The 54,265-nt window shown below is 71.3% G+C and carries 59 protein-coding genes (1 of these 59 cut by a window edge); 29 read left to right on the top strand and 30 right to left on the bottom strand.

The features are described from left to right. Nucleotides 1-157 carry the 3' portion of a TerC family protein gene (locus A3CQ_RS0125265; protein WP_040432832.1) on the top strand. It extends 1,085 nt beyond the left edge of the window, so the window shows 157 of its 1,242 coding nt (coding positions 1,086-1,242); its start codon lies beyond the left edge, outside the window; its stop codon occupies nt 155-157. 161 nt (nt 158-318) lie between these two features. Here A3CQ_RS0125265 and A3CQ_RS62195 read toward each other — a convergent pair whose 3' ends face one another. After that, nucleotides 319-1,521 carry a translation initiation factor 2 gene (locus tag A3CQ_RS62195; protein ID WP_211216678.1) on the bottom strand — a complete coding sequence of 401 codons (1,203 nt, stop codon included), beginning with the start codon at nt 1,519-1,521 and terminating at the stop codon, nt 319-321. A gap of 160 nt (nt 1,522-1,681) precedes the next feature. Continuing rightward, complete coding sequence (locus tag A3CQ_RS0125255; protein WP_026206170.1) at nt 1,682-2,533, bottom strand: spermidine synthase; 852 nt, start codon at nt 2,531-2,533, stop codon at nt 1,682-1,684. A gap of 108 nt (nt 2,534-2,641) precedes the next feature. Between A3CQ_RS0125255 and A3CQ_RS0125250 the strand changes: the two genes are divergently transcribed. Next, nucleotides 2,642-2,995, top strand: a complete 354-nt coding sequence (locus A3CQ_RS0125250; protein WP_020513740.1) for a hypothetical protein — start codon at nt 2,642-2,644, stop codon at nt 2,993-2,995. Here the strand turns inward: A3CQ_RS0125250 and malQ are convergent. Then, a complete protein-coding gene (malQ, locus tag A3CQ_RS53925) occupies nt 2,992-4,950 on the bottom strand; it encodes a 4-alpha-glucanotransferase (protein ID WP_020513739.1) in 1,959 nt (652 codons plus the stop codon). The genes A3CQ_RS0125250 and malQ overlap by 4 nt on opposite strands. Nucleotides 4,951-5,034: 84 nt before the next feature. Between malQ and A3CQ_RS0125240 the strand changes: the two genes are divergently transcribed. Together A3CQ_RS0125240 and A3CQ_RS63715 are read left to right on the top strand one after the other, a co-directional pair. Further along, on the top strand, nt 5,035-5,289 hold the full coding sequence (locus A3CQ_RS0125240) for a hypothetical protein (protein WP_026206169.1): 255 nt from the start codon (nt 5,035-5,037) through the stop codon (nt 5,287-5,289). Between the two features lie 53 nt (nt 5,290-5,342). Then, nucleotides 5,343-6,578: a chitosanase gene (locus tag A3CQ_RS63715; RefSeq protein WP_020513737.1), complete on the top strand. Its 1,236-nt coding sequence runs from the start codon at nt 5,343-5,345 to the stop codon at nt 6,576-6,578. Between the two features lie 12 nt (nt 6,579-6,590). On the opposite strand, the gene A3CQ_RS0125230 is transcribed toward A3CQ_RS63715, so the two are convergent. Next, nucleotides 6,591-7,076, bottom strand: coding sequence for a carboxymuconolactone decarboxylase family protein (locus tag A3CQ_RS0125230; RefSeq protein ID WP_020513736.1), 486 nt, complete (start codon nt 7,074-7,076; stop codon nt 6,591-6,593). Nucleotides 7,077-7,228: 152 nt separating this feature from the next. On the opposite strand from A3CQ_RS0125230, the gene A3CQ_RS0125225 reads away from it, so the two are divergent. Continuing rightward, complete coding sequence (locus tag A3CQ_RS0125225) at nt 7,229-8,110, top strand: RNA polymerase sigma-70 factor (protein ID WP_051115345.1); 882 nt, start codon at nt 7,229-7,231, stop codon at nt 8,108-8,110. On the opposite strand, the gene glpK is transcribed toward A3CQ_RS0125225, so the two are convergent. From glpK to A3CQ_RS61000, 3 genes are all read right to left on the bottom strand, one after another. Further along, the gene (glpK, locus tag A3CQ_RS0125220) at nt 8,097-9,554 is read right to left on the bottom strand and encodes a glycerol kinase GlpK (RefSeq protein WP_020513734.1); all 1,458 of its coding nucleotides are present in this window, start codon (nt 9,552-9,554) and stop codon (nt 8,097-8,099) included. The two genes, A3CQ_RS0125225 and glpK, sit on opposite strands and share 14 nt — an antisense overlap. Nucleotides 9,555-9,618: 64 nt before the next feature. Continuing rightward, the gene (locus tag A3CQ_RS53920) at nt 9,619-10,533 is read right to left on the bottom strand and encodes a carbohydrate-binding protein (protein WP_040432808.1); all 915 of its coding nucleotides are present in this window, start codon (nt 10,531-10,533) and stop codon (nt 9,619-9,621) included. 71 nt (nt 10,534-10,604) lie between these two features. Beyond that, the gene (locus A3CQ_RS61000; protein WP_026206192.1) at nt 10,605-11,039 is read right to left on the bottom strand and encodes an ATP-binding protein; all 435 of its coding nucleotides are present in this window, start codon (nt 11,037-11,039) and stop codon (nt 10,605-10,607) included. A gap of 42 nt (nt 11,040-11,081) precedes the next feature. Here A3CQ_RS61000 and macS point away from each other — a divergent pair, with 42 nt between their 5' ends. Together macS and A3CQ_RS0125200 are read left to right on the top strand one after the other, a co-directional pair. After that, nucleotides 11,082-12,188 (top strand): MacS family sensor histidine kinase, encoded by a 1,107-nt coding sequence (macS, locus tag A3CQ_RS60995; protein ID WP_026206168.1) that lies wholly within the window; start codon nt 11,082-11,084, stop codon nt 12,186-12,188. Beyond that, nucleotides 12,185-12,826, top strand: a complete 642-nt coding sequence (locus tag A3CQ_RS0125200) for a response regulator (protein WP_020513731.1) — start codon at nt 12,185-12,187, stop codon at nt 12,824-12,826. Before macS ends, A3CQ_RS0125200 begins: the two co-directional genes overlap by 4 nt. A gap of 4 nt (nt 12,827-12,830) precedes the next feature. Here A3CQ_RS0125200 and A3CQ_RS0125195 read toward each other — a convergent pair whose 3' ends face one another. After that, nucleotides 12,831-13,388, bottom strand: a complete 558-nt coding sequence (locus tag A3CQ_RS0125195) for a DUF5709 domain-containing protein (RefSeq protein ID WP_020513730.1) — start codon at nt 13,386-13,388, stop codon at nt 12,831-12,833. Between the two features lie 10 nt (nt 13,389-13,398). Then, complete coding sequence (locus A3CQ_RS0125190) at nt 13,399-14,127, bottom strand: anti-anti-sigma factor (RefSeq protein WP_245577322.1); 729 nt, start codon at nt 14,125-14,127, stop codon at nt 13,399-13,401. A 184-nt stretch (nt 14,128-14,311) separates the two neighbouring features. On the opposite strand from A3CQ_RS0125190, the gene A3CQ_RS0125185 reads away from it, so the two are divergent. After that, nucleotides 14,312-14,902 carry a sugar O-acetyltransferase gene (locus A3CQ_RS0125185; protein WP_026206167.1) on the top strand — a complete coding sequence of 197 codons (591 nt, stop codon included), beginning with the start codon at nt 14,312-14,314 and terminating at the stop codon, nt 14,900-14,902. 210 nt (nt 14,903-15,112) lie between these two features. On the opposite strand, the gene A3CQ_RS53915 is transcribed toward A3CQ_RS0125185, so the two are convergent. The 4 genes from A3CQ_RS53915 to aroA form a co-directional block, all read right to left on the bottom strand. Next, on the bottom strand, nt 15,113-15,979 hold the full coding sequence (locus tag A3CQ_RS53915; protein ID WP_211216681.1) for a hypothetical protein: 867 nt from the start codon (nt 15,977-15,979) through the stop codon (nt 15,113-15,115). A gap of 66 nt (nt 15,980-16,045) precedes the next feature. Further along, a complete protein-coding gene (hisN, locus tag A3CQ_RS0125175) occupies nt 16,046-16,849 on the bottom strand; it encodes a histidinol-phosphatase (protein ID WP_020513726.1) in 804 nt (267 codons plus the stop codon). 531 nt (nt 16,850-17,380) lie between these two features. After that, a complete protein-coding gene (rsgA, locus tag A3CQ_RS0125170; protein WP_026206166.1) occupies nt 17,381-18,451 on the bottom strand; it encodes a ribosome small subunit-dependent GTPase A in 1,071 nt (356 codons plus the stop codon). A gap of 2 nt (nt 18,452-18,453) precedes the next feature. Next, complete coding sequence (gene aroA / locus A3CQ_RS0125165) at nt 18,454-19,791, bottom strand: 3-phosphoshikimate 1-carboxyvinyltransferase (RefSeq protein WP_026206165.1); 1,338 nt, start codon at nt 19,789-19,791, stop codon at nt 18,454-18,456. 77 nt (nt 19,792-19,868) lie between these two features. On the opposite strand from aroA, the gene A3CQ_RS0125160 reads away from it, so the two are divergent. The 5 genes from A3CQ_RS0125160 to rsrA all read left to right on the top strand — a co-directional run bounded on the left by A3CQ_RS0125160 (nt 19,869) and on the right by rsrA (nt 23,003). After that, the gene (locus tag A3CQ_RS0125160) at nt 19,869-20,546 is read left to right on the top strand and encodes an SOS response-associated peptidase (RefSeq protein WP_020513723.1); all 678 of its coding nucleotides are present in this window, start codon (nt 19,869-19,871) and stop codon (nt 20,544-20,546) included. Between the two features lie 192 nt (nt 20,547-20,738). Further along, entirely contained in the window at nt 20,739-21,134 is a 396-nt protein-coding gene (locus A3CQ_RS0125155) for a WhiB family transcriptional regulator (protein ID WP_026206164.1), read from the top strand. 93 nt (nt 21,135-21,227) lie between these two features. Further along, nucleotides 21,228-21,830, top strand: a complete 603-nt coding sequence (locus tag A3CQ_RS0125150) for an alpha/beta hydrolase family protein (protein WP_020513721.1) — start codon at nt 21,228-21,230, stop codon at nt 21,828-21,830. A gap of 78 nt (nt 21,831-21,908) precedes the next feature. Next, nucleotides 21,909-22,709, top strand: coding sequence for a sigma-70 family RNA polymerase sigma factor (locus tag A3CQ_RS53910; RefSeq protein WP_063713605.1), 801 nt, complete (start codon nt 21,909-21,911; stop codon nt 22,707-22,709). A gap of 6 nt (nt 22,710-22,715) precedes the next feature. After that, nucleotides 22,716-23,003, top strand: a complete 288-nt coding sequence (rsrA, locus tag A3CQ_RS0125140) for a mycothiol system anti-sigma-R factor (protein WP_020513719.1) — start codon at nt 22,716-22,718, stop codon at nt 23,001-23,003. A 57-nt stretch (nt 23,004-23,060) separates the two neighbouring features. Here rsrA and A3CQ_RS64245 read toward each other — a convergent pair whose 3' ends face one another. Beyond that, nucleotides 23,061-23,135, bottom strand: a complete 75-nt coding sequence (locus tag A3CQ_RS64245) for a 50S ribosomal protein bL37 (protein WP_370657623.1) — start codon at nt 23,133-23,135, stop codon at nt 23,061-23,063. A 132-nt stretch (nt 23,136-23,267) separates the two neighbouring features. Between A3CQ_RS64245 and A3CQ_RS0125130 the strand changes: the two genes are divergently transcribed. Further along, nucleotides 23,268-23,483 carry a biotin/lipoyl-binding carrier protein gene (locus A3CQ_RS0125130; RefSeq protein WP_020513717.1) on the top strand — a complete coding sequence of 72 codons (216 nt, stop codon included), beginning with the start codon at nt 23,268-23,270 and terminating at the stop codon, nt 23,481-23,483. Between the two features lie 7 nt (nt 23,484-23,490). Here A3CQ_RS0125130 and A3CQ_RS53900 read toward each other — a convergent pair whose 3' ends face one another. Further along, nucleotides 23,491-25,026 (bottom strand): tetratricopeptide repeat protein, encoded by a 1,536-nt coding sequence (locus A3CQ_RS53900; RefSeq protein ID WP_040432805.1) that lies wholly within the window; start codon nt 25,024-25,026, stop codon nt 23,491-23,493. 162 nt (nt 25,027-25,188) lie between these two features. Here A3CQ_RS53900 and A3CQ_RS0125120 point away from each other — a divergent pair, with 162 nt between their 5' ends. Both A3CQ_RS0125120 and A3CQ_RS0125115 read left to right on the top strand, forming a co-directional pair. Then, nucleotides 25,189-26,226: an SIS domain-containing protein gene (locus A3CQ_RS0125120; RefSeq protein WP_026206162.1), complete on the top strand. Its 1,038-nt coding sequence runs from the start codon at nt 25,189-25,191 to the stop codon at nt 26,224-26,226. Between the two features lie 9 nt (nt 26,227-26,235). Beyond that, nucleotides 26,236-27,792 carry a sensor histidine kinase gene (locus A3CQ_RS0125115; RefSeq protein ID WP_020513713.1) on the top strand — a complete coding sequence of 519 codons (1,557 nt, stop codon included), beginning with the start codon at nt 26,236-26,238 and terminating at the stop codon, nt 27,790-27,792. Here the strand turns inward: A3CQ_RS0125115 and A3CQ_RS0125110 are convergent. Beyond that, nucleotides 27,789-29,258, bottom strand: coding sequence for a glycosyltransferase family 39 protein (locus A3CQ_RS0125110; protein ID WP_020513712.1), 1,470 nt, complete (start codon nt 29,256-29,258; stop codon nt 27,789-27,791). The genes A3CQ_RS0125115 and A3CQ_RS0125110 overlap by 4 nt on opposite strands. Nucleotides 29,259-29,631: 373 nt before the next feature. Between A3CQ_RS0125110 and A3CQ_RS0125105 the strand changes: the two genes are divergently transcribed. The 3 genes from A3CQ_RS0125105 (at nt 29,632) to A3CQ_RS0125095 (ending at nt 32,979) form a co-directional block, all read left to right on the top strand. Further along, nucleotides 29,632-31,326 (top strand): nitrite/sulfite reductase, encoded by a 1,695-nt coding sequence (locus tag A3CQ_RS0125105; protein ID WP_020513711.1) that lies wholly within the window; start codon nt 29,632-29,634, stop codon nt 31,324-31,326. Between the two features lie 151 nt (nt 31,327-31,477). Next, the gene (locus A3CQ_RS0125100; RefSeq protein WP_020513710.1) at nt 31,478-32,242 is read left to right on the top strand and encodes a phosphoadenylyl-sulfate reductase; all 765 of its coding nucleotides are present in this window, start codon (nt 31,478-31,480) and stop codon (nt 32,240-32,242) included. Further along, nucleotides 32,224-32,979: a sirohydrochlorin chelatase gene (locus tag A3CQ_RS0125095; RefSeq protein WP_020513709.1), complete on the top strand. Its 756-nt coding sequence runs from the start codon at nt 32,224-32,226 to the stop codon at nt 32,977-32,979. Before A3CQ_RS0125100 ends, A3CQ_RS0125095 begins: the two co-directional genes overlap by 19 nt. A gap of 302 nt (nt 32,980-33,281) precedes the next feature. Here A3CQ_RS0125095 and A3CQ_RS0125090 read toward each other — a convergent pair whose 3' ends face one another. Then, nucleotides 33,282-33,536: a WhiB family transcriptional regulator gene (locus tag A3CQ_RS0125090; protein ID WP_020513708.1), complete on the bottom strand. Its 255-nt coding sequence runs from the start codon at nt 33,534-33,536 to the stop codon at nt 33,282-33,284. 401 nt (nt 33,537-33,937) lie between these two features. Continuing rightward, nucleotides 33,938-34,888 carry a diacylglycerol/lipid kinase family protein gene (locus tag A3CQ_RS0125085; protein WP_026206161.1) on the bottom strand — a complete coding sequence of 317 codons (951 nt, stop codon included), beginning with the start codon at nt 34,886-34,888 and terminating at the stop codon, nt 33,938-33,940. Between the two features lie 53 nt (nt 34,889-34,941). Here A3CQ_RS0125085 and A3CQ_RS0125080 point away from each other — a divergent pair, with 53 nt between their 5' ends. Together A3CQ_RS0125080 and A3CQ_RS0125075 are read left to right on the top strand one after the other, a co-directional pair. Continuing rightward, entirely contained in the window at nt 34,942-35,346 is a 405-nt protein-coding gene (locus A3CQ_RS0125080) for a hypothetical protein (protein WP_020513706.1), read from the top strand. 38 nt (nt 35,347-35,384) lie between these two features. Continuing rightward, nucleotides 35,385-36,107 carry a FadR/GntR family transcriptional regulator gene (locus tag A3CQ_RS0125075; RefSeq protein WP_026206160.1) on the top strand — a complete coding sequence of 241 codons (723 nt, stop codon included), beginning with the start codon at nt 35,385-35,387 and terminating at the stop codon, nt 36,105-36,107. Here the strand turns inward: A3CQ_RS0125075 and A3CQ_RS0125070 are convergent. Genes A3CQ_RS0125070 through sodN form a run of 3 tightly spaced genes read right to left on the bottom strand, consistent with a single transcriptional unit; the run spans nt 36,085 to nt 37,426 of the window. Then, on the bottom strand, nt 36,085-36,495 hold the full coding sequence (locus A3CQ_RS0125070) for an ATP-binding protein (RefSeq protein ID WP_020513704.1): 411 nt from the start codon (nt 36,493-36,495) through the stop codon (nt 36,085-36,087). The two genes, A3CQ_RS0125075 and A3CQ_RS0125070, sit on opposite strands and share 23 nt — an antisense overlap. Nucleotides 36,496-36,515: 20 nt before the next feature. Then, nucleotides 36,516-36,965 (bottom strand): GNAT family N-acetyltransferase, encoded by a 450-nt coding sequence (locus A3CQ_RS0125065; protein ID WP_084699211.1) that lies wholly within the window; start codon nt 36,963-36,965, stop codon nt 36,516-36,518. Between the two features lie 56 nt (nt 36,966-37,021). After that, a complete protein-coding gene (gene sodN / locus A3CQ_RS0125060; protein ID WP_020513702.1) occupies nt 37,022-37,426 on the bottom strand; it encodes a superoxide dismutase, Ni in 405 nt (134 codons plus the stop codon). A gap of 87 nt (nt 37,427-37,513) precedes the next feature. On the opposite strand from sodN, the gene A3CQ_RS0125055 reads away from it, so the two are divergent. From A3CQ_RS0125055 to A3CQ_RS0125040, 4 genes are all read left to right on the top strand, one after another. Continuing rightward, nucleotides 37,514-37,822, top strand: coding sequence for a S26 family signal peptidase (locus A3CQ_RS0125055; RefSeq protein WP_026206158.1), 309 nt, complete (start codon nt 37,514-37,516; stop codon nt 37,820-37,822). Between the two features lie 121 nt (nt 37,823-37,943). Continuing rightward, nucleotides 37,944-39,224 carry an NAD(P)-dependent malic enzyme gene (locus A3CQ_RS0125050; RefSeq protein WP_051115344.1) on the top strand — a complete coding sequence of 427 codons (1,281 nt, stop codon included), beginning with the start codon at nt 37,944-37,946 and terminating at the stop codon, nt 39,222-39,224. 63 nt (nt 39,225-39,287) lie between these two features. Further along, a complete protein-coding gene (locus A3CQ_RS0125045) occupies nt 39,288-40,238 on the top strand; it encodes a zinc-binding dehydrogenase (RefSeq protein WP_020513699.1) in 951 nt (316 codons plus the stop codon). A gap of 25 nt (nt 40,239-40,263) precedes the next feature. Next, the gene (locus tag A3CQ_RS0125040) at nt 40,264-40,644 is read left to right on the top strand and encodes a VOC family protein (RefSeq protein WP_026206157.1); all 381 of its coding nucleotides are present in this window, start codon (nt 40,264-40,266) and stop codon (nt 40,642-40,644) included. 19 nt (nt 40,645-40,663) lie between these two features. On the opposite strand, the gene A3CQ_RS0125035 is transcribed toward A3CQ_RS0125040, so the two are convergent. Together A3CQ_RS0125035 and A3CQ_RS53895 are read right to left on the bottom strand one after the other, a co-directional pair. Continuing rightward, on the bottom strand, nt 40,664-41,578 hold the full coding sequence (locus tag A3CQ_RS0125035) for an alpha/beta hydrolase family protein (RefSeq protein ID WP_020513697.1): 915 nt from the start codon (nt 41,576-41,578) through the stop codon (nt 40,664-40,666). Nucleotides 41,579-41,604: 26 nt separating this feature from the next. Beyond that, nucleotides 41,605-42,615, bottom strand: coding sequence for an alpha/beta hydrolase family protein (locus A3CQ_RS53895; protein ID WP_063713603.1), 1,011 nt, complete (start codon nt 42,613-42,615; stop codon nt 41,605-41,607). Nucleotides 42,616-42,748: 133 nt separating this feature from the next. Between A3CQ_RS53895 and A3CQ_RS61735 the strand changes: the two genes are divergently transcribed. Then, nucleotides 42,749-42,910, top strand: a complete 162-nt coding sequence (locus A3CQ_RS61735) for a hypothetical protein (RefSeq protein WP_169516302.1) — start codon at nt 42,749-42,751, stop codon at nt 42,908-42,910. Between the two features lie 4 nt (nt 42,911-42,914). On the opposite strand, the gene A3CQ_RS0125020 is transcribed toward A3CQ_RS61735, so the two are convergent. The 6 genes from A3CQ_RS0125020 to A3CQ_RS0124995 form a co-directional block, all read right to left on the bottom strand. Next, nucleotides 42,915-44,033: an acetate/propionate family kinase gene (locus A3CQ_RS0125020; RefSeq protein ID WP_020513694.1), complete on the bottom strand. Its 1,119-nt coding sequence runs from the start codon at nt 44,031-44,033 to the stop codon at nt 42,915-42,917. Continuing rightward, complete coding sequence (gene pta, locus A3CQ_RS0125015; RefSeq protein ID WP_020513693.1) at nt 44,030-46,105, bottom strand: phosphate acetyltransferase; 2,076 nt, start codon at nt 46,103-46,105, stop codon at nt 44,030-44,032. The genes A3CQ_RS0125020 and pta overlap by 4 nt, the downstream gene beginning before the upstream one ends. 48 nt (nt 46,106-46,153) lie before the next feature. Continuing rightward, the gene (locus A3CQ_RS61730; RefSeq protein WP_020513692.1) at nt 46,154-46,327 is read right to left on the bottom strand and encodes a DUF6104 family protein; all 174 of its coding nucleotides are present in this window, start codon (nt 46,325-46,327) and stop codon (nt 46,154-46,156) included. Nucleotides 46,328-46,434: 107 nt separating this feature from the next. After that, nucleotides 46,435-50,154, bottom strand: coding sequence for a multifunctional oxoglutarate decarboxylase/oxoglutarate dehydrogenase thiamine pyrophosphate-binding subunit/dihydrolipoyllysine-residue succinyltransferase subunit (locus A3CQ_RS0125005; protein WP_020513691.1), 3,720 nt, complete (start codon nt 50,152-50,154; stop codon nt 46,435-46,437). Nucleotides 50,155-50,302: 148 nt separating this feature from the next. After that, nucleotides 50,303-51,127 (bottom strand): ABC transporter permease subunit, encoded by an 825-nt coding sequence (locus A3CQ_RS0125000; RefSeq protein ID WP_020513690.1) that lies wholly within the window; start codon nt 51,125-51,127, stop codon nt 50,303-50,305. Continuing rightward, nucleotides 51,124-52,041 (bottom strand): ABC transporter ATP-binding protein, encoded by a 918-nt coding sequence (locus A3CQ_RS0124995; protein WP_020513689.1) that lies wholly within the window; start codon nt 52,039-52,041, stop codon nt 51,124-51,126. The genes A3CQ_RS0125000 and A3CQ_RS0124995 overlap by 4 nt, the downstream gene beginning before the upstream one ends. Nucleotides 52,042-52,200: 159 nt before the next feature. Between A3CQ_RS0124995 and A3CQ_RS0124990 the strand changes: the two genes are divergently transcribed. Together A3CQ_RS0124990 and A3CQ_RS0124985 are read left to right on the top strand one after the other, a co-directional pair. Next, nucleotides 52,201-52,962: a GNAT family N-acetyltransferase gene (locus A3CQ_RS0124990; protein ID WP_020513688.1), complete on the top strand. Its 762-nt coding sequence runs from the start codon at nt 52,201-52,203 to the stop codon at nt 52,960-52,962. Further along, nucleotides 52,959-53,738: a lysophospholipid acyltransferase family protein gene (locus A3CQ_RS0124985; RefSeq protein ID WP_020513687.1), complete on the top strand. Its 780-nt coding sequence runs from the start codon at nt 52,959-52,961 to the stop codon at nt 53,736-53,738. The genes A3CQ_RS0124990 and A3CQ_RS0124985 overlap by 4 nt, the downstream gene beginning before the upstream one ends. 17 nt (nt 53,739-53,755) lie before the next feature. On the opposite strand, the gene A3CQ_RS64065 is transcribed toward A3CQ_RS0124985, so the two are convergent. Next, entirely contained in the window at nt 53,756-54,139 is a 384-nt protein-coding gene (locus A3CQ_RS64065) for a zinc ribbon domain-containing protein (protein ID WP_369076491.1), read from the bottom strand. Between A3CQ_RS64065 and A3CQ_RS62970 the strand changes: the two genes are divergently transcribed. Continuing rightward, a partial coding sequence (locus tag A3CQ_RS62970; RefSeq protein ID WP_245577321.1) for a hypothetical protein occupies nt 54,026-54,265 on the top strand: 240 nt, incomplete at its 3' end. The two genes, A3CQ_RS64065 and A3CQ_RS62970, sit on opposite strands and share 114 nt — an antisense overlap.

Genomic DNA, 54,265 nt, shown 5'->3' with positions numbered 1-54,265 from the left:
CCTGCCCGAGCGATACCGGGCGCGGATCCGAGCCGAGGACGAGCTGATGGACCTCCTCCACCGCGCCCACGAGCTGCACGCCAGGCGCGTGGCCGACGGGCGCTGCTTCGTCCCGGCCTGGGCCGGCCCGCCGGCGTCGGAGGCCGGCGGGAACTAACCCGGTCCGGCGGCCGATGGGAACTAACCCGGGCCGGCGGCCGACGGGAACTAACCCGGGCCGGCGGCCGACGGGAACTAACCCGGGCCGGCGGCCGACGGCAAGTAAGCCGGGCCGGCGGCCGGCGGAGGCCGGCGGGAAGTGCGCCGAGCCCGCGGCGGTCAGAGGTTGCGGGTGGCCTGGCCCATCTCGTCGTCGATCGGACGACGCGGGGCGACCCCGCGACCGCGCGGTGCGTTGCCGGCCATCCGGGCCGCCGTGCGGCGCACCTGCTCGGCGCGGTCGGCCGACTCGTCGGGGCTGCCGAGCAGGGACGACAGGTTGGTCATCTCGGTCTGGCGGCGGTCGAAGCCGGTGCCCCCGGCAACCAGGCTCGCCACCCGGGCGGCCAGGTCGGCGGCGCGAGCCTCCAGGTCGGGCGCGCCGCGCAGGGTGGCCTCGTCGGCGGGCCGGCCCGGGCGGGACCGGGCGGCCTCGTCGAAGCCGGGCCGCCGAACCTGCGGCGGGGTCACACCGAGGTCGGCCCGACCGGCCAGCGGCCAGCTCGCCGAGGCAGCGGGCGAGAAGTCAACCGTGGCCGCGGACGAGAGGTCGACCGGAGCCACGGACGAGATCTCAACCGGGCCGGAGGCGTAGGGGTGCGGGGCGTAACCCGGCGCATCCTCCCGCGAGCCGTACGGGCCGTACGCGGGAATCTCCTCACGAGGCGCGTAGCCGGAGACCGCCGAGGCCGGCACCGAGCCGGAGGCGGGCGTGCCCGGCAGGTAGGGGTCGAGGAAGGGCTCGTACGCGATCGGCGGCTGCGGCTCGATGACCGAGGCCGAACCGAGCAGCGACACCGTCTGCCCCTCGCCGCCCTGGTAGTTGTTGAACTCGGGGCCGATCACGAGCCGGGACAGCATGCGAGCCTGCGGCGCCGCGATGCCGAGCTCGGCGGCGTGCTCCACGCGGTAGCGCGCGATCGCCTGCCGTAACACGTTGGCGAGACGGTCGGCGTCACCGACCGTAGCAAGATCGCCACCGGCGAAGACCAGCGCCGGAAAGCTGCCGCCGGGGCCGGAGCAGACCAGCTGGATCTGCGTGACGGTGGCCGACCGGCCGGTGTCGCGGTTGCCCGGCTGCACGCGCAGGTGCTGCGGGAACAGCCAGAGCAGTTCGCCGGTGGCGCCGGTGGACGGGTCACGGTAGACGACCTTGTCCTCGGTGACGGCGACCTCGGTCTCCTCGGGCAGGGTCCAGCGGGGAAGGGAACTGGGCTCCTCGAACGCGTACTCCGCCACGCCGCAGCGGCCCGTCCACAGCACACGCGAACCGGCCGCGTCGCCGGCGGTGCCGGACGCGGCCAGGAAAAATCTCTCGGACATGCTCGCCTTCCCCCCAGTCGGCGGCCGCGTGTCGAACGCGGCTGCGTTGATTACAACCGGGCAGGTACGACCCCGACAAGTAACCGGCCGTGAATCACACCGGATTTCCTGACGACAACACGACAGGCCGGAATTAGTTGAACCTTTGGATGATCAACCGTCACTTACGGTGACTGAAGAGGCCCTCGGGCGGGGAAGGTGAAGCGACAGCGACACTGTCGGTAACCGGCGCCACGCCTCCGGCGAAGCGGTCGAGATCGGTCTCGACGCGTCCCGGGAACCAGTCGCCGGCCGCCCGCCGGGTCAGCTCGGCGACCGGCGGCGCGGTGCGGCCGGCGAGCACCACGAGGTTGCCGAAGCGACGGCCGCGCAGCACCGCGGCGTCGGCCACGAGGCAGGCCTCCGGCAGCGCGGCGCGGATCGTGGCGACCTGGGCCCGGGCGTAGCGCAGTGGCGGGCCGTCCGCGACGTTGGCGATCAGCCAGCCGCCGGGGGCGAGCACCCGGGCCGCCTCCCGGGCGAACTCGACCGAGGCCAGGTGCGCGGGGGTGCGGGCGCCCGCGAAGACGTCGAGCACGACCACGTCGTAACCGGCGTCGCGCATGCCCTCGACGGCCTCGCGCGCGTCTCCGACGCGTACGCGAATGGTGGCCTTTGAAGGAAGGGGCAGCTCGCGGCGCACCATCGCGACGAGGGGGCCGTCGATCTCGACCACTCGCTGCGGTGACTCGGGCCGGGTCGCCGCGATGTAGCGGGGAAGCGTCAGCCCGCCGGCGCCCAGATGCAGCACGCGCAGCGGCTGCCCGGCCGGCGCGATCAGGTCGATCGCCGCCGCCATCCGCCGGATGTACTCGAACTCGAGGTGCGTGGGGTCGTCGAGATCGACATAGGACTGCGGGGCGCCGTCGAGCATGAGGCTGTACGCGGCGCGCCGATCGGGATCGGGAATCAGCTCGGCGACCCCGGAGGCGACCGTCTCCACGAGCCGTCCCGACCCTCTGCGCTGCGCCACCCGAGGATTATCCCAGGCTCCGCGCCGGAGATGTAAATTCCCGGAAAAACCGGACAAAGCCCATGCTCACGGCTTTAACTACCTCTTATTCAGTACGGGAGGTGGGCCGTGTCGACGAGCAATGTGCTCGCACAGATGATCGGCGGGATGTCGCTCGACGAGCGCATGCCCGCGATACTGGCCGCGGCTCAGAAAGAGGCCGGCCCGCCGCTGCGGATCCGCCGGTACCTGTCGGAGGAGGGCCAGCATTTCTGGCGCTGGGACTGCGAGACGTGCGGCGAGTACGGCGGCGGGCGCCACCACGCGGACGCGGTGTCCCGGGCCATGCGCCACTGCGCCGAACACCCGGAACACCGCTCCTCGCTGCTCCCGCCGGCTCTCTGCCGCCAGCGGGACGCTTTCCTGCCCCTGCACCCGATGCTGTTCGCGGTGGACGACGACCCGCCGCCCCCGCCGCTCTAGCGGCGATCCCGCTTGCCGAGAACGCGGGCGCTTCTCTTGCCGAGAATGCCGGCGATCCGGGTGATCCTCGAGTCGCCGGCCATCTGCTCGAGGCTGAGGGCGAGCCGCATCCGCCAGTTCGGATACTCGTCGACGGTCCCCGGCAGGTTGGGCTGGTCGAGCTCGCCGAGCACGTCGTAGAGCGAGGCCGTCACGAACCGGCAGGGCGTACGGGCCAGGAACTCGTGCATGGCCACCACGATCTCGTCGTCCGTGCTCGCCGCCGTGATCAGGCCCTCGGCCCGCAGCGCCGCCTTGAGCTGCGCCCGGTCCTTCTCGGCGGCCTTCCGCTCGTCCGCCACCGAGCCGGCCAGCTGCCCCAGCTCGGCCCGCACCTTCACCTGCTCGCCGGCGAGGAAGCCGGCCGCGGTCGGCAGGTCGTGCGTGGAGATCGTGGCGAGCGCGTTGCGCGGGTACTCCTCGGCCGGCAGGTATCCGCGTGCGGGGTCGTCGTAGTCCCGGGTGAACCAGAGCACCGCCGAACCCAGCATGTTCATCCGCTCGAGGCCCTCGGTGACCTCGGGCAGCACGGTGCCGAGGTCCTCGCCGATCACCACGGCGCCGGCCCGGCTCGCCTCCAGCGCCAGGATGCCGAGCATCGCCTCCGGGTCGTAATGCACGTACGTCCCGCCGGCCGCGCCCATGCCCGGCGGCACCCACCACAGTCGCCACAGTCCGGCCACGTGGTCGACGCGCAGGCCGCCGGCGCTCGCGAAGATCCGCCGCAGCATGTCGCGATAAGCCGCGTACCCCGTCTCGACGAGCCGGTCGGGCCGCCAGGCCGCCGCGCCCCAGTCCTGCCCGAGCTGGTTGAACGCGTCCGGCGGCGCGCCGACGTGCACGCCCTCGGCCAGCACGTCCTGCAGCAGCCAGCCGTCGGCGCCGCTCGGGTCGGTACCGACGGCGAGGTCGAGCACGATCCCGACCGGCATGCCGCGCTCGGCGGCCGCCGCGTTCACGGCGTCGAGCTGCTCCTTGACAAGGCGCTGCAGCCAGGCGTGGAAGGCGATCCGGTCGCTGTGGAACGCCCGGACCGCGGGGGAGTCGGGCCGGCGGAACTCGGGCGGCCACTCCTGCCAGTTCGCGCCGTACAGCTCGGCGAGCGCGCAGAACCGGGCGAAGTCCAGCAGGCCGGGGTCGGCGGTGAGGTCGACCTCGCCGGCCAGCGGCCAGAGCAGCTCCAGCGCCGCCCGTTTCGCCTGCCAGATCGCGGTGTAGTCGATCAGCTTCGAGGGGCGCGGCCGGAGCGCGTCGACCTGGGTCCGCAGTGCCGGGTCGGCCCGGCGGTACTCCGCGGTGTCGTCGACGCGCAGGTAGAGCGGGTTCGAGAAGCGGCGGCTCGAGGGCGCGTACGGCGATGGCGGCACCGGCAGCGTGGGCGTGATCGCGTGCAGTGGGTTGAGCAGGATCAGGCCCGGGTCGCCGGCCTGGCCCACGAACGTGCGCAGGTCGCCGAGGTCGCCCATGCCCCACGAGCCGGCCGAGTGCAGGGCGTAGAGCTGCAGCATCCAGCCCCAGGTGTCGGGCGGGGCCGGCAGCTCGTCCGGCACGACGACCAGCGTGATCTCCTGCCCGCCGACGTCGAGGCGGTGCCAGCCGAGCGGGAGGGTCTCGGGGATTTCGGACAAATCCGAAATCGCCCGGCCGTCCTCGAGCGTGATCACCGCCGGGGCCGGCAACGCCCGGCCGGTGCCGACGCGAACCACGATCGTCCCCGGCAGGCGACCCGATTTGCCCCTCTCGCCGACGGCGGCGAGCGCGGAGGAGATGGCGGCGGGCGTCGTGGCATCCACCCCGAGCAGGCCGAGGACCCCGATCACCGACTCCGCGGAGACGTCCTTGTGCTCCCGATGCCAGTCCTCGTACCAGGTGGCCACCCCGTGGGCCTCGGCCAATGCCACCAGATCGGCGTCCATCCGCACCCCTTCCGCATCCTTTGTCTCCTACCCTGCCTGATGTCCTGCCCCTCGCGCTTGCGTAAGTGGGTCAGGATGGAACACATGTCTGCAGTGGTGAAGTGGTGGTCGCGGGCGGCCGCGGCGGTGACCGGCGTGATCCTCACCCTGGTGGTGCCGGTGCACGCCTGGGCGGCCGGCAACGGTGTGGCCGACGTCGCGGTCGAGGCGGCCAAATATCGTCGCCGCCGGACCGGGTTCGGATTCTTCGGCATTTTCGGCAGCCTGTGCTGCCTGTTCGTGATCGCGGCGATCGTCCTGACCGTCGTGCTGGTGACCCGCAGCCGCCGCCGGAAGTAGGGAAAGCGACCAATCGCCAGCGGCCCTCGCGAGCGGCGCACTAGCGTCGAAGGATGCGGATACGCACGCTCGCGCTCGGCGCCGGCATAACCGTGCTGCTCTGTGTGCCGCTGGCCATCTCGGTGGCCGCGAGCGCGAACAGCGACGTGCTGATCTCCCGTGGCCGCCCGGCGATCGCCTCCTCGGAGCGCGGCGGCGTGTGGGAGGCGGGCCAGGCCACCGACTCCGACCCGTCGAGCCGCTGGGAGAGCGCCCCCGGGCCGGGCACCCAGTGGGTGCGCATCGACCTCGGCGGCGTGCGTGACATCGACCGGGTGGTCCTCCGCTGGGACAAGACGTACGCGCGGACGTACCGGGTGCAGACCTCGGTGGACGGTGCCAACTGGACCGACGTGTACGCGACCCGGGCCGGCAACGGCGGCGTCGACGACCTGAAGCGCCTCGGCGGCTCCGGCCGCTACGTGCGGGTGCTGGCCACCCAGCGGGCCGCGAGCACCGGCGGCTACGCGCTCTTCGAGATCAAGGCGTACGGTCCCTCCGCCTTGATCAAAGCGGTGGCGGTGCACCCGGCCGGCGGCTCGATCGCGGCCGGGCTCGAGGACCGGCGCAAGAAGGAGACCGCGCTCGAGCTGGTGTCCAGCGCCGAGAACTCGACGCTGTCCTGGCGCCAGGAGTACGGCTACATCGAGGACATCGGCGACGGGCGGGGCTACACGGCCGGGATCGTCGGGTTCTGCTCGGGCACCTCGGACATGCTCGAGGTGGTCGAGGAGTACACCCGTCGTGAGCCCGGCAACGTGCTCGCCGCGTACCTCCCGGCCCTGCGCACGGTCGACGGCTCGGACTCGCACGCGGGCCTTGATCCCGGCTTCCCCGCCGCCTGGAAGGCGGCCTCCCGCGACCCCGTCTTCCAGAAGGTGCAGGAGGACGAGCGGGACAAGATGTACTTCTGGCCTGCCGTGCGCCTGGCCAGGACCGACGGTCTGCGGGCGCTCGGACAGTTCGCCTACTACGACGCCGCCGTCATGCACGGCGTCTCCGGCCTCAAGAGCATCCGGCAGCACGCGCTGACCAGCGCGAAGTCACCGGCCCAGGGCGGCGACGAGCCGGCGTACCTCGACGCCTTCCTCGACGCGCGGGTCAGGGAGATGCGCACCGAGGAGGCACACAGCGACACCACCCGCGTCGACACCGCCCAGCGCCTCTTCCTGCGTCGCAGCAACCTCGACCTGGCCGGCCCGCTGACCTGGAAGGTCTACGGCGACCAGTACCGGATCAGCGGGCCGTGACCGACCGCGGGGTCAGCTGGCCAGGGTGGCGAACATCCCGGGCTCGTATGACCCACCCGGCGTCCGCACGATGACGCCGAGCCGATTGGCCGCATTGATCATGGCGACCAGATAGACGAGCGCGGTGACCTGGTCGTCGTCGTAGTGCTCGCGCACCGCGGCCCAGGTCGCGTCGGACACGCCGGTGTAGGCGTCGGCGAGCCGGGTGCCCTCCTCGGCCAGGGCCAGCGCGGCCCGCTCGGCCACCGTGAACACGCTCGACTCGCGCCAGGCGGCGACCAGGTTCAACCGCACCGCCGTCTCGCCGGCGGCCGCGGCCTCCTTGCTGTGGAAGTCGACGCAGAAGCCGCATCCGTTGATCTGGCTGGCCCGCAGCATCACCAGGTCCTGGACGGCCTTGGGCAGTGCCGACTGCTCGATCGCCAGGCTGACGTTGTAGAACCGCTTACCGATCTTGGCGCCGAGCTCGTTGGCGGCCAGGTTGAAACGGGGTTCCATGATCTCGTCCTCCGTTGTGCGGTGGTGTGACGGACATGGAGATGCCGGTGGCCCTGTTCCCGTGACAGTGACGCGGGACACCGTCACAGGACGGCGCGGACGAGCGTCTGGTGGGTGGCACAGTCGGGAGCAAGGGAAGAGGTGCCGACCGGATGGATGCTGCTACCGAGGCGTTCGTGGCCCACCGCAGGCTGCTTTACACCGTCGCGTACGAGATGCTGGGGTCGGCGGCCGACGCGGAGGACGTCCTGCAGGAGACCTGGCTCCGATGGGTGGGCGTCGATCTGGAGGCGGTGCGCGACCAGCGGGCGTACCTGGTGCGCATCACCACGCGGCAGGCGCTGAGCCGGCTGCGGACGCTGCGTCGCCGCAAGGAGTCGTACGTCGGTCCCTGGTTGCCCGAGCCGCTGCTGACCACGCCCGATGTCGCCGACGACGTCGAGCTGGCCGACAGCGTCTCGATGGCGATGCTTCTGGTGCTGGAGACGCTCACGCCGACCGAGCGCGCGGTCTTCGTCCTTCGCGAGGTGTTCGACCTGGAGTACGACGAGATCGCCGAGGCCGTCGGCAAGACCGCGGCCGCCGTACGCCAGACCGCTCACCGGGCCCGGGCGCATGTCGCGGCCCGCCGGCCGCGCGAGGTCGTCTCGACGGCCGACGCCCGCGGTGCGATCGAGGCGTTCCGGCGGGCGATCGAGACCGGGGACCTGCAACGCCTGCTTGACATCCTCGCCCCCGATGTCGTGCTGCTCACCGACGGCGGCGGCGTGGTGCAGGCCGCCCAGGTGCCCATCGCCGGCGCCGGCGCCGTGGCCGAGGTGCTCAGCCGGCTCGCCACCGCGTCGCTCCGGCCGGCGCACGTCAACGGCCACCCGGCACTGATCACCTGGATCGACGGCCGGATCGACAACGTCATCGCGGCCCGCGTCGAGGACGGCCTGATCACCGGCCTGTACGCGGTCCGCAATCCGGAGAAGCTGTCGTACCTCCGGCGCGAGACCGGCCTCGACCGGGGTGTGGTCAGACCCAGTTGAGGGTGCGCTCGACCGCCTTGTTCCACTGGCCGTACTCCCGCTCGACTTCCTCGTTCGCAAGGAGAGGCTGCCAGGTCGCGTCGCGCTGCCAGTTGGCTCGCAGCGCGTCGGTGTCGGGCCAGAAGCCGACGGCCAGGCCCGCCGCGTAGGCCGCGCCCAGGCACGTCGTCTCGGCCACGGTGGGCCGCACCACCGGCACCCGCAGCACGTCGGCCAGGAACTGCATGAGCAGCCCGTTGCGGGTCATGCCACCGTCGACGCGCAGCTCGGCCAGCGGGGTGTCGCCGTCGGCCAGCATCGCGTCGACCACCTCGCGGGTCTGCCAGCCGGTCGCCTCCAGCGCCGCCCGGGCGATGTGGCCCTTGGTGACGTAGCCGGTGAGGCCGACCAGGGCGCCGCGCGCGTCGGAGCGCCAGTGCGGCGCGAACAGTCCGGAGAACGCCGGCACCAGGTAACAGCCGCCGTTGTCGGGCACGGTCCGAGCCAGTTCCTCCACCTCGGCGGCCGAGCTGATCAGGCCGATGTTGTCGCGCAGCCACTGGATCAGCGAGCCGGTCACCGCGATCGAGCCCTCGAGCGCGTAGACGGCGGGCCGGTCGCCGATCCGGTACCCGACCGTGGTGAGCAGGCCGTGCTGGGAGGTGACCGGGGAGGTGCCGGTGTTCAGCAGCAGAAAGCTGCCGGTGCCGTACGTGCACTTGCCCTCGCCCGGCGCGAAGCAGGTCTGCCCGAACAGCGCCGCCTGCTGGTCGCCGAGCGCCGAGGCGAGCGGCACCCCGGCCAGCGGACCCTCGTTCACCTCGCCGTAGACCTCGGCCGAGGAGCGGATCTCGGGCAGCATCGCGCGCGGAATGTCCACGGCGGCCAGGATCTCGGGGTCCCAGTCCAGGGTCTCGAGGTTCATCAGCAGCGTGCGGCTGGCGTTGGTGACGTCGGTGAGGTGGCGGCCGGTCAGCTTCCAGATCAGCCAGCTGTCCATCGTGCCGAACAGCAACTCGCCGCGCTTCGCGCGCTCATGGAAACCGTTCTCCAGCAGCCAGGCGAGCTTGGATCCGGCGAAGTAGGGCGCGAGCGGCAACCCCGTACGCTGCCGGAAAGCCTTTTCGCCGAAGGCCTGGTCGAAGCGCCGCAGCTGAGCATCGGTGCGCGTGTCCTGCCAGACGATCGCGTTCGCCACCGGCTCGCCGGTCGCCCGGTCCCACACCAGCGTCGTCTCCCGCTGGTTGGTGATGCCGACGGCGGCGATCTCGAGCGAGCCGACCGCCTCGGACACCACCTGCCGCACGGCCTCCCAGATCTCCCGAGCGTCGTGCTCGACCCAGCCGGGGCGGGGGAAGATCTGGCGGTGTTCCCGCTGCGCCACGGAGACGATGCTCCCGGACGCGTCGAAAACGATGCAGCGCGACGAGGTGGTGCCCTGATCGATGGCGGCGACATAGCTCACGAACGAAGACGGTAATCCATCACGCCCGGGTCCCACTTCGACGAGTCGATCGCGCTGCCGGTCTTTACACCTTTGCGAAGAGGTTGGGCAGCTTGGTCGGCTCCCAGCCGGGCAGCGAGGTGTGCGCCTCGAGCACTCGGTAGGTCACACCCTGGAACTTCACAAGATCACCGACCGCGTACGCCGTGAAGGGCGTCCAGGCGGCGACGGTGGGCGCAGGCGGCGGGGGCGAGAGCGAGGATGACGGCGAAGGCGAAGTCGAAGGCGAGGGCGACGTCGATTCCGAGGCCGAGGACGAGGGCGAAGGCGACGCCGACGAGTTCGTGAACACCTGGACGAAGTCGACCACCATCGGCGACGCCGAGCGCCCGTCGGTGGCCAGGTTCAGCACCAGCGTCAGCGGGCCGCCCTGCTCCGCCCGCACGAGCCGCAGACTCGGCCGCCCGTCGACCGACCAGACCACCGTCTCGGGGGACCAGTCGATCGCGTACGTGTGGAAATTGCGCCCGGACGTCGGGTCGATGCCGCCGTCGATGGTCTCCAGCGTGCCCTGCGGAACCCGCCCGTTCTCGTCCAGCACCGCGAACGCCCGCCACACGCCGTTCTCCCGGCGCACCTTGATTCGCGCCTCGGCGTGCCCGTACGCGTCGGTGAAGCTCTGCGTGCTGCGCATCAGCCGGTCGACCTGGAGCTCGCCGTCCTCGACCTGCGCCCCACCGTTGGCGGGGGAACCGTCGTCCCGCAGCAGTGCCCATTTCGAGAGATCGAGGTCGTCGCCGGCGAAGTTGTCCTCGAAGATGCTGTGTCCGAACCGCGCGGCGGCGTCGCTCTGGTGCACCTCCGCCGAGGCCACATCGCCGCGCCCGGGGAGCCAGATCGCCACCGCCAGTCCCGCGGTGGCTACTGCGAGTGCGGCCGCGGCGCGCGGGCGGATCCACCACGACGACGTGCCGGTCCGATGACGTGCCTCGTGCACCACGACCCCCTCCAATAACAGCAGGCACGACTTTTTCGAGGTGTCGCTCGGCAAGCAAGATCGGACGAGCGGATTTAAGAGTCGCTTAAGGAAACTCGACTGGACACCCGGACGGTCGTTCCACCGTTCCCGGTCTCGAGCCGGAACGTGTCGGTCAGTTCCTCGGCGAGCCACAGGCCCCAGCCGCCCGGCTGATCGGTGGCCGGCCGTATCGTCGGCCGCGGTCCGGACAGCCCGGCACCCGAGTCGCTCACCTCGCACACCACGTCGCCGTCCTGCCGCCACAGCGCCACCCGGCCCAGGCCGCCGCCGTGCCGCACCGCGTTCGTCAGCAGCTCGTTGACCGCCACCACGAAGTCGTCGAGCCGGTCGCCGGCCAGTCCACCCTCGCGCGCGCGGGACGCGACGGCGTGCCGCAGCGCGGTGATCGAGCTGTGGTCGAACGTCTCGGTGAGCAGAACCTCGGTGCCTATGACTTCGACGGTAGGCGACGTCTGATCTTCCCGCAGGGCGGGGCCCGGCGCGTCGGTGAGATGTGGGATGGTCGGCGCATGCCCCAGGAGCGGGACACGCGGTTCCAGGCGCCGCTGTGGCGGGCGATCGCGGTGTACCGGATCGCCGCGCTGACGTACGCCACGATCCTGGTGGTCCGCAACGTCGGGCACTACGCGGAGCCGGTTCTCGCCTGGCCGGTGCTGGCGATCATGGCCGGCTGGACGGTCTTCACCACGTACGCGTACCCGAATCCCGCCCGCCGCCGCGTCCCGCTGCTCGTCGCCGACCTGCTGATCACCGCGGCGGCCCTGGCCGCCAGCGTGCCGATCGTCGGCCGCGCCGCCCTCGAGGACGGCAAGCCCACGCTCGCCGTCGCCTGGCACGTCGCGCCCGTGCTCGCCTGGGCGGTCGCCGGCGGCCGGCGGGCCGGCATCGCGGCCGCGCTCGCCATGGGCGCCACCGACCTCGCCGTCCGCGCGCACTACGACCAGGCGGCGTTCACGGGCTCGGTCCTGATGCTGCTGGCCGCGATCGCGGTCGGCTATCTGGTGCGGCTGGCCGAGGTGTCCCAGGAACGGCTGCAGCGCGCGGTCGAGATCGAGGCGGCGACCCGGGAGCGGGAGCGGCTGGCCCGCGACATCCACGACTCGGTGCTCCAGGTGCTGGCCATGGTCCAGCGCCGCGAGGAGGGCGAGTTGGCCCGGCTGGCCGGGGAGACCGAGGCGGCCCTGCGCCACCTGGTCGCCGCGAACGCGGCCGAGGCCGTCGACGATCGTGCCGAGGTCGACCTGATGGCGTTGCTCGGGCCGTACGCGAAAGCGAGCGTGACCCTCTCCGGCCCGGCGCACGCGGTCCGGCTGCCCGGCGCGACCGCGCGGGAGTTGACGGCGGCCGTCGCGGCCGCCCTCGACAACGTCGATCGGCATTGCCCGCCCGGCACCAAGGCCTTCGTGCTCGTCGAGGACGCGCCGGACGGGGTGGTGGTCACCGTGCGCGACGAGGGTCCCGGCATCGCCCCCGACCGCCTGGCCCAGGCCGAGGCGCAGGGACGGCTCGGCGTCGCCCAGTCGATCCGCGGCCGCGTCGCCGACCTCGGCGGCGGCACGACGATCGTCTCGGCGCCGGGGGAGGGCACCGAGGTGGAGATTAGGCTGGCCACATGATCCGGGTGATGGTGGTCGACGACCACCCGATGTGGCGCGAGGCCGTCGGCCGCGACCTGGCGGCGGCGGGCTACGAGGTGGTCGCCACCACCGGCGAGGGCCGCCAGGCCGTACGCATCGCGGCCGCCGCGCGCCCCGACGTCGTCGTCCTCGACCTGCAGCTGCCTGACGTGTCCGGGGTCGAGGTGATCAACGGCCTGCGCGCCGCCCTGCCCGAGGTGCGCATCCTCATGCTCTCGGCCAGCGGCGAGCAGCAGGACGTGCTCGACGCGGTGAAGGCCGGCGCGGCCGGCTACCTGCTCAAATCGGCCGGCCCGGCCGAGTTCCTGGACGCGGTGAGCCGCACCGCGGCCGGCGACACGGTCTTCACGCCCGGGCTGGCCGGGCTCGTGCTCGGCGAGTTCCGCCGGCTCGCGGTCGAGCCGGCCGGCTCCGACCCGGGCGCACCGAGACTTACCGAGCGTGAGACCGAGGTGCTGCGCCTGGTGGCGAAGGGCCTGTCCTATCGGCAGATCGCCGAGCGGCTCGTGCTGAGCCACCGCACGGTGCAGAACCACGTCCAGAACACGCTCGGCAAGCTTCAGCTGCACAACCGGGTCGAGCTCACCCGGTACGCCATCGAGCAGGGCCTGGACTGAGAGCTCAGTCGTAATCCGGGGCGTTGGTCTCGTGAATGGCCAGCTCCTCGGCGCTCGCGCCGCCACCGGCCGCGCCCGCGTCGTAGGCCACGCTGTCGGTCTCGTCGTCGAAGCCATACCCCTCGTCGGGCGCCACGAGACGGCCCACCGGCTCCGGGTCGTCGTAGTCCAGCTGCCCGTCGTCGTACAGGGAGATCTGCGATTTCGGGTCGGAGGTCGGGCTCGCGCCCCACACGTCGGCGTCGAAGTCGCGCTGCTCGGAGCTGTCGACGGTCTCGTCGATCGGGTCGCGCCGCTGCGGAATCGGGTCCTCGGCGCCGTAGTCGGGGCTCTCCTGCCGGAGGCGGGCGTCGAGGGACTCGCCCTGCCGTGCCTCCTCGGCCGTGTCGCCGAAGCGGTTGGAGCCCCCGGGCCCGGTGCCGGCCAGCGCGGCCGGGTCGGCGCCGTCCGCCCAGCGGGTGCTCTCCACCGAGTCGTAGGCGTTGGAATCGTCGTCCGCGGTGCCCGGCAGCCCGGACGACTCCGGGTCGGAAACCTCAGACGGATAGTCGTTGTCTCGCATGGGTCGCAATCTACTCGCGCGGCTGCGCGAGCAGCGCCCACACGACCTTGCCATCGGCGAGCGCCAGGCTGCCCCACCGCTCGGCGACGGAGTCGATCAGCAGCATTCCCCGCCCTCCGTCGGCCGTGGACGACACCTGTCCGCCGCCATAGGCCGGACCGGTCACCGACTGATCACGTACCGCAATGCTGAGGATGTCACCCCTGGTGGCGATCAACACGATCATCGCCGTCCCCGCGTGCGCCACCACGTTGTTGACCATCTCGGTGACGACGATGCGGGCGCCCTCGGCGAGCGCCGGTCTGCCCCATCGCACGCAGGCCTGGGAGATCGCCTCCCGACACCGCCGCGCGGCGCTCACCTCGGGTTTGAGATCCAGCCGGATCCGATTCCCGCTCCGGGGCGCCCCCAGCTCGGCAAACGCCGCCGCACTGTCCGGCCGAAACACCCATCCCGACCCTCGCCAGGCGTCTTCCCCACGCTCGTCGCACAGCGTCAGACGCGCGCCCGGCCAGTCTCCGGTCGCGCGGGAGACCTGGCGCAGCACCCCCACCGCGGCCGCCGGCTCCCGCAGTTCCACCCCCGCGACGTCCACCACGATCGCCTCGGGCTGCTCCGCGAGCACATCGAGCAGCAGGTCGCGTACGCCGTCCGCGCCGGCCGCGTCGATCACCCCACTCAGCCGGACCAGCGGATACGGCCGTGCGTGGTCCACCAGGTGTCGCACGTCGCTCGACATGATCGCTCCATTGTGCATAACGCGTCCCCTCTTCGCATTTCCACAACCGGGACCGTTATTCGCCACATAACCGCGCAATACCCGCTCTCGACCCCCTCACACCCGCGCCGCTCACTCTGCGTGTTTCGCGGCGTTCATCGTCGTGGCGTTCCGGTCGGCGGTGGCGGCGGGCGAGGATCGACTGGTGAATCTTGACGAGCAGCGGGCGTTCATCCTCTCCGGGCAGATGTACAACGACCTCACGCCGGAGCTCATCGAAGCCCGTCAGCGAGCGGTGCTGCTGACCAGCGAATACAACGACACCTTCGGCCGGCCCCAGGACGAGCGCGAGGCCGTGCTCCGCCGCCTGCTGGGTGCGGTGGGTCGCGGCTGCCACTTCGAGCCGACGTTTCGGTGCGAGTTCGGCTACAACGTCCGCGTCGGCGACAACTTCTACGCCAACTTCGACTGCGTCCTGCTCGACGGCGGCGGCATCACGATCGGGGACCACGTGCTCTTCGGGCCGCGCGTGGGCATCTACACGTCGAACCACGCGGTCGACCCCGGCGAGCGGGCGGCCGGGGCCTGCTACGCGAAGCCGGTCACCATCGGCGATCACGTCTGGCTGGGCGGCGGCGTGACCATCAACCAGGGCATAACCATCGGCGACAACACCATCGTCGGCTCGGGCAGCGTGGTGACCCGCTCCCTGCCCGCCAACGTCATCGCCGCCGGCGTGCCCGCCCGAGTCCAGCGCGAAATAACTCACGCCGACAAGACGGGCTTCCGCCCATAGCGCCAGGCCGTCCCGGAACTCGCGCCCGAAGCTCAGCGCGCCTGGCTCAGCGCCCGGAGGGCCGGCCTGCCCGTCAGCGCGCCGCGGGCATCAGCGCGCCTGGGCTCAGCGTCCGGAGGGCCGGCCTGCCCGTCAGCGCGCCCGCGGGGATCAGCGCGTCCGGAGGTCAGCCGGCCGTCAGTGCGCCCCGGGGATCAGCGCGTCCTGAGGTCAGCGGCCGGTTGTGGCCGCTCGTAGACCGGCCGCCGGATCGGTTCGTCGCGTGGGGGTCGTGGCGTGGTGGTGCTGCGGCTCGGCGTAGCGGGTCAGGCCGATCACCGCCGCCAGCGTGGCCACGAAACCGATCACCGCCAGCCAGGATCGGCCCTCCTGGATCCGGTCTCCTAGCAGCAGCAGGCCGACGATCGCCGCGGGCACTGCCCCGGCCGCGTCCATGGCGGCGACCGCGGCCGTGGTGGAGCCCCGTTGCATGGCCAGGCCCAACAGCAGCTGCCCTACGAGCGAGTGGATCACCAGGAGATAGAGCAGCGGATTGGTGAAGAAGCCGCTGACCGAGTGCTCGTTGGCCAGGGGCCGGGCCGCGATGGCCGCGGCCGAGAAGTCGATGCCCGCGAGGGAGCCCAGCACGACCGAGCCGAGTGCGCCGTGGAGGCGTACCGCGAAAAATCCTGACACCGCGATCACCAGGACCGACACGGCGAGCAGAACCACGACGGCAGTTCCCAGCCGGCGTGAATGCGCCGGCTGCGCCGCCAGCACCAGCGCCGTGATGCCGCCCAGCAGCAACGCCAGCAGCACGACCTCGGCCGCGGGCAGACTCCACTTGAGGATCACCACCCCGAGGATGGCGGTCACTCCCAGCCCGGCCGCGACGCTCGCCTGCACGAGGAACAGCGGCAGGTCTCGCCGGGCGAGAAACGCCAGCACGAAGCCGAGCACCTGACACCCGATGCCGAGCAGGTAGGTGCGCTGCCCGGCGAGCCGCACGAGCAGTCCGGGATCAAAGGTGTGGTGCACGGTCGTGCGCGCCGCAGCCGCCGATTGCAGCAGGTTCGCGACCCCGTACGCCACGATCATGGCGGCGAGGAAGAACCAGCCCGGAGTCACCACCTGACGCACGATAGACCAGGTTTGCCGCTTCGCTCAGCGCTTCGGGCTGGTCAGCGCGGTCAGGATCGTCTCGTGCAGGAGCCCGTTGGTGGCGATGGCGGCCGTCTTGTCACCGGGTGGGCGGCCCGTCTGGTCGGTGATCGTCCCGCCGGCCTCGGTGACGATCGGGATGAGCGCCGCCACGTCCCACAGCGACAGCTCCGGCTCGACCATGATGTCGAGCGCGCCCTCGGCCAACAGCATGTAACCGTAAAAATCCCCATAAGCCCGGCTGCGCCAGGCGCTCAGGCTCAGGTCGACGATCGCCTCGAGCCGCCCGACCGACGCCCACCCGTCGAGGCTCGCGAAGCAGAAGCTGGCGTCCGAGAGCCGCCCCACCCCGGACACGCCGATCCGCGTGGCCGCATGCTGGTGCTTGCCCGCGAAGGCCCCATGCCCGCGGGCGGCCCACCACCGCCGCCCCAACGCCGGCGCCGACACCAGTCCCGCGACGGGAACCTCACCCTCGAGCAGCGCGATCAGCGTTCCCCAGATCGGCACCCCGCGCACAAAGTTCTTGGTCCCGTCGATCGGATCGATCACCCACCGCCGGCTCCCCGGCCCCGCCGCCGCCTCGGTGTGCCCGAACTCTTCCCCCAACACCCCGTCCCGAGGCCGAGCGCGAGCCAACGTGGCCCGAATAGCCTGCTCAACGGCGGTGTCGGCATCAGAGACGGGGGTCAGATCCGGCTTCGACTCCACCCGCAGATCGAGCGCCCGAAACCGCCCCATCGAGATCGAATCCGCCGTGTCGGCAAGTAAATGAGCCAGCGCAAGATCGTCGGCATATCCAGCCATGCGACGCACGCTAGCCGATCGAAGCCCCCGACGACCCGCCCGGCCCACTCCAAGAGACGCCGCCGCCCGCTCGCGCCGGGGTGGGGCGCCGAGCGGATCTCGCCCTCCGACCGCAACCGGCCAAACTTCGCGCAACCGTGCAGCGCCCCGGCCATGGCCGCCCTGCCCAGCCACTCACGACGCCGGGCGGGCCGCGCTCCGCGCAACCGAGCACGGGCCACGGCAACCCAGCGCGACCACCCAGCGCCGTGACGGGCCGCGCCGCGCCGTGACCAGGCGCGACCCGGGCGATGGCCTGCCCGGCCATTTACGGCGCCGGGCGGGCGGCGCCGCGCCGTGACCAGGCGCGACCCGGGCGATGGCCTGCCCGGCCATTTACGGCGCCGGGCGGGCCGCGCCGCGCCGCGACCAGGCGCGACCCGGGCCATGGCCGTCCCAGCTCAGCCCGCGATGGCGGGGGCGGCGGCAGTCGGAGTTGATATGCAGCCGCGGGTGAGGGCGCGCGCCAAGCAGGCAGCAATTGGGCGGCCGTCAGGCGGGGAGTTCGGGTTCGGGGTGGTCTCGGGAGTCCAGCTCGCCGGCCCGGGAGGCCAGCAACCGGCGGTAGGAGGCCAGCCGGCGGGGGTCGGCCTTGCCCGCGGCCACCCAGGCGTCGAGGCGGCACTCGAGGTCGTTGCCGGTGTGGCCGCAGTTGGGCTGGTCTTCCAGGGTGCCCTCGACCAGGTCGGGGAAGCCGTGCAGCAGGCTTTCCGCGCTCACGTGGGCGAGGCCGAAGCTCCGGATGCCGGGCGTGTCGATGATCCAGCCGGGGTCTTTGCGGGAGCGGCCGACCGGCGGCAGGCGGAGGGCGACGGCGCTGGTGGAGGTGTGGCGGCCCTTGCCGATGGCGCTGACCGAGCCGACGGCGCGCAGCGCGTCCGGTACCAGGCGGTTGACCAGCGTGGACTTGCCGACGCCGGAGTGCCCGACCATGACCGAGATCTGGCTGGCCAGGCGTTTTCGCAGGTCGGCCAGGTCGCTGTCGGGCTGGACCAGAACGTATGGCAGATCCAGTTCGGCGTAGTAGTCGAGGACGGCGGACGGACCAGCCAGGTCGGCCTTGGTCAGGCAGAGCAGGGGCTCGATGTCGGCGTCGTACGCGGCGACCAGGCAGCGGTCGATGAAGCCGGTGCGCGGGGGCGGGTCGGCCAGGGCGCTGACGATGACCAGCTGGTCGGCGTTGGCGACCACGACGCGCTCGAGCCGGCCCTCGGGAGTGGTGTCATCGTCGTCCGCGGTGCGGCGCAGCACCGACGTGCGGTCGGCGATGCGGACGATGCGGGCCAGCGCACCCGGTGCGCCCGAAACGTCGCCGACCAGCGCGATCCGGTCGCCGACCACCACCGACTTGCGGCCCAGCTCTCGGGCGCGCATCGCGGTGATGATCGGGCTGTCGACATCACCGTCCTCGCGCACGCAGCCGTACCGGCCCCGGTCCACGGCGATGACCAGCGCGTCGACGGCGTCGTCGTGCTTGGGCCGGGTGCGGGTGCGCGGGCGCGACGACCGGGCCGGCCGGATCCGGACGTCGTCCTCGTCGTACTCCCGTTTGCGTCCTGGCAGATCTAGCTCCTCGCCACGAGTCCCGCCCAGAGTTCGGGGAACTCGGGCAACGTCTTCGACGTACACGCTACGTCGGTGAGGGAGATGCCCGGGACGGCGAGTCCGATAACCGCGGCGGCGTGCGCCATCCGGTGATCCGCGTACGTCTCGAAGGACGCGGCGTGCAGCGGTCGAGGCTCGACGCGCAGACCGTCCCGGAACTCGGTGACCGCCGCACCGACCTTGCCGAGCTCGGTCGCGAGCGCCGCGATGCGGTCGGTCTCGTGCCCGCGGATGTGCTCCACCCCGCGCAGCTCGCTCGGCCCGTCGGCGAGCGCGGCCAGCGCGGCGATCACCGGGGTCAGCTCGCTGAGCTCGGACAGGCTGGCGGTGATGCCGTGCAGCTCGCCGGTGCCGCGCACGGTGAGGCCCGACTCGTCGAGGGTCACGGCCGCGCCGAGCCCGCGCAGCAGCTCGATCACCTGGCCGACCGGCTGCCAGCTCTCGGCTGGCCCGCCAAGACCCGGACTGCGGCCAGAGGGCCACCCGGCCAGCGTGACCGACCCGCCGGTGACCATGGCGGCGGCGAAGAACGGCGCCGCGCCGGAGAGGTCGGGCTCGATCACCCAGGTGCGCCCACGCAGTGCGCCGGGCTCGACCGTCCACACGTCGGGCACGCTCTCGTCGACCACGGCCCCGGCGGCCCGCAGCATGTGGGTGGTCATGCGCAGATGCGGCGCGGAGGGCACCGGCGGACCCTCGTGCCGTAGCACCAGGCCCTTGCCGAAGCGCGGCGCGGACAGCAGCAGCCCGGAGACGAACTGGCTGGACGCCGACGCGTCGATCACCACCTCACCGCCTTCGACCAGCCCGGACCCGCGCACGGTCAGCGGCAGCCCGCCGGTGGGCGAGGAGTCGATCACCACGCCGAGCGAGCGCAGCGCCTCGACGATCGGGCCCATCGGCCGCTTGCGGGCATGTGGGTCGCCGTCGAACTCGACCGTGCCGTCGGCCAGCGCGGCGACCGGGGGCAGGAACCGCATGATCGTGCCGGCGAGACCCACGTCGACCCGGGCCGGCCCCCGCAGCGGGCCCGGCTCGACCTGCCAGCGCTCCTCGCCGGCCGTGTCGACGGCGACGCCGATCGCGCGCAGGCCGGCCGACATCAGCTCGGTATCTCGGGCGCGCAGCGGCCGCTCGATCACGGACGGGCCGTCGGCCAGCGCGGAGAGAATCAGCGCGCGGGCCGTCATCGACTTGGAGCCGGGCAGGCGCACGGTCGCCGTGACCGGGCCGGTTGCGGTGGGTGCGGCCCAGGGGCTGAGTCGAGGTGGGTTGGGTTCAGCAGTCACGGTGGCCATTGTGCCGCCGGGCTACGACATTTCCGCGGAGCATTCCCGCCCCCCGGGATCGTGGCGAGAGGCGTACCTTACAGGCCATGTGCGGGCGGTACGCGACGACGCGGAGCGAGGCCGACCTCAGCGATCTCTTCGAGGCGGTCGACGTCACCGAGGGCCTGGGGCCGAGCTGGAACGTCGCGCCCACCGACCCGGTTCCGGTCGTCCGGGTCTCGGCGAGCCACGGCGCCCGCGTGCTCGACACGGCCCGCTGGGGCCTCGTGCCGCCCTGGGCGACCGACCCGCGCGGCGGGGCAAAGATGATCAATGCGCGATCCGAGACGGTGGCCACCTCCCCGGCCTTCGCACCGTCGTTCGCGCGTCGTCGCTGCCTCGTCCCGGCCGACGGCTGGTTCGAGTGGGTCCGCGCGGGCAAGCAGCGCCAGGCCTTCTACATGACACCGGCGAGCGGTGAGCCGCTCGCCTTCGCCGGCATCTGGTCGCCCTGGGGGCCCGAGGCGCTGCTCACCTGCAGCGTGCTGACGACCGCCGCGCTCGGCGGCCTGGCCCGGGTGCACGACCGCATGCCGCTGATCCTGCCCCGCGAGCGCTGGTCCGGCTGGCTGGCCGGCGGCGGCGACCCGGCCGAGTTGTTACAGCCGATGACCGCCGACGAACTGGCTGCGATCGAGGTCCGCCCGGTGGGCCCCGCGGTCGGCAACGTGCGCAACAACGGACCCCACCTGCTGGAGCCGCCCGTGGAGGCAAAGCTTTTCTGAACGGAACATGATCAACAGGGGCTCTTGTCGGCAAATGTTCGCATTTTCAAGTGCGAACTTTGTTTCGAGATAGATAAGGCCCTTGTTCTGATCTCCTACCGTGCGATACAAACCAGCGCCGGAGTGGTGCCGGTTCGCACGGTGCGGACGGGCCACCACGCGCAACACCGGTCCCACGGGGGAGGTGGGCTGATGACACGGGCTCGTATGCCGCGTCCGCACGAGGTAGCCATCGCACGACGCGACCCACGACTGCTCTCAGCAATCCAGGAACGACGCTCCGACGAGGCCTGGCGCACACGTGGCGCCTGCCGCAGCGTGGACCCGGAAACGTTCTTCCCGGCTCCGAACGAGCCGTCGGAAGGCGCGGTCATGCTCTGCGGAACGTGCCCGGTGCAGGGTCCCTGCCTGGCCTGGGCCTTGCAGGTCGGCGACTGTCACGGGGTCTGGGGCGGCACCACGCCGCGTGAGCGTCGCGCCATGCTCGTCGCCTGGCGCGAGCGGGTCAAACCAGATGGCGATCCCGTCGACGACGGGCCGGACGAAGAGGATCGACGTTTGCTCACGCTGATCCCCTTGTCCCGCTGATTTTCCGGTACGCCGTGAGAAGCGGCCCGTCTCGGCCGAAGGAGTTCGACGGCGGGTCGCTGGATCGTGCCCAAGAACTGCTTGTATAGGGCGGTGACCAGCACCGAGATCCAGACGCCGCGCGGGCCGGCCGGAATTCGCATCGTCGAGCCGGAGGGGCCGCCGGTCAGCGTGCTCTTTCTCGGCCACGGCGCCGGCGGGGGCGTCGACGCGCCCGACCTGGCTGCGGTGCGCGACGCCGCGACCGCCGCCGGAGTACGCGTCGTCCTCGTCACCCAGCCGTACCGGATGGCCGGGCGGCGGGCGCCGGCCCCGGCCGGGCAACTGGACGAAGCGTGGATCGCGGTGATCGAGCAGTACGGCGTACGGGAAATGCCTCTGATCTTCGGCGGGCGGTCGAGCGGAGCGAGAGTCGCCTGCCGGACCGCGACCACCCTCGGCGCCGCGGGGGTTCTCGCCCTGGCGTTTCCGCTGCATCCGCCCGGTAAGCCGGACCGCAGCCGAGCCGGCGAACTGCCCGTCGACCTGCCGACGCTCGTGCTCAACGGCGACCGCGACCCGTTCGGCGTGCCGGAGCCGGTGGGACAGGTCGAGGTGATCGTGCGACCGGGCGCCACCCACGACCTCCGGAAGGACGTGAAGACCACCGCCGCGCTCGCCGTCGACTGGCTCCGCCGCCACGACTGGGCGCGATGAGAAGAGATGAGGGAATGCAACTTGCGCCTCGGCGGTTATAGACCCCGCGAGCTTGTACGTCGAAAGGGGTTTCCAGAGGTGCGAGCCGGAATCGAGTACGTGGCACGCGGCAGTGACGAGGTTGCCCGGGTGAGTAACCTTTTGTCCGCCCCGGAGTGGCCCGCCGCGGAGTCTTCGCCCTCCATCCCATCGGTGAGTGTCAGCACACCCGCTGTTTTCGAAGCGTCAAGTGGGGCACTACCCGTATCCTCGGCGAGGCGGTCGAGGGGAGAACAGAGGGTGGCCCAGACAGAGCGGACGGATGAGCGCCGGGCGCGCTTCGAGCGCGACGCGCTGCCGTTCGTGGATCAGCTGTACGCGGCGGGTCTGCGGATGACGCGCAATCCGGCCGACGCCGAGGACCTGGTGCAGGAGACGTTCTTGAAGGCGTACTCCGCGTTCCACCAGTTCGAGGAGGGCACCAACCTCAAGGCGTGGCTGTACCGGATCCTGACCAACACGTACATCAACTCTTATCGGCGTAAGCAGCGCCAGCCCGTGCAGGCGCCGACCGAGGAGATCACCGACTGGCAGCTCGCGTCGTCCGAGTCGCACACGTCGGTCGGACTGCGCTCGGCCGAGACCGAGGCGCTCGACCGCCTGCCGGACAGCGACATCAAGGACGCCCTCCAGGCGCTGCCGGAGGATTTCCGCCTGGCCGTCTACCTCGCCGATGTCGAGGGTTTCTCGTACAAGGAGATCGCCGACATCATGGGTACTCCCATCGGCACCGTCATGTCCCGGTTGCACCGCGGTCGGCGCAACCTGCGCAAGCTGCTCGAGCAGTACGCCGTAGACCGGGGCATCACCCGGACCGCTTCGGAACCGCAGGAGGCGTGACTCGAGATGAGCGGCGTGAACGGCGAGGAGCACGAAGCCGGCTGCAGTGAGGTATTGGAGGAGGTCTACCTCTACCTCGATCTGGAGTGCAGCGAGGATCGGCGCGCGCTGATCCAGAAGCACCTGGACGAATGCAGCGGCTGCCTGAGCGAGTACGGCATCGAGCACGAGGTGAAGGCGCTGGTCGCCCGCTGCTGCGGCAGCGAGACCGCGCCGAAGGAGCTGCGCGAGCGCCTGCGCATCAAGCTCGACCAGCTCGAGGTCCAGGTCGAGACCCGGGAGTACCTCCCGTAGCCCTCGTATGGCGAAGCCCCCGTAGCCCATGGCTCCGGGGGCTTTCGCATATCTGGCTCAGCTGTTGGGGCGCTTGCCGTGGTTGGCGGAGCTCTTCTTACGGGCCTTCTTCTTGCGCGACTTCTTCGCCATGGTTCGACTCCTGTTCGTTGCACGTTTCCCGCGGCCGATCGTAGTCGGCTGGTCCCGCCGCGCCGGACGCACCCGGGACGGATCCATGATTTGATGACGCTGATCGCTGCTCGACGAAGAGGAGTTACCCCGATGGCCGACGAGATCCGCGCCGAGATGGTGGCCAACGTGTGGAAGGTCGTGGCCGAGGTCGGCGCCCCGGTCGCCGAGGGCGACACCCTGGTGATCCTCGAGTCGATGAAGATGGAGATCCCGGTGCTGGCCGAGACCGACGGCACCCTCGCCGAGCTCGCGGTCAACGAGGGCGACGTGGTCCAGGAAGGCGACCTGATCGCCGTGATCGGCTAGCCGAGGCTCAGTCTCGCCGCCAGCGCAGCAGCAGGCGGTTGCGGGCCCGGCCGCGCTGTCGGGGGATGACCGCCGTGCGGATCATGCCGGCCGCCGTGGCCCGGGCCACCGGGCCGAGATCGGGCGTGGCCTGGGCGAGTTCGGCCACCGAGCGGGCACCGGGCCGCCCGGCGACCTCGGTGAGCCGGCCGGCGACGACCTCCGCCACGTCGGCGCGCGCCGACGGGTCGATCCAGGCCGTCACCACCAGTGCGAAGAGCGCGGCCTCGGTGACCCGGTCGAGTCCGCCGTCGAGCAGGTCGAGCAGCAGTCGGCGGCGTTCCGACTCGAGCCAGGGCTCCTCGGCGTCGTGGTGCAGCAGGCCGAGGCAGGCCCAGATCTCGGGGGCGGCCACGTCGGCCGGCGGGTGGGCGAGCAGCGCGAGCAGGTCGTGCGGCGGCACCAGGATCAGCGGGATTGCGGCGTCGTAGGCGGCCGGCGGGTGAGCCCAGGAGAGCGAGGCGACCTGGCGCAACCGGCGGACCGCGTCGGCCGACGGCTCGTTGCCGGCCGGCGCGTGACCCCGGGGCAGCGGCGCCGCCGCGGGCGTGCCGCCGAGCCACGGGATGTCGCGGCAGCAGTCGGCGAGGTCGGTGTGCTCGTGCGACTCGTCGGGGTGGTCGCGGATGAAGTCGGCGAGCCGCACCAGGTGGGTGAGGTCGCCGTCGGCGCGGTGGCGCAGCCGGTGCGCGGTGTGCACGGCGCAGTCGTACTCCGGGTCGCGTTCCAGCGCGCGGTCGACCCAGTTGAGCGCGTCGTCGAGGCGGCCGTGGTCGGCGAGGGTGCCGGCGATGTCCGCGTACACCGAGAGGTCGTCGGGGTCGTGCGCGACGGCGCGGCGCAGCGCGGCCAGGGCCTCGGGCACCCGCCCGGCGCTGCGGTAGGCGTAGCCCAGCCAGATCTCGGCGAGTTTCGACGGGCGGGACCGGGCGCCGCGGGCGGCCCAGTCGACGGCCAGGGCGGTCTCGCCGATGCGCCGGGCCAGCGCGGAGCCGGCGCCGAGCAGCATGGCGTGCTCGGGGTGGGCGGCGACCGCGTGCCGGGCGACGGTCAGGTAGGGCCGCAGCGTGGTGCGGGTGATCTCGGGGGCCGGATCGCCCACCGCGGTGCAGAGCCGCATGAGAACTTGGACGAGCAGGCCGGGCTCGATGCGCACGGCCAGCGCGGGGTCGCCGACCCAGGGAACGCCCGCCCAGTCGGCGCCGGGTGAGCGCCCGCTCGCGGCGGCCAGCAGGGGCAGTCCGTCCTCGGGGAAGCCGGCGGCGGCGAGCAGGTGGGCGCGGGCGGCGAGGCCGCCGGCGGTCACGTGCGGCGCGAGGGGGAACAGGTCGAGGCCGCCACCGGGCTGGGCGGCGAGCCGGCCGAGCAGCTCGTGCGCCTCGGGGAGCGTGGGCGCGTGGCTGAGCGCTCCGGCGAGGTGGTCGGCCGCCTCGTGCGGCTCATCGCGCGCCAAAGCGGATCTTGCCTGCTCAAGAGCGCGGTCGGCGGCGCGGCGAACATCCACGAACGAGAACAGTAGGGGAAGAGACCCCCGGATGTCAGTACCAGTCTTTGCGCATTGGTGCGCGAAACGTTGACTATATAAACTGTTTCTTGCAAGACTGCGCAGCAACTGCGCGAGAAGCGCTCAACAGGGGAGGAACACGTGGTGCAGCGGGGCCAGGGCATGGCGGCGGACATCGCGGAACAACCGGGCGTTTTCGCCCGCCTGCTGGACGGTGAGAACTCCGCCGCGATCGCCGGGATCGCGGCCGAGGTGGCCCGGCGGCGGCCGCGCAGCGTGATGTTCGTCGCCCGCGGCACCTCCGACCACGCGGCGCTGTACGGGGCGTACCTCACCGAGATCCGGCTGGGGCTGCCGGTCGCGAGCGCGTCGCCGAGCGCGATCACCCTCTACGGCGCCCGGCCCGACTTCACCGACACCCTGGTGATCGGCGTCAGCCAGAGCGGCGGCTCGCCCGACCTCACCGGCGTGCTCGAGGCGGCCCGGGAGACCGGCGGCCTGACCCTCGCCGTCACCAACAACCCCGAGTCGCCGCTGGCGCGAGCGGCCGAGCTGTCCATCGACGTCGCCGCCGGGCACGAGCGGGCGGTGGCGGCCACGAAGTCGTACACGGCCGAACTGCTCGCGCTGCTGCTGCTCATCGAGGGAGTCCGGGCCGGCGACGGCCGGCTGCCCGGCGACGAGCGCGCGGCGCTGGACAAGCTGCCCCAGCTCGCCGAGGACGCGCTCGCCGACCCGGCCGCCGACGCGCTGGCCCAGCGCTACCGGTTCGCCTCCCGCATGGTCACGACGGGCCGGGGGTACGCGTACCCGACCGCTCGCGAGGCCGCCCTCAAGCTCATGGAGACCTCGTACCTGCCCGCCCTCGCGTTCTCCGGCGCCGACCTGCTGCACGGCCCGCTCGCGATGACCGACCCGGACGTGCCGGTGCTCGCGGTGGTGGGCGAAGGGCCGGGCGGGCGGTCGATGCGGGACGTCGTCACGCGCCTCGCCGAGCGCCGCGCGGACGTCGTGACCATCGGTTCCGAGGACGTCCCGGGCGCGGCCGGCCGGCTCGCCGTGCCCGCGGTCGCCGACGAGCGGCACAGCGCGCTGCTCGACATCCTGCCGCTGCAGAAGCTGGCGCTTTCCCTGGCGCTGGCCCGCGGCGAGGACCCCGACGCGCCGCGCGGACTCAAGAAGGTAACCACGACCCTGTAGAAAAGAAGCGTGTCCACCCTCCGTGATCTGGCCGAGGAGCACACCGGCCTCGGCCCCGCCGACATCGACCACCTGCACCGGCTGGCCGGCGACTGGCAGCTGCTGTCCGACCTCTCCTTCGCCGATCTGCTGATGTGGGTGCCGGTCAAGGCCGAGCCGGGCCGGCCGCGCGACTTCCTCTGCGTGGCGCAGGTGCGGCCGACCACGGCGCCGACCGCGTACCAGGACGACCAGGTCGGCAAGATCGTCGGCGGGCCCGAGGTGGCGCATCTCGACATCGCCTTCACGCAGGAACGCATCTGGCGCGAGGGCGACCCGGTCTGGTACGGCGACACCCCCGCCCGGCACGAGGCCATCCCGGTGCGGCTGCGCGACCAGACCGACCGGGAGGAGGGCTGGAGCGAGGTCATCGCGGTGATCGGCCGGGACACCAACCTGTCCACCGCGCGCACCCCGAGCCAGCTCGAGCTCAACTACCTGACCACGGCCGACGACCTGGCACAGATGGTCGCCGACGGCACCTTCCCGCCGCCCCGGCACCCGGGCGAGACGACCTCGGCGCCCCGCGTCGGCGACGGCCTCATCCGGCTCGACGCCAGCGGCAAGGTGACCTACGCGAGCCCGAACGCGCAGTCCGCGTACCGGCGCCTGGGTTTCAACGCGCACCTGGTCGGCGAGGAGCTGTCGATGCTGACCAGCCGGCTCGCCGCCGACCCGCTGGAGGGCAACGACACCGCGGAGAAGATCCTGGCCGCGCTGCGCGGCGAGTTCCCGCCCCGGCAGGAGGTCGAGGCCCGCGGCGCGACCGTGCTGACCCGGGCGCTGCCGCTGCTGCCGGCCGGAGTGCCGATCGGCGCGCTGGTGCTGGTCCGCGACGTCACCGAGGTGCGCCGCCGGGACCGCGCCCTGATGACCAAGGACGCCACGATCCGGGAGATCCACCACCGGGTGAAGAACAACCTGCAGACCGTGGCCGCGCTGCTGCGCCTGCAGGCCCGCCGGGTGGACGCGCCCGAGGCCCGGATGGCGCTGCAGGAATCGGTGCGCCGGGTCGCCTCGATCGCGCTCGTGCACGAGACGCTGTCGATGTCGAGCGACGAGGCGGTCGAGTTCGACGGCATCGTCGACCGGGTGGCCAGCGCCGCCACCGAGGTCGCGGCGACCAGCATCGCGGTCAAGATGCGGCGCGAGGGCACGTTCGGGGTGCTGCCGGCCGAGATCGCCACCTCGCTGGTGATGGTGCTCAACGAGCTGCTGATCAATGCGGTCGAGCACGGCTTCCCGGAGCCGGAGGACGACATCGAGCAGGCCGACTCTCAGAAAGAGGCCGGCGAGGTCGTCGTGTCGGCGCACCGCTTCCGCAAGCAGCTGCACGTCACGGTCGCCGACAACGGCCAGGGCCTGCCGCCCGAGTTCAAGGCCGACTCCAGCGGGCGGCTCGGCCTGCAGATCGTGCGGGCGCTGGCCACGGGCGAGCTGCGCGGGACCATCGAGCTGCGCAACCGGGCCGGCGGCGGCACCGAGGCGGTCCTGGTGGTGCCGCTCGGCAAGCGCGGGGAACGCTAGACCGTGGGCGGGCGGACGAAGAGCGCGATCGTGATGCCGCCGACCCGCCAGGTGACCAGCGGGACGTAATAGCGGGTGAGCACGGCGTTCGCCCCGTACCCCAGCTGGTTGGTCGCGCTCGCCCGATAGGGCGGGTTGCTGTTGTCGCCGGCGACCACCCAGATCCGACGGGTGTCACCGATGCATTTCACCTGGTCGTCGCACTCGGTCGCCCAGAGCGACGCGTTCTGCACCTCGTCGGATTGGAGCAGTAGGTCGCGAGGCGCGTGGTCGCGCAGGTAGAACTTCAGCCCGATGTCGACGAACTGCCAGCCTTCCTCCCGCGGCTCGTAGATGATCCCGTCTCCGGGCCGCTGGTTGGTGCTGATCACGGCCGCGGCCGTCCGGTAGTTGACGGGCGAGTGCTGCACCCGGATGTCGTCCTGCGTGGGAAGGCCGATGGCGCCGAGCGCCACCACCGCCACGAGAGCCACGGGCAAGCGAAGCACGGTGAGCGTCGCACCGGCGAGGGCACACAGCAGGGGTATGCAGAACAGCAGGTAGCGGCCCAAGAAAATGGGCGCCACCAATTGGTCGTACGCGTAGAGCAGCCCCACGGGAACCAGAACCGACACCCAGAGCAGCACCGCCGCCGCGGCCCGCTCCCGCCACAGCGCGGCCACCGCCAGCCCGACCACGATCCCGCCGATCAGCGGGGTCGCGAAGATCACGCCGAAGATCTCCGCAAGCGCCTGCGGCTTGGCCGGGTCGAGCCATTGGAGCTGCTCGCCCTGCTGGCCGAATCCGCTGTGGGTCAGCGGCACCACGGCGACCACCCCGGCGCTCGCGGCGAGCACCCACCACAGCATCCGCCACCGGCCGAACCACCAGCCCAGCACGATCACCATCACCAGGTGTCCGCCGAGGATCAGCAGGCTGAGCAGGTGCGACAGGCCCATCAGCGCCACGCACACGCTGTAGAGCACCCAGCGCCACCACTGCGACTTCTCCAGCGCCGAGGCGAGCGCGAGCGTGGCGAGGGTGGCGAAGAGGGTCGCGAACGCGTACCCACGGATCTCCTGTCCGTAGCGGGAGACCACCGGCAGCACCGCGAAGACGAGCCCGGCGAGCAGCCCGGCCTTGTTGCCCCAGAATCGGCGGGCGAGCAGCGCGACCACGGCGGCCGTGGCGGTCACCGCCGCCATCGACGGGATCCGCATGGCCTCGACCGAGTCACCCCGCCAGTCGATCCAGTAGTGCAGGAACAGGTAGTACGGAACCGTGACGCCGTCGATGTGCCGGCCGAGGGCGAAGATCTCCGGCACCGTGCGGGTCGCCGCGCTCCAGCTGGCGAACTCGTCGCGCCAGGGCGGCGCCTGTGCCGCCTGATAGCTCACCGTCAGCCAGGTGACCACGGCCGGCACGATCCAGCAGATCTGGATGCGCACCCAGCCGGGGGCGAGTCTGCGAGAGAGCTTCACGGTCATCACGGGGGTACAGGGTGGCAGGTGCCATCGAGGCCGATGGGACCAGGATGCACTCGATCGTGTTAACACGACGTTGCGCGTGTGCTGCTACGCACACTCCCGGAATCTGGACCGCACTGGCCGAGAATGGCGGGCCGTGAGAGGCTTACCGGCATGACCGCTGCAGTTGACCGCCGCTTCGTGGCTCGTCGCCACGTCGACTACGGCCGTGTCCGCAGCGCGATGTGTCCGGCTTACTGACGCCGCCCGATTTGAGTTCGGGCGCGAGACGCGGCCGGCACTCTCCTGACACAGATGTCACGAGCCTCACAGGTGCCGTGAGCGTCGCAGTGCATGCAAAATCTGCGCCCACGAAACCTGGAGGACCGCCGAGATGGCGCCCAGCAGCACCCAACCTACGCCGACCGCCCGCCCCCGCAAGGCGCGCGGCGAGGGCCAGTGGGCGCTCGGACACCGCGAGCCGCTCAATCCCAATGAGCGCACGAAGAAGGACGACAACCCGCTCCACGTCCGCGATCGCATCGAGAACATCTACGCGCACCGCGGGTTCGCCTCGATCGACCCGGCCGACCTGCGCGGCCGGTTCCGCTGGTGGGGGCTCTACACCCAGCGCAAGGCCGGGATCGACGGCGGCCGCACGGCCGTGCTCGAGCCCGAGGAGCTCGAGGACGAGTACTTCATGCTTCGCGTCCGGATCGACGGCGGGGCCCTCAGCCTGGCTCAGCTTCGCACGATCGCGGACATCTCGCGGGAGTTCGGCCGCGACTCGGCCGACATCACCGACCGGCAGAACATCCAGCTGCACTGGATCCGCATCGAGGACGTGCCGGAGATCTGGCGCCGGCTCGAGGCGGTCGGCCTGCAGACCACCGAGGCCTGCGGCGACTGCCCGCGCGTGGTGCTGGGCAGCCCGGTCGCCGGCATCTCGACCGACGAGGTGCTCGACGCGACGCCGGCGATCGACGAGATCCTGAAGCGCTACATCGGCGACCCGCGGTACTCGAACCTTCCCCGCAAGTTCAAGACGACGATCGGCTGGCTGGTCGACACCCCGTACCAGGCCAACGACGTCTCGTTCGTCGGCGTGGTGCACCCCGAGTACGGCCCCGGCTTCGACCTCTGGGTCGGCGGCGGCCTCTCCACCAACCCGCGCCTGGCCGAGCGGCTCGGCACCTGGGTCCCGCTGGCCGAGATCCCGGACGTCTGGGAGGGCGTCGTCGGCATCTTCCGCGACTACGGCTACCGCCGGCTGCGTCACCGGGCCCGACTGAAGTTCCTGCTCGCCGACTGGGGCACCGCGAAGTTCCGCGAGGTCCTCGAGAAGGAATACCTCGGCCGCGCGCTGATCGACGGCCCGTCGCCCGACCTGCCCGAGAAGCCGATCGACCACATCGGCGTGCACAAGCAGCGCGACGGGCTCAACTACGTCGGTGCGACCCCGGTCGTGGGGCGGTCGTCGGGCACGCAGCTGGCCCAGCTGGCGGACGTGGTCGAGCGGCACGGGTCGGAGCGGGTGCGGCTCACGCCGTACCAGAAGCTCCTGGTCCTTGATGTTGCCGACGACCAGGTGGAGTCGCTGGTCGCCGGACTGCGCGGCATCGGCCTCGAGGCTCGGCCCTCGGCCTGGCGGCGCGGCACGATGGCCTGCACCGGCATCGAGTACTGCAAGCTCGCGATCGTCGAGACCAAGGCGCTCGGCGAGGGGCTGGTGTCGCGGCTGGAGCAGCGGCTGAGCGACTTCGACGTGGACATCTCGGTCCACATCAACGGCTGCCCCAACGCCTGCGCCCGCACCCAGGTCGCCGACATCGGCCTCAAGGGCCAGCTCGTCATGGACGCCAACGGCCGGCAGGTCGAGGGCTTCCAGGTGCACCTCGGCGGCGGCCTCGGCATGGCCAAGGGGGAGACCGCGGGCTTCGGGCGCAAGCTGCGTGGTCTCAAGACCACAGCCGACGAGCTTCCCGGGTACGTGGAGCGCCTCGCCACCAACTACCTCGCCGATCGGTCGTCGGCGGAGGAGTCGTTCGCCAACTGGGTCGTCCGCGCCGACGAGGAGCTCATCAAATGAGCGACGCCCGGTCGACGCCGCTGTACTGCCCCTACTGCGGGGAAGAGGACCTCTACCCCAACGAGGCCTCGCACGGCGCGTGGGAGTGCCACTCCTGCGCTCGAGTTTTCACGGTCAAGTTCAACGGGTTGCTGTCCAAGGGAGCTAACCGATGACCATCCTGGCCGCCACCTCTCTCAACCTCGTGTCGCTCGGCGCGGCGCCGGCCCCGGTCGAGGCCGATCGCCGTACCCCGGCCGAGCTCGAGGCCCTCGCCCGCGAAGCCGCCGTCGCGCTTGAGGGTGCACCCGCCGAGGAGATCGCCAAGTGGGCGACCGACACCTTCGGCGCGCGCTTCTGCGTGACGAGCTCGATGGCCGACGCCGTCGTGGCCCACCTGTTCTCCCGGGTCTCCCCGGGCGTCGACGTGGTCTTCCTCGACACGGGCCTGCACTTCCCCGAGACGCTCAAGGTGCGCGACACCGTGGCCGCCACGATGGACGTCAACGTCCGCTCGATCCGGCCCCGGATGACCGTGGGCCAGCAGGACGGCGAGTTCGGACCGCGGCTGTTCGCCCGCAACCCCGACGAGTGCTGCTTCATGCGCAAGGTCGAGCCGCTCGAGCGCGCCCTGGTCGAGTACGACGCCTGGGCCACCGGGCTGCGCCGCGACGAGTCGCCGACCCGGGCCAACACGCCGGTCGTGGCCTTCGACGCCAAGAAGGGCAAGGTCAAGGTCAACCCGATCGCGGCGTGGACACAGGCCGAGGTCGACCGCTACATCAGCCGGTGGAACGTGCCGGTCAACGAGCTGTTCAAGAAGGGGTACGGCTCGATCGGCTGCTGGCCGTGCACCCGGCGCACCAAGGCCGGCGAGGACCCGCGCGCGGGCCGCTGGGCGATGTTCGAGAAGACCGAATGCGGCCTGCACGTCTGACCGACCGGCTCGCGGTGGTCCTGGTCGCTCACGGCAGCCGGGACCCTCGGGCCGCGGCGGCGACCTCGGCGCTCGCGCAGGCGGTCCGCCGAGCCCGCCCGGCCTGGGACGTGCACGCGACGTACCTGGACCACGCCGGCCCGCGGCCGCTGGACGTGCTGGCGGCTCTGCCCGGCCGCAGTACGGTCGTGGTGCCGTTGCTGCTGACCAAGGCCTACCACGGTCGCGTCGACATCCCGGCGCTGCTCGCCGACGCCGCCGACCTGCCGGTCTCGGTGACGCTCGCTGACGTTCTCGGCCCGGCGGCGTCCTTCCCGGCGCCGCGGTTCCCGTCGCTGCTCATCGACGGACTGGTACGGCGGCTGCCCGCCGAGCGGCTCGACGCGGTGGTGCTCGCGGCGGCCGGCACCCGGAACGCGGCCGCCCGGGCCACGGTCGAGTGGGCCGCCGACGCGCTGAGCGCCCGCCTGAGCCTTCCGTGCACCGTCGCCTATGCCTCGGCTGCCCCGCCGCTCCCCGGCGCCGCCGTCGATCTCCTGAGGGCTTCCGGCGCCCGGCGGGTCGGGGTTGCCGCCTATTTCCTGGCGCCGGGCTACCTGTACGACCTGGCGGCGCGCTCGGCCCGGGAGGCGGGCGCGGTCGCCGTGGCCGAACCGCTGACCGACGCCCCGGAACTGGTTCGTCTGGTGGCCGCGCGGGTCGACGAGGCCACCGGCCGTCTTCGCGCCGCCGCCTGATCGCTCGCCGGCCGCTGCCCCAGTGGTTCCGCCGGCGGCTCCGCCAGTAGCGCAGAGTCACCAGCCGATCAATGCGCCGTGTCTACAACGGAGGGTGAGATGGCCGGAACCATTGGTATGGGGCGGCGCGCAATTTCGAGATCATTTCGTGTAACTCGATGAAACCGAACGTGATCGAATTCGCGCTCTCCGGAAGACTGTCGGGAAGCTCTCAGGAATGTGCGCGCTCCGTAATCGAGTCAGAACAGCAAGACGCCCCGGTACCGATCGGTCCGGGGCGCAAATGCTTCGGGGGGATTGTGTCAGGCGGTGGGAGCACCGACCCGCAGACCGCCGCGACGCTTGACGGCGCGCCGCTCGTCCTCGCTCATCCCGCCCCAGACGCCGGCGTCCTGACCAGACTCGAGTGCCCACGAGAGGCATTCGGAGGTCACGGGGCACCGCCGGCACACGGCCTTGGCCTGCTCGACCTGCAGGAGCGCGGGGCCGGACGTCCCGATCGGGAAGAACAGCTCCGGGTCCTCGTCGCGGCAGATCGCATCGTGACGCCAGTCCATGGCGGCAACACTCCTTGTTTCGGATGGGGTAATGAATTCGTACTGGTTTACCTATGCGTGCGCGGTGGTGACCGTCGGGCGTAGACCCGCCTGATCGCCGTGGCGTCAGCAAGCTTTTGGGGTTCCCGGAGCCGTTCGGCGCTCCTGGATTAGGAACGCGCGCAACCAGCAACCGGTTACTTCTTATCGCTTGTGAATGCTTTCACGAACTCGTGCGATGTCAAGGGTAGCCGCGGAATTTTCTCCCCGCGGGTGAGCTGGCTCACGACCCCTTTGTCCGGTTCTGCGGGTACTGCCAGAGCCGGATGACCAACGCACCCATCAATGTAGTACGGTCCGGGCCGCCTTGCCGACCTTTTGCCCGACTTTCTGCTACGGATCGTGATTGACTTACCCGAGCGTCAGCAGATCACGCGTAAGGCTTCAGGGACGGACACGAAGTGCACCTTCTGTCGTTCCCCTAAGTAATCGCCGTCGAGCTGGAAGGCCTGCGGACGGCTCGCCATGATGGTGAACTCGTCCTGATCGTGCAGCTGCAGCACCTGCTTGCCGTGCGGATCGCCCTTGCGGGTGGCGAGCTGCGCGAGTGTACGTGTGGTGGAGGTCACGGCCAAACGCCGCAAAGCGAGCACGTCGAGGCCGCGGTCGAAGGACGCGCTGGGGCTCGGGTTGATCGGCCGGTCGCCCAGATAGGTCCACGGCGCGGTGTTCTGCACGATGACCGTGCCGAGATCGTTCTCGGCCGGCTCGCCGGGGCGCTCGATGGAGATCGGCGGGGTCCTCCGGTCGTCACCGACCATGAACTGCCCGACGATCGAGCGGAAGTAGAGCGACGGCGTCGACTTGCGGCCGCGCAGCCGGGCTTGCTCGACCCGGCGCACCACCGCCGCGTCCAGGCCGACGCCGGCGGCGAAGGTGAAGTAGCGGTCGTCGGCGCGGCCGAGCCCGATCACCCGGTGCCGGCCGTCGCGCAGCGCCTCGAGGATCATGCTGGTGCCGTCCACCCAGTCGCGGGGCAGGCCGAGCGCGCGGGCGAAGACGTTTGTAGAGCCGCCGGGCACCACGGCGAGGGCGGGCAAGGCGTTCGCCCGCGGGCCGGTGATGCCGTCGAGCGCGGCGTGCGCGGCCATCAGTCCGTTGACCGCCTCGTTGACCGTGCCGTCGCCGCCGAGCGTCACCACGACATCGACGCCGCTCTCCGCCGCCGCACGGGCCAGCGTCGCCGCGTGCCCACGGCGTGTCGTGTACTCCACGGTCAGGCTGACCGCGCTGCGCAGGGCCCGGACCAGCACGTCTCGGCTGCGCTCGCTTGTGGTGGTGGCTTTGGGGTTAACCACCAGTAACGCTCGCATGGGCGGCACTGTACCCGGAGAAGGGCCGGTGGGGCTGTCGGTAAGGTGCTCGCGTGAGCGGTGAGAAGGGTGAGAAGTCAGTCGTTGACAATCCCGCGACGCTGTTGTGGGCGGTGCGGCTGCTCTATGTGCAGTGCGTGGGCCTGGCCGCGCTCGCGATCTGGATGATCATCCTGACCGTGACCAGCGACGTCCCCGAGATCCCGGTGGCCCTGGCGCTGATCGTGCTGACCATCGCCGGCGCCGTCGCCGTCTTCTTCGTCGCTCGCTCGCTCGGCCGCCGCTCGCTGCACGCCCGCGGCCCGGCGATCGTCGTGCAGCTGTTCGTCATCGCGGCCGGTGGCTTCCTGATCCAGGTGCATCCGGTCTGGCTCGGCGTGGTTTTGATGGCCTTCGGCGTGATCGTCGGGGTGCTCACCGTACTTCCGCCGACCACACGAGCCCTCGGCGTCGATTAATCGCCCTCACGCGCCGACGCAGGGCCTACCCTGTGTAGGTGACCGGATCAACGGTGCGACCGCCCGCCTATCAGGTATTGGCGGACGAGCTACGCGCGGACATTACGTCGGGACGACTGCAGCCGGGCGAACGGCTCCCACCCGAGCCCGAGCTGTGCGTGAAGACGGGGGTGAGCCGCAGCACGGTGCGGGAGGCGTTGCGGCTGCTGGCCAGCCAGCACCTCATCATCACCACGCGCGGCGTGACCGGCGGCAGCTTCGTCTCCCACCCCGATGCCGAGCAGCTGGCCGACGGCCTGACCGCCGGCTTCACGCTGCTGACCAACTCGGCCGACGTGGGCCTTGCCGACGTGCTCGAGCTGCGCCGGGCGCTGGAGGTGCCGGCCTCCGGGCTGGCCGCTATGCGGCGCACCGAGGAGCACCTCATCGAGATTCGCAGCACGCTGTTCGATCCCGAGGTCGACGACTTCGACACCATGCTGGCGGCGCACGCGGCGTTCCACATGGCCGTGGCGAAGGCGACCGGCAACCCGCTGTTCGAGCTGGTGGTGCGTCCGCTCTACCACGCGTCGTACGGCGAGGACGTCACGGTCGACCTGCCGGCCGATTACTGGACGCAGATCGACGCCGACCACCGCCAGATGCTCGACCTCCTCGCGCTGCGCGACGTGGAAGCGGCCGGCCGGGCCGCCGGGCGGCACATCGACTACATCTCCTCGAGCACCCGCGAGCCCGAGGTCACCCCTCAGTACGGCGGGTGAGCAGCCGGATCGTCGCGCGCTGACCACTCGCCTCGGCCGACGCCGAGGTGGTCAGCGCGGTCAGCACCTTCCACGCGAAGGACGACTCGGCGGGGAGTTTCGCGCCGCGCACCGTCGTCACGCTCACCTCGACGGTCAGCGCGTCCTCGGTCACGGCGAAGCGGCACTCGAGCTCGGCGCCGCGGGTCGCGATCGCCAGCAGCATCGCGCACGCCTCGTCGACGGCGATGCGGAGGTCCTCGATCTCGTCGAGTGCGAAGTGGAGGCGGGCGGCGAGCCCGGCCGTGGCGGTGCGCAGCACGCCCAGGTAACCACCGTCGGCGGGCACCGTCAGCAGAACGACGTCGTCGCCGAGGGCCGGATCGTGCGTCAAAGTCACCGTGACCATCCTCCCAACGCCAGCAGAGCCTAGCTGTTAACCGGGGCGGCGGGGGAGGCCCGCTCGGCGAGCCGGTGCAGGGCGTCACCGGAGAGGCGGTACGGCAACCAGTCGGCGGTGACCGTGGCGCCGATCGCGGCGTAGAACTCGGCCGCCGGGTTCCAGTCCAGCATTACCCACTCGAGGCGCTGGTATCCGCGGCGGACGCAGATCTCGGCCAGCGCGGCCAGCAGCGCGCCGCCCGCTCCGGTGCCGCGCGCCGCCGGGCGTACGTAGAGGTCCTCGAGGTGGATGCCGGACGTGCCGGTCCAGGTCGAGAAGTTGAGGAACCAGAGCGCGAAGCCGACCGGCTCGTCGTCATCGTCGACCGCGACGTGGCCGAAGACCGTGGGCTCCTCGAAGAGCACGCGGTTGAGCTGTTCGTTCCGCAGATGGCACTGCTCGGCCGCTCGCTCGAAGTCGGCCAGCTCGTGGACCATCGCGACAACGGCCGGCACGTCACTGGGACGTACCGGCCGCACACGGGCGCGGAAGCTCACGCCTGCTTGGTCTCCCAGAAGATCTTCGAGATCTCCTCGATCTTCGAGAGCAGCTGGTCGCCGACGGCCGGGTCGAGCGAGCCCTTGGCGCCCGCGGCGCCGGCCAGCTTGGTGGCCTCGTTGAACAGCTGGTGCAGGTTCGGGTACTTCTCGAAGTGCGGAGCCTTGAAGTAGTCCGTCCACAGCACCCAGAGGTGGTGCTTGACGAGCTCAGCCCGCTGCTCCTTGATGAGGATGGCGCGGGTGCGGAACTCCGGGTCGGTGTTCGCCTGGTACTTCTCCTGGATGGCCTTCACCGACTCGGCCTCGATCCGGGCCTGCGCCGGGTCGTAGACACCGCAGGGCAGGTCGCAGTGGGCGCTGACCACGGTGCTTGGCGTGAGGAAACGCGGAAGTCGCATCAGGACTCCTCCATGACGGGTTTGCGATGATCCGCGGTTGACACTACCCCTTACATCTCGGCCGTAACGCAACGGAGGACTGATGCCGTGAGGTGGCAATCACCACTGTTCGCCGTCCTGGTGAACGGGCCGTCGATGGCGCCCTTTTTGAAGAGTGGCGACGCCCTGCTGGTACGCCGTGGCGGGCGGGTGCGGGCCGGCGATGTCGTGGTGGCGCGCTTTCGCACCCGGCCTGACCTGCTGGTGGTCAAGCGGGCGGTCCACGAGCAGGACGGCGGCTGGTGGATCCAGGGCGACAACCCGCTGGTCGAGGACGACTCCCGCCGCTACGGGGTGGCGGATGTCATCGGCCGGGTGTTAATTCGCTACTATCCCCGCCCTCGTCGGCTAGGTTAAGGTCCAACAACCGCAGCGCGTACCCGTGCCGTGGTTCGCTACCCGGGTGATCCCCGCATCGCACCGCCGCTCGGCGCTCATTCGCGACCGAGGACCGCGCCGGTGCACCGTGTCAACGTCGATGCCGTGTGGAGTCACCGTGTCGTTCTTCAGTTTTGAGCTCGATCCCGCCCTAGCCGCCGACCCCGTCTTCGACCTGCACAAGCGGGGCAAGATGTCGATCAGTCCGACCGTTTCGCTGGCCAGCCGCGACGACCTGTCGCTCGCCTACACGCCCGGCGTCGCCCGGGTCTGCGAGGCCATCGCCGACGACCCCTCCCTCTACCCCGACTACACGTGGACGGCCAACACGGTCGCCGTCGTCACCGACGGCTCCGCGGTGCTCGGCCTCGGCAACATCGGGCCCAAGGCCGCGATGCCGGTCATGGAGGGCAAGGCGATCCTGTTCAAGCAGTTCGGCGGGGTCGACTCGATCCCGATCTGCCTGGACACGCAGGACGTCGAGGGCATCATCGCCGCCGTGAGGGCCATGGCGCCGTCGTTCGGCGGCATCAACCTCGAGGACATCAGCGCCCCGCGCTGCTTCGAGATCGAGCGCCGGCTCGACGCCGAGCTGGACATCCCCGTCTTCCACGACGACCAGCACGGCACCGCGGTCGTCACGCTCGCGGCGCTGCGCAACGCGGCCAAGCTGCTCGGCCGCCAGTTCGCCGACCTGCGCGTGGTGATCAGCGGGGCGGGAGCGGCCGGCGTCGCCATCACCCAGGCCCTGATCGCGGCCGGTGTCGACGGCGCCAACGTGATCACCTGCGACTCGCGCGGGATCATCCACGCCGAGCGCGGCGACCTCACCCCGATCAAGGCCCAGCTCGCGGCGACGACCAACATGTCGGGCCGTACGGGCGGCATCACCGAGGCCCTGATCGGCGCGGACGTCCTCATCGGCGTCTCCGGTGGCGCGATCGCCGAGACCGCGCTGGCCGGCATGGCCCCGGGCGGCATCATCTTCGCCCTGGCCAACCCGACGCCCGAGGTCCCGCCGCACATCGCCCACAAGTACGCGGCGATCGTGGCGACCGGCCGCAGCGACTTCCCCAACCAGATCAACAACGTGCTGGCCTTCCCCGGCATCTTCCGCGGCGCCCTCGACTGCCGCGCCACCACGATCACCGCCGCGATGAAGGTGGCAGCGGCCGAGGCGATCGCCGAGGTCGTCTCGGACGACCTGCGCGCCGAGGCGATCGTGCCGTCGCCGCTCGACCCGCGGGTCGCTCCCGCGGTGGCGGCCGCGGTGGCCGAGGCGGCGGCGCGCGACGGCGTGGCCCGGCGCGCGGTGGGCGGGACGGCCCCGGCCGCCCGCAAGTCCACCCTGTCGCTGCTCACGGAGTCCGACATCAACTGAGGCCCGGCCTCGCGAAGCCCGGCGGCCCTCGGCCGCCGGGCTTTCGTTCTATAGGGTCGGAAGATGCGTGCCGTCATCGCCACCGTCGCCGATCCGGAACAGCCGCTCGCCGCGCTCACCGTGGGGGAGGCGCCCGAGCCGGCCACGCCGGACGGGTGGGTCACCGTCGAGGTGCGGGCGGCCTCGCTCAACCATCACGACATCTGGTCGCTGCGCGGCGTGGGCCTGCCGGCCGACCGCCTGCCGATGATCCTCGGCTGCGACGCGGCCGGGGTGGACCCCGACGGCAACGAGGTCGTGATCTATCCGGTCGTGGAGGACAAGGGCGACCCGCGCGGCTATTCGCTGCTCTCCGAGCGTCACCCGGGCACGCTCGCCGAGCGTGTCGCCGTGCCCCGGGAAAACCTGATCCCGAAACCGGCCGGCGTGTCCTTCCTGGAGGCGGCCTGCCTGCCGACCGCCTGGCTCACCGCCTTTCACATGCTGACCACGCGCGGGCGGGTCGACGAGGGCTCGGCGGTGCTGGTGCAGGGCGCCGGCGGCGGGGTGGCCACGGCGGCCGTCGCGCTCGCGCTCGCGATGGGCAAGAGGGTGTACGCGACCAGCCGCGACCCGGCGAAGCGGGAGCGGATCGCCGCGCTCGGCGCCACCGCGGTGGCGCCCGGCGCCCGGCTGCCCGAGCGCGTCGACGTCGTCATCGAGTCGGTGGGCGCACCGACCTTCGACCACTCGATGAAGTGCGCGGCCCCGGGCGCCCGGATCGTGGTCTGCGGCGCGACCGGCGGGCACCAGGCGACCATCGACCTGCGCCGGCTCTTCGCGATGCGGCTCGAGCTGCTCGGCAGCACCATGGGCAGCCGGCGGGAGCTGGCCGCCCTGCTCGACCTGTGCGTGGCGAAAGATCTGCGGCCGATCATCGACTCGACCTACGGCTTCACGGCGGTCGCCGACGCGTTCGCCCACCTCGCCTCGGGCGACATCTTCGGCAAGGTGGCGGTCGACTTCCTGCACTAGCCGATGCCCCGGTACGGTCTCGGCCATGGCTTGTCGTATCAGTGAGTTGGTGCTCGGTTGCCGCGACCCCGAACTGCTGGCGCGGTTCTGGTGCGAGGTCCTGGATTTCGTGGTGCTCGATCGCGAGGAGGACGGCAGCCTCGAGATCGGGCCGCGCGAGGGGTTCGGCGGCCCGCAGCCGACAATCTTTCTCAGCCGCCGGGACGAGCCGGAGCCAGGAAAGTCCCGGCTGCACATCGACGTCAACGCCACCGACCGCGATCAGGACGCCGAACTCGAGCGCCTCCTGAAGCTCGGGGCGCGCCCGGCCGACATCGGCCAGACCGGCGAGGAGTCCTGGCACGTTCTCGCCGACCCCGAGGGAAACGAGTTCTGCCTGCTCCGGCGGCGCCTCGACCCGCTTTGACGGCCCGTTCCCGAAAGGCCTAGAGGCGGTTCGCGAGAGTCGCGAGGCCGCCCCGGGTGGCGTCCCGCGGCAGGCGTTTCTTGGCGGCGGCGTCGCCGTAGAGGCTCCACCGCAGGAAGTCGGTGCTGGTCGCGGCGATGACGCGCAGCTCGGGCCCGGTCGAGACGTGCCCGCCGTCGGTGACGGTGAGGAACGCCTTGGGCCAGGTGACGTCGTCGTAGACGGCGTGCCCGTCCGCATAGGCGACCGTCCGGTCGCGCTTGCCGTGCACGAACAGCAGCGGCGTGCTCGCCCCGGTGAGCGGCGTCTGGACGATCTGCCGGCCGGCCAGGATCACCCCGGCCCTCAGGCGTGCGTCGCGATTGCCGGCGAAGAGACCGAGCGTGGTGATGCCACCGCCCGAGTGCCCGGCCGCCGCGATCGGCCCGACGCCCCGCTTCGCCAGCTGGGTGATCACGTAGCCGGCGTCCGCGGGCTGGTTGACGAGGTCGATCGGGTTGAACTCGGCCACGCCGGCCGCGGTGTGGGGGTATTTCGGCGCGGCGACGATGAAGCCGGCGCGAGCCCAGGGCGTGAGCAGGTCGGCGTAGTTCTCCGGAGTGGCCTCGATGCCGTGGCTGAACAGGATCAGCGGGAACGTGCCACCGGCGTCGGGCCGCCAGATCGTCGTGGGCAGGGGCCGGTCGGCGCCGCGGGCGAGGCTCAGCTTCTCGGTGCGGACCGCGAAGCTCCGGGCCGGCGCCGTTCCGGCGGGAGCGGGTTTGCCGGTGGCCGGCTTCCTGGTGGCCGGTTTGCTCGTGGCCGGTTCGCTGGGCGCCGGCTGGGCCGTGGGTTGCGCGCGGGGCGCGGGCGCCGTCGTGCAAGCGCCGAGCGCGGCCGTTCCGCCCGCGACGACAAGAGATTTGATGACCGTACGCCGAAGCACCCGACCCATTGTGCCGTGCTACCCGTACGCCGCCCTCAGTCCGGGATCGCCAGGGTCAGCCCCGAGCGCAGGCCCAGCGGTGGGTACTCGGTCGGCGGCAGACGTCGGTGCGCGGCCTCGTCGCCCTCGAGCGTCCACCGGAGGAAGTCGACGACCAGCGCGTTCATGAAGTCGTAGCCGATGTCGCCGGGCTTCAGGTAGGTGGCGTGCGAGTCGCGGCGCATCAGCACGTACGACTTCGGCCACGGCACCCGGGAGTACAGCGCCTGGCTACTCGCCACCCGTACGATCGGATCGGCCTTGCCCTGAAGGAACAGCATCGTCGCGGGCGGCCCGGCGAACGCGCCCCGCGCCGCCCATCCGGCCATGATGATCCCGGCCCGCAGGCGCGGGTCGTGCCCGGCGGTGAACAGCCCCGTGGTCGTGTACCCGCCGGCGGAGTGGCCGATCGCCGCCATGTGATCGGTGTCGATCCGGTGCCGGAGCGGGTCGCCGACGGTGTAGTTCAGCCGCTGCACCCGGGCCAGCACGAAGCGGGCGTCGGCCGGCTGGTTGACGATGTCCGGCCGCCAGAAGTCGTCGGTGAACTCACTCGTGTAGGGAAAGGTCGGCGCCGCCACGACGAAACCGGCGGCGGCCCAGGCGGCCAGCGCGTCGGCGTAGCGGTCGGCCGAGCCGCTGAGCCCGTGCGAGAAGAGCACGAGCGGGAACCGCCCGCGGGCCGGTGGGCTCTGCGGCCAGCCGAGCTCGTAGTGCGTACGCCGGCCGTGCTTCGTGGTGCGCAGGCCGACCGCGGCCGTCTCGCCGACCGCGGAAACCGCCGGGTAGAAGACCAGCGTGGGAAGGGGACGGCCCCGCCCACGCTGGAGATGCAGGACCCGCAGCCCGACCGGGTAGGTGATCGTCACGTCGGGCGGCGGCGCCACGGTGGCCTCCGGCGGCGGAGGCGCGGGTGCCGCGGCGTTCTCGGCGGAAGGGCCGGAGCAGCCCACGGCCGCCATCAGAACGAGCGATGCCAGCACGCCACCGACCCGCCGCGTTCTCATGATCCGACGTTAAGGCCGAACGCGCCCACGAAGGGGTGAAATCCCCGGACCGGGTGCATTCGTCCTGGTAGGCGACATGACGCGACGGGTGGGGTGGTCGGCGGACGGGCTTCTCTTCGCTATGGTCTTGCGCATGTCTGACAACAGCGTCGATCCGAGTGGCAACACCGAGGCGTTCCGGGCCTTCACCCAGACCCCTCAGCCGGAGCCCACAGCCTCCAAGACCCCGCTGATCATCACCGGCGTGGTGGTCGCCGTCGTGCTGATCGCGGTCATCGTCTGGCTGGTGGCGTAACCCCTCAGGGCCTCGACAGGCCCAGCGCCGCGCGGGACTGGTCGGCGATCTCCAGTTCCTCGTCGGTGGGCACAACGCACACGGCGGTCCGCGTGCCATCGGGCGAGATGATGGCGGCGGCCGCCTCGTTGCGTTCCGGGTCGACCGCGATGCCCAGCGGTTCCAGGCCCGCGAGCGACGCCGCCCGGACGACGGCCGAGTTCTCCCCGACGCCGGCGGTGAACGTGATCGCGTCCACCCGGCCCAGCACGGCCAGGTAGGAGCCCACGTACTCGCGGATGCGGCGGGTGTAGACGTCGAACGCCAGGGTGGCCTTCGCGTCGCCGTGCGCGCGGCGGGACAGGACCGCGCGCAGGTCGTTCTCGCCGGTCAGGCCGAGCAGGCCGCCGTGCCGGGTCAGCGACGTCTCGATCTCGTCGAGCGGCAGGCCCGCCACCCGGTGCAGGTGGAAGATCACCGTCGGGTCGATCGCGCCGCTGCGGGTGCCCATGACCAGGCCGTCCAGCGGTGAGAGGCCCATCGAGGTGGCGACGCTGCGGCCGCCCTCGACCGCGCACGCGCTCGCGCCGTTGCCCAGGTGCAGGGTGATCACGTTGGTCTCGGCCGGGGGACGGCCCAACACCTCGGCCGTACGCCGGGCCACGTACGCGTGCGAGGTCCCGTGGAAGCCGTACCGGCGGATCTGCCACCTCTCCGCGAGGTCGGCGTCGATCGCCCACGTGTACCCCTCGGGTGGGATCGTCGCGTGGAACGCCGTGTCGAAGACCGCCACCTGCGGCACGGCCGGCAGCAGCTTGCGGGCGACCGCGATGCCGCTGAGCGCGGCCGGCTGGTGCAGCGGCGCGAGCGGGATCAGCGCCTCGATCCGCTCGACCACCCCGTCGTCGATCACCGTGGCCGCGGTGAACTCGGGCCCGCCGTGCACGACCCGATGGCCCACGGCGGACAGCCCGTCGAGGTCGGTCTCGGCCATGATCCGCTGCAGCGCGGTCAGGTGATCGGCGGCGTCGCCACCGGACTCGCCGATCCGCTCGACGAGACCCTTGGCGACCGTGTCCGCGCCGTCGAAGAGCCGGTACTTGAGGGACGAGGAGCCGCAGTTGAGCACCAGCACCCGGGTCATCGCACCGCCGCCTGAATCGCCGTGATCGCCACCGTGTTGACGATGTCCTTGATCGTCGCGCCGCGGGACAGGTCGTTGACCGGCCGCCGCAGGCCCTGCATGACCGGCCCGACGGCGACCGCGCCGGCCGACCGCTGAACCGCCTTGTACGTGTTGTTCCCCGTGTTCAGGTCGGGGAAGACGAAGACCGTGGCCTTGCCGGCGACCACGCTCTCGGGCAGCTTGGTGGCCGCCACCGCGGGGTCGACGGCCGCGTCGTACTGGATCGGGCCCTCGACCGGCAGGTCGGGCCGCCGCTCCCGGACCAGCGCGGTGGCCGCCGCGACCTTTTCCACGTCGGCGCCCGCGCCCGAGCTGCCGGTCGAGTACGACAGCATCGCCACCCGCGGCTCGACACCGAACGCCGCGGCCGTACGCGCCGAGGAGAGCGCGATGTCGGCCAGCTGCTGGGCGTCGGGGTCGGGGTTGACCGCGCAGTCGCCGTAGACCAGCACCCGGTCGGCGAGCAGCATGAAGAACACGCTGGACGCCACCGACACGTCCGGGGTCGTCTTGATGATCTCGAAGGCGGGGCGGATCGTGGCCGCCGTGGTGTGGTTGGCGCCGGAGACCATGCCGTCGGCGAGTCCCTCGGCCACCATCATCGTGCCGAAGTAGTTGACGTCGCGGACCACGTCGTACGCGAGATCCAGCGTCACGCCCCGCTTGCTGCGGATCTCGGCGTAGCGCGCGGCGAAGCGGTCGCGCAACTCGCTGGTCTCCGGGTCGATCAGCCGCGCGTCGCCGATCGAGACGCCGATCTCGCGGGCCCGTCGGGTGATCTCGGCCGGGTCGCCGAGCAGCGTGAGGTCGGCGACGCCACGACGCAGCAGGGTCTCGGTGGCGCGCAGGATGCGCTCGTCGGTGCCCTCGGGCAGCACGAGGTGGCGGCGGTCGGCGCGGGCCCGGTCGATCAGGTCGTTCTCGAACATCAGCGGGGTACGCCGGGCCGAGCGGGTCACGTCGAGCAGGCGAGCCAGCTCGGCCGTGTCGACGCTCTCCTCGAACGCGCCGAGCGCGGCCTCGACCTTGCGCGGCGTACGGGCGCTGAGCCGGGCCTCGATGCGGGACGCCGCCGAGATCGTGTGATAGCTGTCGTCCGGCACGACGAGCATGGCGAGGCCCGTGTTGAGCCGCTCGATCACCGCGACCGCGCGCGGGTCGGGAAACTCGCCGAGGGTCAGCACCAGGCCGGCCAGCGTGACGTTGCCGGCGGCGTGCGCGGCGCTCGCGGCGACCAGCAGGTCGGCCCGGTCGCCGGGGGTGATCAGCAGCGCGCCGTTGGTCAGGTGCTCGAGCAGGGCGGGCACGTGCGCGGCGCCGACCACGTAGTCGAGCACGTCGCGGTCGAGGGCGCTGTCGGTGCCGGCGACCACGGTGGCGCCGAGCGCGGCGGCGACCTCGGCCACCGTCGGCGCGGCCACGGCCGCGACCTCCGGGATCGACCACATCGGCACGGGCAGGCCCGCCACCGGGATAGACACCCCATCCGGTACGCGGTTGGCGATCACGGCGAGGACGGTGGCGCCGAGGTCGGTCAGCGAGTGGTAGGCGCTGCGCGCGGCCGCGCCGAGCGACTCGTCGTTGCGGCCCTCGCCGCTGATCACGGGGAGCACGACGCTGCCGAACTCGGTCGCGAGCCGGGTGTTGAAGGCCAGCTCGCGGGGCATCTCGTCGCCGCCGGCCGCGGGACCGGCCATGAAGTCGCTGCCGACCACGACGACCGAGGCGCAGCGCCGCTCGACCTCGCGGTAGCGCTCGACGATGCGCCCGATCAGCTCTTCCCATTTGCCGTCGGCGACCAGCGAGCCGGCCTCGGCCGCGGTCACCCCGTACGAGTCGGCGTAGCCGGCCATCACCGGATAGCGCTCGGTCAGCAGGGTCAGCAGCGGGTCGTCGCCGGGGCCGGCGAGCAGCGGCCGGAACACGCCGATGCGTGCCACCTGCCGGGAGAGGAGCTCGACCAGGCCGAGCGCGACCGTGCCCTTGCCGACGCCGGGGCCGAGCCCGGCGACATAGACGCTTCGTGCCACGGCTTCAACCTACCGGCCCGGGCATGGGCGCCGCCGGGCCGAAAGGCCTTACTCCTCGTCGTCGTCGCGGGCCAGCCAGGTGGCGAACCGCTCGATCGGGGTCTCGAACTCCGGGTTGAGGTCGACGAACGTGCGCAGCTGCTCGCCCAGCCACTCGAGCGTCACGGTCTCCTCGCCGCGCCGGTCGACCAGCTCCTCGATGCCCCTGTCGGTGAAGTACATGCCCGGATAGTAAGAGGGGGCGCCCCGCTTGCGCGGAGCGCCCCGTCGTTTTCGGAGCCGCGGCAGCTTTTTCGGAGCCGCGACAGCTTTCAGAGCCGCGACAGCTTTCAGAGCCGCGGCAGCGCGGCCTCGATCAGCGCGGACTGCTCGGCGTCGTGCATCTTGGCCGAGCCGACCGCCGGGGCGGCCGCCGCCGGCCGGGAGATGCGGCGCAGGCGGACGCCCTCGAGGTGCTCCAGCAGGTTGAGCGCCACGAACGACCAGGCGCCCTGGTTGGCCGGCTCCTCCTGGACCCAGGCGAAGTCCTCCGCGTTCGGGAACTGGGCGAGGACGGCCTTGAGCTCGGACACCGGCAGCGGGTAGATCTGCTCCATCCGGATGATCGCGGTGTCGGTGATGCCGCGCTCGGCCCGCGCCTGGAACAGGTCGTAGTAGACCTTGCCCGAGCAGAGCAGCACCCGCTTGACCGCGGCCGGTTCGAGCGGCGTGCCGTTGACGCCGGCGTCGCCGATGACCGGCTGGAACGCGCCGTTGGTGAAGTCGGCCACCGAGGACGTCGCGAGCTTGTGCCGCAGCAGCGATTTCGGCGAGAACACCACCAGCGGCTTGCGCTTGCCGGACAGGGCCTGGCGGCGCAGCAGGTGGAAGTAGTTGGCCGGGGTGGTCACGTTCGCCACTCGCATGTTGTCCTGCGCGCAGAGCTGCAGGAACCGCTCGGGACGGCCGGACGAGTGGTCGGGGCCCTGGCCTTCCTGGCCGTGCGGGAGCAGCAGCACCAGCGACGACTGCTGGCCCCATTTCACCTCGCCGGAGGAGATGAACTCGTCCACGATCGACTGGGCGCCGTTGGCGAAGTCGCCGAACTGGGCCTCCCAGAGGACCAGCGCGTCCGGGTTCTCCACCGAGTAGCCGTACTCGAAGCCCATCGCGGCGTACTCGCTCAGCAGCGAGTCGTGCACGAAGAACCGGGCGTTGCCGGTGGTCAGCGTCGACAGCGGCAGGAAGTCCTTGCCGGTCTTGGAGTCGACGATCGAGGCGTGCCGGGAGACGAACGTGCCCCGGCGCGAGTCCTGACCGGCCAGCCGGACGGTGATGCCCTGGCTGAGCAACGAGCCGAACGCGACGAGCTCGCCGAACGCCCAGTCGATGCCGCCGTCGTTGGCCATCTTGGCCCGGCGCTCGAGCAGTTGCTGGACCCGCTTGTGCGGCGTGAAGCCCTCCGGCACGTCGATGTGGGCCTGGCCGACCGAGCGCACCACGGCGGCGTCGACCGCGGTGTCGACCTGCGGTTCCGGCTCCTCGGCGATGACCCGCGGCCGCGGCGGCGTGCCGGCGGCGTCCCGGGTGGCCTTGAAGACCTGCTCCAGCTGGGACTGGTAGTCGCGCAGCTGCTCCTGGGCGTCGTCCACGGTGATGTCGCCGCGGCCGATCAGCTCCTCGGTGTACAGCTTTCGCACCGAGCGCTTGGTGTCGATGATCTGGTACATCCGCGGGTTGGTCATCGACGGGTCGTCGCCCTCGTTGTGGCCGCGGCGGCGGTAGCAGACCAGGTCGATCACGACGTCCTTGTTGAACGCCTGGCGGTACTCGAAGGCGAGCCGCGCGACCCGCACGACCGCCTCGGGGTCGTCGCCGTTCACGTGGAAGATCGGCGCCTGGATCATCCGGGCCACGTCGGTCGAGTACATCGACGAGCGGCTGTACTCGGGCGCGGTGGTGAAGCCCACCTGGTTGTTGACGATCACGTGGACCGTGCCGCCGGTGCGGTACCCGCGCAGCTGGGAGAGGTTCAGCGTCTCGGCGACCACGCCCTGGCCGGCGAACGCGGCGTCGCCGTGCACCAGCACCGGGAGCACCGTGTAGCCGTGCAGGCCCAGGTCGAGGCGGTCCTGCTTGGCGCGGACGATTCCCTCGAGAACGGGGTCGACCGCCTCCAGGTGGGACGGGTTGGCCACCACGCTGACGGTCGTCGCGTGCTCGCCGTCGGGGGTCGTGTACTTCCCGGTCTGACCGAGGTGGTACTTGACGTCGCCGGAGCCGTGGGACGACTTCGGGTCCATCTGACCCTCGAACTCATTGAAGATCTTCTCGTACGGCTTGCCGACGATGTTGGCCAGGACGTTGAGCCGGCCGCGGTGGGCCATGCCGATGACCATCTCGTCGAGACCGGCCTCGGCCGACGACAGCAGGACGGAGTCGAGCAGCGGGATCAGCGACTCGGCGCCCTCCAGCGAGAACCGCTTCTGCCCGACGAACTTGGTCTGCAGGAAGGTCTCGAAGGCCTCGGCGGCGTTCAGCCGGTTGAGGATGTGCTTCTGCGCGTCCTGGTCGGGCTTGGCGTACTTGATCTCGATGCGGTCCTGGATCCAGCGCCGCTCCTCGGGGCCCTGGATGTGCATGTACTCGATACCGACCCGGCGGCAGTACGTGTCGCGCAGGACGCCGAGCACGTCGCGCAGCTTCATGCGCTGCTTGGCCGCGAAGCCGCCGACCGGGAACGTGCGGTCGAGGTCCCACAGGGTCAGGCCGTGCTGGAGGACGTCGAGGTCGGGGTGGCGGCGGATCTCGAACTCGAGCGGGTCGGTGTCGGCCATGAGGTGGCCACGCACCCGGTACGCGTGGATGAGCTCGACCACCCGGGCGGCCTTGTCGATCTGCCCCTCGGACGTGCGCGCCACGTCCCGGACCCAGCGGACGGGCTCGTACGGGATCCGGAGCGAGGTGAAGATGTCGTCGTAGAAGCCGTGGTCGCCGAGCAGCAGCTCGTTCATCACCTTGAGGAACTCGCCGGACTGCGCGCCCTGGATGACCCGGTGGTCGTAGGTGCTGGTCAGCGTCGTGACCTTGCTGACGCCCAGGTCGGCGAGGGTCTCGTCGCTCATCCCGGCGTTCTGCGCGGGGTACTCCATGGCGCCGACACCGATGATCGCGCTCTGCCCGGTCATCAGCCGCGGGATGGAGTGGACCGTGCCGATGCCGCCGGGGTTGGTCAGCGAGATCGTGGTTCCGGCGTAGTCGTCCATGGTGAGCTCGTTGCGCCGGGCCCGCCGGACCACGTCCTCGTACGCCTGCCAGAACTTGCGGAAGTCCATCTGCTCGCAGTTCTTGATGGACGGCACGACAAGGGTGCGGGAGCCGTCCTTCTTCGCGAGGTCGATGGCGATGCCGAGGTTGATGTGCTCCGGCGACACCAGCGTGGGCTTGCCGTCGACCTCGGCGAACGAGTTGTTCATCTCGGGGTGGGAGACGACGGCGCGGACCAGGGCCCAGCCGATGAGGTGGGTGAAGCTGACCTTCCCGCCGCGCCCGCGGGCGAGGTGGTTGTTGATCACGATGCGGTTGTCGACCATCAGCTTGGCCGGGACGGCCCGCACCGAGGTGGCCGTGGGCACCTCGAGGGAGGCGTCCATGTTCTGCACGATCTTGGCGGCGACGCCACGCAGCGTGGTGACCTTGGCGCCCGCGGGGGCCTTGCCGTTCGACGCGGCGGTGCTGGGCGCGGCTGCCGGCTTGGCGGCCGGCGCCGGCTTTGGTGCAGGCTTCGCAGTCTCCGGGACGGTGGGCTTCACCGGCGCGACCGTCGTGGCGGCGGGCGCGTCCGTGCCCGCGCGGGCCGCCGAGGCGGTCGCGTTGGCGGCCTTCGCCTCGTCGGGCGTGACGATCGAACCCGTGGCCATCGCCGGCTTGTAGTCGGCGAAGAAGTCGTGCCAGGCCGGGTCGACGCTGGTGGGGTCGGCCAGATAGCGCTGGTACATCTCGTCGACGATCCACTCGTTGGGACCGAAGTCCGCGAGTGGATTGTCATGCGAAGTCTGCTGGGTCGACACTTCCGTGTTCGCCTCTTTCACCATGTTGTCAGCACGCGACCGGTTCGTCACATGGGGACGGGAAGGATTCGGTGTCAAGGCTACGCCGTGCCGGGGCGCGCACCGTCCCCGCGTCGGGTGTCCGAACGCGGAAAGATTAGGTTGCGCCCTAGCTGATGTCGCGACGCTTAGTAATCAGCGTACCCACCACGCCGGCGATCACGGCGTAGCCGATCAGCACCAATGCTCCGACCCATCGCGGAGGGTTACCGGGCAGTTCGGTCCCGGAGAGCATCAGCTGCGACGCTGTCGTCGGCACCAGCACCTCGAGGTTCTGGATCCACTTGGCCACGTAGGTCTCGAGCAGCTGGAAGATGATCGCGAAGACCCCGGTGCCGATCGTGTAGACGATGCCGAGGATCAGCGTGGCCGCCAGCTGGCTGCGGATGAGCACGCCGAGACCGACGCCGAGCACCGCCCACAACAGGAAGGCCAGCGCGTTCAGCCCGATGGCCCGCCACACCGCCGGCTCGCCGAGCTGGTTGCCGATGTTCAGCGCGTCCATGATGATCGGGACCAGCAGCAGGTCGAGCAGCGTGGTGATCGCCCAGACCAGCAGCGCCACGATGATCGCGGCGCCGAACTTGGCCAGGATCACCGTTTCCCGCCGCGGCGTCACCAGGAACGTCGTGGTCGCGGTGAGATGGAAGAACTCGCTGGTCACGATGATCGCCGAGAGCAGCAGGACGATCAGCACGCCCATGTACTGCCCGGTGGTGTAGAGGTTGGTGGCGATGTTGATCGGCTGGCTGACGGCGTCGACCTGGGCCTGCGCGTCGCTCGCGCCGCCGTCCGCCTGGCCGCTGACCAGCGCGTACGAGCTCAGCCAGTTGAAACCGAGGCTGGCCGCGTAGAGCGGGAGCAGGATGATCCCCATGATCCACCAGATGGAGGTGGTGCGCAGCTTGAACAGCTCGGCGTTGACCAGTCTCATCGGATGCCCGCCATTCCGGCCGTGAGCTGAAGGAAGACCTGTTCGAGATCGCCGCGCTCGGGCGTGAGCTCGTGCAGCTCGACCGAGGCGGCGAAGGCGGCGTGCCCGATCGCGGCGGCCTCGGCCCCGCTGACCAGCATCGTGCCGTCGGGCTGCGGGGACACCGTGGCGTTGATCTTGCCGAGCGCGTCGGTCAGCTCGGCGGCCTGCGGCGTGCGCACCCGTACCTGAGCGGCGCCCATCGAGCCGAGCACGTCCTCGACCGGGCCCTGGCGGATCAGCTTGCCGGCCGCCAGGATCACCACGTCGTCGGCGAGCAGCTGCATCTCGCCGAGCAGGTGGCTGGAGACCAGCACCGTGCGCCCCTCGGCGGCCAGCGCCTTGAGCAGGTCACGCATCCAGCGGATGCCCTCGGGGTCGAGGCCGTTGGCCGGCTCGTCGAGCACCAGCACCCGCGGGTCGCCGAGCATGGCGGCCGCGATGCCGAGCCGCTGGCGCATGCCGAGCGAGTAGCCCTTGAACTTGCGCTTGGCGGCCGGGGTGAGGCCGACCAGCTCCAGCGCCTCGTCGGAGCGCGAGTCGGGCAGGCCGGCCGCGCGGCAGATCATGCGCAGGTGGTTGCGCCCGGTGCGGCCGCGGTGGGCGCTGGAGGCCTCGAGGACCGCGCCGACGTGCCGGATCGGGTCGTGCAGCTCGACGTACTTCCGGCCGCCGATCGTGGCGGTGCCGGCGGTCGGTGTGACCAGGCCGAGAAGCATGCGCAGGGTGGTCGTCTTGCCGGCGCCGTTGGGGCCGAGGAAACCGGTCACCCGCCCGGAGCGAACGGTGAAGCTGAGGTCGTCCACCGCGCGCAGCTTCTTGTACTGCTTGGTGAGGTGATCGACGACGATGTCGTCGGTCGCTGGCCCGGTCATCGACGCTGCTCCTTCCGCCCAGGCTGAGGAGGATCAACGTACTAGGTCCGCGCCATCGGCGTGGTCCCCTGGCCGGAAGCACAAGCCGTTCATTTTTCGGCCACTAATCCCCACCAAGGCCGACATTCCATCGGCAGTTGTCACCCTTACACAGATCACATGGCCGTTCTCTTGACCGCCCCCGCATCCACCGGGACCAGCGGCTACACGTTGCTCATCGCCGACGACCCCGACCAGGTCGCCGCCGCGCAGCGGCTGCGACACGACGTGTTCGCCGGTGAGCTCGGCGCACGGCTCCACGAGGCCGTGGACGGGCGAGACGTCGACGAGTTCGATGAGCACTGCGACCACCTGATCGTGCGCGACGACGCGACCGGTTCGGTGGTCGGTACATACCGGATGCTTCCCCCCAAGGCAGCCGAGCGGGCCGGACGTCGTTACGGGGACGGCGAGTTCGACCTGAGTGCGCTCCGCCCGCTGCGCGACCAGCTGGTCGAGACCGGGCGCTCCTGCGTGCATCCCGACCACCGCACCGGCGCCGTGGTCAACCTCATGTGGGCCGGCATCGCCCGGTACCTGCACCTGAACAACCTGCGCTGGCTCGCCGGCTGTGCCTCGGTGCCGCTGGACGACGGCGGCACGATGGCGGCCGGTGTCTGGGCACGCGTGCAGTCCAAGCACATGGCGCCGCCGGCGATGCGGGTCAAGCCCCGGGACAACTGGCTGCTGCGCAACGAGCAGGTCGGCGACCCCAAGGTTCAGCCGCCCGCGCTGCTCAAGGGCTACCTGCGGATCGGCAGCTGGGTCTGCGGCGAACCCGCGTACGACCCGGACTTCAACGTCGCCGACTTCTACGTCCTGTTCTCGATGGACCGCCTCGACCCCCGGTACCGCCGGCACTTCCTGGGAGCCGTCCGATGATCGCCGTCGGCACGATGCTGTGGCAGCCCGTCTCCGGCTGCGGCGACCAGTGCCGCGACGGCGCCGACCAGCACGCGCCGCGTGGGCTGGCGGCGCTGCGGATGGTGACTCTGACCGCCGTACTCGTCGGGGGATTTCTGCTGGTGCCGCTCCTGCGGGGAAACGCGCTGCGGGCCCTGGCCCGCACGATGCTCGCGGTCCTCGGGATCAAACTGGTCCGGCAGGGTCCGGCGCTGCGGCCGGGCAGCCTGCTCGTCGCCAACCACGTCTCCTGGCTCGACATCCTGGTGCTGCTCGCGGTGGCCCCGGTGCGGCTGGTGGCCAAGGGTGAGGTGGGCTCGTGGCCGGCGATCGGCGCCCTGGCCGGTCTCTCCGGTGCGATCTTCATCGACCGGTCGCGCCCCAAGGCGCTCCCGACGACGGTGGCCGAGGTGACTGCCGCGCTGCGAGCCGGGCGGACGGTCGCGGCCTTCCCGGAGGGTACGACGTTCTGCGGCGCCAGCCAGGGCAGGTTCCGCCCCGCGTTGTTCCAGGCGGCGATCGACGCGGGCGCGCCCGTGGTGCCCGCCTCCATCTGCTACGACACGACCGCGGCGGCGTTCATCGGCGACGACACCCTCTTCGATTCCGTACGCCGGGTGGCCTCGCTACGATCGCTCACCGTCACGATCGTCACCGCCCCGGCACTGCGCCCGGCCGCGGACGCCGACCGCCGCCAGCTCGCGAGGGCCGCGCAGTCCTCACTAGGCCCGTCTGGGTATCGCCTGGCAGCGTAGTGCGGAATCCACTGACTTCACCGGGTTGGGCCGGTGGCGTCGTGGATCCTCGCCCCAAACTGAGGGCGAGCGACTCCCCGTGATGGGGCGGGCCTCCGCTGGCCAAGGGACCCTGCCGTCGCTGTCCGTGGTGGTCGGCGGCGGGGGTCACGCCGTGCCGTGGCAACTCTGGGGAGGTGTCGTCCGGCTCGACGGTGCGTGACCACCCCACCCGGCATGTGGGCGGGGGTGGTGGGTGCGCCGCCCGGGGTGCGGGTGGCGATGGTGAACGCCGCGGCGAGATCGCGGTGCCCGGCGAACTGGCAGTGTCGGCAGGACATGGTCCGGCCGGCGGGTTTGGGGATGCGTTTCTTGCACTGGGGGCAGGTCGAGGAGGTGCCGCGTTCGTCGACCAGGTGCACCCGGATGCCGGCGAGGGTGGCTTTGTCGTGCAGGATTTGCAGGGTGCGGCCGATCTGCCATTGCCGCAGCCGCAGGTTGTGTTTCCGCCCGGCCGGCTGGTTGAGGACCCCGCGTGGGTCGCCGAC

The organism is Paractinoplanes globisporus DSM 43857 (assembly GCF_000379645.1).
In the GTDB taxonomy this organism is placed as follows: Bacteria; Actinomycetota; Actinomycetes; order Mycobacteriales; family Micromonosporaceae; genus Actinoplanes; species Actinoplanes globisporus.
Note: the sequence above shows the minus strand (reverse complement) of the source record. Positions and strands in the feature narration are given on the sequence as shown.

Excerpts from the sequence above, each read along its gene's own strand:
- A3CQ_RS62195 (WP_211216678.1), bottom strand. The coding sequence starts at position 1,521 with ATGTCCGAGAGATTTTTCCTGGCCGCGTCCGGCACCGCCGGCGACGCG.
- malQ (WP_020513739.1), bottom strand. The coding sequence starts at position 4,950 with ATGGACGCCGATCTGGTGGCATTGGCCGAGGCCCACGGGGTGGCCACC.
- A3CQ_RS0125240 (WP_026206169.1), top strand. The coding sequence starts at position 5,035 with ATGTCTGCAGTGGTGAAGTGGTGGTCGCGGGCGGCCGCGGCGGTGACC.
- A3CQ_RS63715 (WP_020513737.1), top strand. The coding sequence starts at position 5,343 with ATGCGGATACGCACGCTCGCGCTCGGCGCCGGCATAACCGTGCTGCTC.
- A3CQ_RS0125230 (WP_020513736.1), bottom strand. The coding sequence starts at position 7,076 with ATGGAACCCCGTTTCAACCTGGCCGCCAACGAGCTCGGCGCCAAGATC.
- A3CQ_RS0125225 (WP_051115345.1), top strand. The coding sequence starts at position 7,229 with ATGGATGCTGCTACCGAGGCGTTCGTGGCCCACCGCAGGCTGCTTTAC.
- macS (WP_026206168.1), top strand. The coding sequence starts at position 11,082 with ATGCCCCAGGAGCGGGACACGCGGTTCCAGGCGCCGCTGTGGCGGGCG.
- A3CQ_RS0125200 (WP_020513731.1), top strand. The coding sequence starts at position 12,185 with ATGATCCGGGTGATGGTGGTCGACGACCACCCGATGTGGCGCGAGGCC.
- A3CQ_RS0125195 (WP_020513730.1), bottom strand. The coding sequence starts at position 13,388 with ATGCGAGACAACGACTATCCGTCTGAGGTTTCCGACCCGGAGTCGTCC.
- A3CQ_RS0125190 (WP_245577322.1), bottom strand. The coding sequence starts at position 14,127 with ATGTCGAGCGACGTGCGACACCTGGTGGACCACGCACGGCCGTATCCG.
- A3CQ_RS53915 (WP_211216681.1), bottom strand. The coding sequence starts at position 15,979 with ATGATCGTGGCGTACGGGGTCGCGAACCTGCTGCAATCGGCGGCTGCG.
- hisN (WP_020513726.1), bottom strand. The coding sequence starts at position 16,849 with ATGGCTGGATATGCCGACGATCTTGCGCTGGCTCATTTACTTGCCGAC.
- aroA (WP_026206165.1), bottom strand. The coding sequence starts at position 19,791 with ATGGCCACCGTGACTGCTGAACCCAACCCACCTCGACTCAGCCCCTGG.
- A3CQ_RS0125160 (WP_020513723.1), top strand. The coding sequence starts at position 19,869 with ATGTGCGGGCGGTACGCGACGACGCGGAGCGAGGCCGACCTCAGCGAT.
- A3CQ_RS0125155 (WP_026206164.1), top strand. The coding sequence starts at position 20,739 with ATGACACGGGCTCGTATGCCGCGTCCGCACGAGGTAGCCATCGCACGA.
- rsrA (WP_020513719.1), top strand. The coding sequence starts at position 22,716 with ATGAGCGGCGTGAACGGCGAGGAGCACGAAGCCGGCTGCAGTGAGGTA.
- A3CQ_RS0125130 (WP_020513717.1), top strand. The coding sequence starts at position 23,268 with ATGGCCGACGAGATCCGCGCCGAGATGGTGGCCAACGTGTGGAAGGTC.
- A3CQ_RS0125120 (WP_026206162.1), top strand. The coding sequence starts at position 25,189 with ATGGCGGCGGACATCGCGGAACAACCGGGCGTTTTCGCCCGCCTGCTG.
- A3CQ_RS0125110 (WP_020513712.1), bottom strand. The coding sequence starts at position 29,258 with ATGACCGTGAAGCTCTCTCGCAGACTCGCCCCCGGCTGGGTGCGCATC.
- A3CQ_RS0125105 (WP_020513711.1), top strand. The coding sequence starts at position 29,632 with ATGGCGCCCAGCAGCACCCAACCTACGCCGACCGCCCGCCCCCGCAAG.
- A3CQ_RS0125100 (WP_020513710.1), top strand. The coding sequence starts at position 31,478 with ATGACCATCCTGGCCGCCACCTCTCTCAACCTCGTGTCGCTCGGCGCG.
- A3CQ_RS0125095 (WP_020513709.1), top strand. The coding sequence starts at position 32,224 with ATGCGGCCTGCACGTCTGACCGACCGGCTCGCGGTGGTCCTGGTCGCT.
- A3CQ_RS0125090 (WP_020513708.1), bottom strand. The coding sequence starts at position 33,536 with ATGGACTGGCGTCACGATGCGATCTGCCGCGACGAGGACCCGGAGCTG.
- A3CQ_RS0125085 (WP_026206161.1), bottom strand. The coding sequence starts at position 34,888 with ATGCGAGCGTTACTGGTGGTTAACCCCAAAGCCACCACCACAAGCGAG.
- A3CQ_RS0125070 (WP_020513704.1), bottom strand. The coding sequence starts at position 36,495 with ATGGTCACGGTGACTTTGACGCACGATCCGGCCCTCGGCGACGACGTC.
- A3CQ_RS0125065 (WP_084699211.1), bottom strand. The coding sequence starts at position 36,965 with ATGGTCCACGAGCTGGCCGACTTCGAGCGAGCGGCCGAGCAGTGCCAT.
- sodN (WP_020513702.1), bottom strand. The coding sequence starts at position 37,426 with ATGCGACTTCCGCGTTTCCTCACGCCAAGCACCGTGGTCAGCGCCCAC.
- A3CQ_RS0125050 (WP_051115344.1), top strand. The coding sequence starts at position 37,944 with ATGCCGTGTGGAGTCACCGTGTCGTTCTTCAGTTTTGAGCTCGATCCC.
- A3CQ_RS0125045 (WP_020513699.1), top strand. The coding sequence starts at position 39,288 with ATGCGTGCCGTCATCGCCACCGTCGCCGATCCGGAACAGCCGCTCGCC.
- A3CQ_RS0125040 (WP_026206157.1), top strand. The coding sequence starts at position 40,264 with ATGGCTTGTCGTATCAGTGAGTTGGTGCTCGGTTGCCGCGACCCCGAA.
- A3CQ_RS0125035 (WP_020513697.1), bottom strand. The coding sequence starts at position 41,578 with ATGGGTCGGGTGCTTCGGCGTACGGTCATCAAATCTCTTGTCGTCGCG.
- A3CQ_RS53895 (WP_063713603.1), bottom strand. The coding sequence starts at position 42,615 with ATGAGAACGCGGCGGGTCGGTGGCGTGCTGGCATCGCTCGTTCTGATG.
- A3CQ_RS61735 (WP_169516302.1), top strand. The coding sequence starts at position 42,749 with ATGTCTGACAACAGCGTCGATCCGAGTGGCAACACCGAGGCGTTCCGG.
- A3CQ_RS0125020 (WP_020513694.1), bottom strand. The coding sequence starts at position 44,033 with ATGACCCGGGTGCTGGTGCTCAACTGCGGCTCCTCGTCCCTCAAGTAC.
- A3CQ_RS61730 (WP_020513692.1), bottom strand. The coding sequence starts at position 46,327 with ATGTACTTCACCGACAGGGGCATCGAGGAGCTGGTCGACCGGCGCGGC.
- A3CQ_RS0125000 (WP_020513690.1), bottom strand. The coding sequence starts at position 51,127 with ATGAGACTGGTCAACGCCGAGCTGTTCAAGCTGCGCACCACCTCCATC.
- A3CQ_RS0124995 (WP_020513689.1), bottom strand. The coding sequence starts at position 52,041 with ATGACCGGGCCAGCGACCGACGACATCGTCGTCGATCACCTCACCAAG.
- A3CQ_RS0124990 (WP_020513688.1), top strand. The coding sequence starts at position 52,201 with ATGGCCGTTCTCTTGACCGCCCCCGCATCCACCGGGACCAGCGGCTAC.
- A3CQ_RS0124985 (WP_020513687.1), top strand. The coding sequence starts at position 52,959 with ATGATCGCCGTCGGCACGATGCTGTGGCAGCCCGTCTCCGGCTGCGGC.